This is a genomic window from Sulfuricurvum sp. PD_MW2, assembly GCF_002633015.1.
Taxonomy (GTDB): domain Bacteria; phylum Campylobacterota; class Campylobacteria; order Campylobacterales; family Sulfurimonadaceae; genus Sulfuricurvum.
Map to the genome: position 1 here is coordinate 1 of NZ_NSIU01000008.1, position 57,671 is coordinate 57,671.

The following is a 57,671-nucleotide window of genomic DNA, read 5'->3' on the forward strand; positions in this document are numbered from 1 at the left end:
TCTCTCTCTCTCTCTCTCTCTCTCTCTCTCTCTCTCTACCATCATAAGCCTTAAACAAATATTTATTGTGAAATTAAACAATTTTGTGATGGCAATTATAATTAAATCGTGTTGCATTTTTGTGGCAAAACAATAAATAGCGACATTTTTGTCACTATTTATAAAAATATATATAAAAGTAATTTTGAAACATATTTGCCACACTACGATGCTACGATAACGGTGAAAAATAGCGATAAATTTTAAACCAATCGTATGAAAACCAAGAAAGTAGCAAGATGACATCCCAAAGTGAACTTCTAAAAGAGTATAAAAATATTGTAGATAATAATTTCATTGTTTCAAAGACGGATATCAAAGGCAATATCATTTATGTCAATGAAAAATTTTGTGAGATATCCGGTTACAGCGCATCAGAACTTTTAGATAAACCGCATAATATCGTTCGCCACCCCGATATGCCCTCTGCGAGTTTCAAAGAGATGTGGTCAACGATCTTAGATAAGCGGACATGGAGAGGGAGAATTACGAACCTCAATAAAAATGGGAAACCCTATATCGTTGAATCGGTGGTTTCTCCATTGCTCAACCCCGATGGAACGATTAAGGAGTTTATGGCCGTTCGTTATGAAGTAACCGAATTCGTTGAAGTCGGTAAAAAACTTTTGGAAGAGAAGCAAGCTCGCGAACAACAAAAAATCGAAAACGAGATGCTCCAGAAGATTAATGATGCCAAAGACTCATTTTTAGTTATTTTTACGCATGAGCTCAAAACGCCTCTCAATGCGGTTATCACTTTTTCAGACTACATTCGCAATACCCTCGAAGATAAAGGGAAAGAGTTTGAGGAGTTGGTTGAGTTATCGGATAGCATTCGAGAGAGCGGACTGATAATGTTGCGAACGGTAGAGACATTGCTTGATTTGGGAAAACTAAAAGCCCATAAACTTGTATTTAATGTGAAAGAATTTGATGTCGGATTGAGTATTCAGCAAATGATTACAAATCATAAAGTTCTTTTGATGAGCAATTCGCTCGAAATCGATGTATCTATAGACGAGAACACTAAACTCGTAGGTGATGCGAATTACTTTTCAAAGATGATTACCAATTTGCTATCCAATGCGATCAAATATGCTTCTTCACGTATTTATATCTCATATCATGTCAATGATGGAGCCTTTATATTGACAATCGAAGATGACGGTGCTGGAGTTGCTCCTGAAAACAGAGAAAAGATATTCGAATTGTTTGAACAAGCGGAGGATTCCCATTTTACGCGTAAAGCAAAAGGGACAGGGATCGGTCTTCATTTTATCAAACTGCTGTGTCATGAAATGAATTATACGATTGAGTGCAAAGAGTCTGCGATTTTGGGAGGCGCTTGTTTTCAAATAACTGGCAAAGCTACGACTATAACTACGGAAAAGGAATGATTTTTTATGCGTAAAATTTTAATTGTAGATGATGACAAGAATAATCGTCTCGCTATAAAACTCAATATTATCAAGCACCCCGATATCGCAATTTTAGAAGCAAAAGACGGCAAAGAAGCAGTCGAGATTTGTGAATCCGAGAGAGTCGATATCATTTTTATGGATATTATGATGCCGGTGATGGACGGTGTCGAAGCGACAACGATCATCAAAAAAAATCATCCGAGTATAATGGTTGTCGCCATCTCTGCAATGGACGATGATATGCACAAATCGTTAATGCTCAAAGCGGGAGCTGAGGATTATATTACGAAACCTTTTCATCCGGATGTTCTTAAAAAGCGGCTTGTGAACTATTTGCGATTGATCGTAAGCCGTTCTTCGCAGGATATCCATCTCTCGCGTATCAATCTTTTTAAAGAACCGGTGTATGACCGCCGTGTAAGTTTTAAAATTTTACGAGAGACTTCATTGGCCCTTTTTTGGGAAGAGTATCTCTTGTCCGAGCGTTATGGCAATATGACGTTGTTATGTGATGCGGTTCGTTCAATCTATGATGTCGGGCTGGAGCTTTTGGCGTCAGGGCATCATTTTAATATACATTGTGAAGAGAATGAGAAAAGTTTGTTGTTTACGTTGGAATCCAATCGTATTATCGATTTGCCCAAAGTGAATACGATTTTGGAACGTGAATTTGTGCAAGGGGAGTATCGTTTGGCAGATAATATTCTCTCTTGCCGTACCCATATCGAAGAAAAAAAAGGGGAGATAAAATCGTCTGATCCGCTTGCAAATTCAGTAGAACCTGTGAAAACAGGAACGGGAAGTTCTCAGGTACATCGAAAAATTTCGGCGCAAGAGTATCTCAAGGGATTCGAAGACGATCTCTTCGATCGACGGGAAGAGTTTGAGAAAGCGTATGAAAAATTGGACTCGTTGATTTTCAATATTTCCAAAAACAATAACTATGAACTGCTCCATTCTATCGGAAGTGTTACGAGTGAACTGGCACAGCAAATAGAGCGTCTGTTTGAATTTCATCTCCTTGCGCAGGCCGTTGTGTCACTGGGAGAATCGTTTGAATCTTTGGAACTTGAGTCACTTGATGAGCATAAAAAAACGCTGATTATCGGATTTTTGAATGGCTTCTTGACCGATTTTGATTGTTGGATACGGGAAATCTTTATCGATATGAGTGCAGACGATATCCATTATCTTGACGATTCTCTGATCTCCTCTTTTTCACAAATCACAGCGTTGATTCAAACAACCAAAAAAGAGGAAAATGAAGAGATGGAGATGCTCTTTTTTTAAGGATATTAGCCTATTTGGAAGCATCGCATAGAGAGGGTTCCATGTTGAAATCCCTCATACACGGTCGTTAGTTTTTCATCATCGTTTTGCGATCCCAAAATCGGCAATATCGGGAGATAATGCTCCAGTGTCGGATGAGCATGGGCGAAATAGGGGAGATCAAAGCTGATGATCTTCTGATGGTCGTTTAGAATCGCATCGGCAAACGTATCATCAAACTCTTTTGCCCATACTGCAACAGCGGCATCTCTATTTCTGTCGATGTCTCCGAGATTGTGGGTGACATTTCCGCTGCCTATAACCATGATTCCATCATCTCTTAGTTTTGAAAGTATTTTTCCTAACTCGTAATGCCATGATGCTGGTTTAGTGAGATCAATCGAGAGCTGAAAGACAGGGATGTCATGATCGGGAAACAGATGTACCAGTACCGACCATGCTCCGTGATCGAGACCATGACGCCGATCGATTAACGCATGCGTCAAATGGGCCAAAAGTACACTCGCATTCATCTCACCTGCTGCATCGTAATGAATATCATAGAGCGAATCAGGAAAACCATAAAAATCATGAATTGTTTCGGGTTTATCAACGATCGAAACCTTAGAGCCGTTCGTCGCCCAATGCGCTGAGAGGATCAGAATCGATTGGGGTTTAGGCAATCTTTTTCCGAGCTCTTTGAGACTGCGGGTATAGGGATTGTCTTCGATGATGTTCATCGGAGAGCCGTGGCTGATAAAGAGGGCGCTTTGACGCATGATCGGTTTCCTTGATGGGGATGCATGGGCAGCCAAGGCTGCCATGAGCGTTAAAAAATAACGGCGGTTCATGATCGGACGTTACTGAGCCAAAATACCCTCGAGTTGAACGTCGAGTTTGATTACATCACCTACTGCAACACCGCCCGCTTCGAGAGCTGTATTCCATGTAATGCCGTAATCTTTACGATTAAGTTTTCCGCTAAGCCCTAGACCGACACGGGTATTTCCCCACGGATCTTTGATGACACCGTTATTTTCAAGATCGAGAATGATATTTTTTGTCACACCGTGCATGGTGAGTTTCCCGTACGCTTTGTTTCCTTTGACTTTATCGAGAGTAAACGTAATGGTTGGATATTTTTGAACATCAAACAAATCAGGAGATTTGAGATGATCATCACGTTTGGTATTGGTGGTATTGATCGAATTGACCTCCACTTTTCCGTTTAACGTTTTAAGCGTTTTGCTCTTTTCATCGTATTCGAACGTTCCGTTAAAGGTGTCGAATTTTCCCGAAACCTCCGATATCATCATATGTTTGACTTTGAACCCGACGTTGGAGTGGCTCGTATCGACCGAATAATTTCCGGCAAAAAGTGATGCAGTGCTGAGCAATCCGAAAGCGGCTAGGGTAGAGATGGTTTTATTCATAATGTATCCTTTGTTATTAATGTTTTAGTGTTAGTGCATCGGCACGTCAAATAATAGAACCTTAGAGTCGCTGTGTGCTAAAAGGGTATATTCCTCCTCGTCTGTGATTTGCAACTCATCTCTTGCTTCAAGAGTTTGAGTATCTATACTGATTTTGCCTTCGATGACAAAGATCAATCGACCGTGACCCGATGCGACGTTTGGAATCGCAACGGTGGTTCCCTCTGTGATTTCAGTCGAATAGATAGCCGCATCTTGTTTGATTACAATCGAATCATCCATTCCGTCACCGCTGATGAGGGTGATCCATCGGTTTTGTTGATCATGATGGATAAAACTGCGCTGTTCATATCTAGGCGATCCTCCGTTTTGAGAGGGATGGATCCAAATTTGGAAAAGCGCTGCATCCGAATCTGCGGTTGCGTGTTCGGAGTGAAAGACACCGCTTCCGGCACTCATATACTGGATTTCACCTGCTTTGATGATCCCGTGATTTCCCTCAGAATCTCGATGTTCCAATGCACCTTTGGTAACGATAGAGATTATTTCCATATTGCGATGAGGATGCATTCCAAACCCTTTTCCCGCTTCGACAATATCATCGTTGATCACCCGTAAGGCTCCAAATCCCATTCGAAAGGGGTTGTGATATTCGGCAAAAGAAAAGCTAAATCGGCTATGCAACCATCCGTGTTCCGCGATCCCGCGCTCTGATGAGCGATGAAGTGTCAGTGCCATAGTATCTCCTTTTTGTAGTACTAATTAGTACTATTTTGATAAATTTTTTATTGCGCTTTTTCGAGTTTTCGGAGCAGATGAGAAAGGGTTTTGACCTCCTCTTCGCTCAGGGCTTTATCGTACCATCCGATCAGATTTTCAACATGGTTCGGAAAAATCGATTGGATCATCATTGAACCTTTCTCCGTGATCTCCAACAATTTAATCCGACGATCCTCATCTGAGGGTCTCATAGAAATCAGCCCTTTGGATTCGAGATTTTTAATCACAACGGTGATATTCCCAGGGGTACTGAGGGTGAGCGTCGTGATCTGACCCACTGTAAGCCGCCCAAGATGGTAGAGTGATTCCAAAATACCAAATTGTGGGAGTGTAAGATCGCGCTCTGCTAACCAGGTTGTTTCTTTTGCTCGAATTTTGGTCAGTGATCGTGAAAGCTCAATATGAGCGCGTAAAACGATATCTTGATGGCTGCCGTAGCTTTTCGCACGTTTCATAGAAAACCTCCAGATCATTTGATTGAGAAATATTACTACTAATTAGTAATAATGTCAATAGGAGTTGATGTAGGTATACTATAGTAAATAAATATATTTACTTTACTTTTTCTTCTCTATCCTTTACAATTACGATGTTTTTTAAAAGGGAGACAATATGATCGGGATAGAATGGATTGCAGTGTACGCTGCTTTAGGGATTTTTGTCGGGTTTATGGCTGGGCTCTTGGGAATAGGTGGAGGAATTGTAATGGTTCCGGCATTAACAGCTATTTTTTTAGCGCAAGGGATTGCGACCGATGATGTCGTCCATTTTGCATTAGGGACATCCATGTCGGCGATTATCGTCACATCATTTGCAAGTATGCGTGCACATAATGCCAAAGAAGGTGTAATCTGGGATATTGTAAAAATGATAGCACCGGGGATCATCTTAGGAACCTTTATGATGACGTTTGTGGCTGCCTATCTGAAATCGATCCATTTGGCCATTTTTTTCTCATTATTTACGGCGTATGTCTCTATCCAAATGATTATTGATAAAAAACCGAAACCAACTCGACAAATTGCAGGAAAAAAAGGGTTGTTTTTCGGAGGCACAATTATCGGATCGATTTCAGCACTCGTTTCGATTGGAGGAGGATCTCTCAGCGTCCCGTATTTGGTATGGCAAAATATCGATCTCAAAAAAGCGATAGGTACGTCAGCGGCTATCGGATTACCCTTATCAATAACGGGTACGATAGGCTATATTATCGCCGGTTGGGATCATACCTCATTTGAGCAGTTTCAGCTTGGTTTTGTCTATGTACCGGCGGTTTTGGCAATTTCGCTAACGAGCTTTTTCATGGCACCTTACGGTGCAAAATGTGCGCATATTCTTCCAGTTCCTATATTGAAAAGGATCTTTGCATTTTTATTGATGCTTTTGAGCGTGAAGATGCTATTTTCTGTTATTTCGTAAAGTCTAGAAAGTTTGCAGATGCAAACTTTCTTTATATACTATAATCTTTATAAAATTCATTTTTCTCAAAATGCTTTTGATTTCGATAAGCAAGAAAGCATTTTAATCCCACAGATAAACCGAGTTGATCTTTGCGTGAACTTGAAATATGTGCTTCGACTCCATGCCCATCTATTTCTTGAAGTTCAACACGAACGGTTCCTCCTATTACACGTAATCCGATAATAGTCGCAGGGATCGTATTTTCATGAAATTCAGTATATATATCAACATCATGAGGACGTACATACGTGATTGTTTTTACACCCTCTTCCTGAGAGGGGTGTCGTCCATGAAAGAGGTTGACTTCACCTAAAAAACTATAGACAAATGGTGAGGCAGGATGTGCATAAACCTCTTCAGGGGTCCCTTCTTGTTCAATTTTTGCTCTATTCATGACAACGATTTTGTCAGCCACTTCCAATGCCTCTTCTTGATCATGTGTGACAAAGAGACTCGTGACACCTGTTTCATCATGTAGGCGTCGAAGCCATGCGCGAAGTTCTTTTCGTACTTTTGCATCTAATGCTCCAAAGGGTTCATCAAGCAATAAAACTTTTGGTTCTACTGCAAGAGCTCTTACTAATGCAATACGTTGTTTTTGCCCTCCTGAAAGCTCATGAGGATAGCTTTTAGCATGAAATTTTAATTGAACCAGATTGAGTAACTCTTCGACTTTATGCCTTATTTCTCCTTCTGAAAGTCGTTCTTTTTTTGGTTTGACACGCAAACCGAATGCAACATTTTCAAAAACATTCATATGTTTAAATAATGCGTAATGTTGAAAAACAAATCCAATTCCACGTGAACGGACAGAACTTTCTGTAATATCGATACCATCAAATAAAATGCCCCCAGTATCGGCAGATTCTAATCCGGCAATAATTCTTAATAACGTAGTTTTTCCTGATCCTGAAGGACCTAATAGGGCAGTCAATTCTCCGGGCTGAATTGACAAATTGATATTGTTTAATGCCTCATATGTGTCGAATTTTTTACTGACGTCAATAATCTCAATACTCATTCTTTCCTCCATTTTCCGAATGAAATTTTTCGATACTTTTTTTGATTCCTAATGCAACAAGTGCAACAAATGTTAAAACAGATGCAAGTGCAAAGGCTTCAGAAGATAGATATTCGTTATAAAGCTCGAATATTTCAATTGTAACGCTCTTCATTGAACCTGCTACAACCGAAACAGCTCCAAAATCACCTATGGCGCGTGCGAAACAAAGAACCATTCCATAGAGTAATGCCCATTTTACACTTGGAAGAGTTACTTTCCAAAACGTTGTCATAAAATCGGCTCCGAGTGTGACGGCTGCTTCTTCTTCCTCTCGCCCTTGTGTTGTCATTAGTGAAATCAAAGACCGAGCAACAAATGGCAATGTGACGAATGTTGTTGCTAGGACAATCCCAGTGGTTGAAAAGACTATTTTGATATCATGATTAATACACCATTCACCCAAAAAACCATCGCTGCCAAACAACAAAATGAATACCATTCCTGCAATTACAGGCGAAACGGTAAACGGTAAATCTATCAAAGCGACCAGCAACCGTTTATAAGCGAAATCAAATTTACTTACAGCCCATGCTATTGCAATACCGAATATCGTGTTCAACGTTAAAGCGGTTGCACCCACGAGAAGTGTAAGCTGAATAGATGAAATGCTCTCAGGTCTGGTTAGTGCTTGTATATAAACCGTAAAACCGTTTTTTAGTGCAAAGTAAAAAACTGTTGTAAGCGGTAAAATAACCATAAATCCTATAAAAATAAATGCTGATATGAAAATACTCCACCGGATAATTCGTGTTTCTTTATAACCTCCATAACTCATCGATTGACTCCTGCATTACCAAGCTTTTTTCCTAAAAAATCGGTTAATACCAAGAAAATGAGTGAAACGAAAAGCATCACAACGGCTATTGCAGCTGATTCAATGTATTCGTATTGTTCCAATTTTGTAACAATAATCAATGGAGCAATTTCAGTTTGAAACGGTAGATTCCCCGCAATAAAAACAACAGATCCATATTCACCTACGGCTCTTGCAAAACTTAGAACGAATCCACTTAACCATGCGATCCATATAGTAGGGATAATCACTTTCCAAAAGACTTGATACCCTTTAGCCCCTAATGTTGATGCAGCTTCTTCAATCTCCTTTGGTAACTCTTTAATCGCTGGGACCAAAGTGCGTACGGTAAAAGGAACACCGACAAAGATTAGCGCTACAACAATGCCGAAATATGAAAATGCACCTTTAATCCCCATGGTTTCGAGTGGTGCCCCTAAAAGACCGTTGGATGAATATAATGTTGTTAGTGCTATCCCAGCCACAGCCGTAGGTAGCGCAAACGGCATATCCACTAATGCATCTAAAATATTTTTTCCGAAAAACTCATACCGAGCCAAGACCCATGCAATACAAAAGCCAAATGCAGCATTAACAAATGCTGCAAAAAACGAAGCGGAAAAACTGATTTTATAGGCAGCTAAAGCTCTTTCTGAGAATGCCGCTTCAATAAATGTTTCATATCCTCCGTCTATCGATTTAGCTGCTAGTGCAGCGAGTGGAATCAATATCAAAAGACACATATAAAAAAATCCGAATCCGAATGTAACACCGAATGCAGGTAATGCACTGCGTTTTGCTATTTTCATCCTATTCAACGTTAATCCTTAATGTCTGGAATTTGGATTATAAATACGATCGAATGTTCCACCATCGCTAAAATGTTCTTTTTGTGCTTTCGTCCATCCTCCAAATACCTGATCAATAGAGAATAATTTTACTTGTGGAAAAGTTTTTTGAACATCTCCGTTCAACTCTTTTGCAATAGGTCTAAAATAGTGTTTTAGGGCTATTTTTTGAGCATCTTTTGTGTATAAATAGTTGAGATAATCTTGAGCTACTTTGCGTGTACCGTGTCGATCAACGTTTTTGTCCACAAGAGCAACAGGCGGTTCTGCCAGAATTGAAACGCTTGGTGTGATAATTTGATATTTATCTTTTCCAAGTTCATTTACTGCCAAAAGTGCTTCGTTTTCCCATGCAATCAAAACATCTCCGATACCACGTTCAACAAATGTAGTAGTTGAACCGCGGGCTCCTGAATCCAGTACTAATACATTCTTATAGAGCGCTTTTACAAATGCTTGTGCTTTTGTTTGATCCCCTTGGTATTTTTGTAAAGCATATCCATAGGCTGCTAGATAGTTCCATCGCGCACCGCCAGATGTTTTAGGATTTGGAGTGATAACACCTACACCGGATTTCGTTAAATCTTCCCAGTTTTTTATACCTTTTGGATTTCCTTTTTTGACAAGAAATACAATGGTTGATGTATACGGCGAACTATTGTTCGGTAATCTGGATTGCCAATTTTGCGGAAGCAACTTTCCTTTTTCAGATATGGCATCAATATCATAGGCAAGGGCAAGGGTTACGATATCGGCCTCGACACCGTCGATAACGCTTCGCGCTTGTTTTCCAGAGCCTCCATGGGTGGTTTGTGTATGAACAATTTGTCTTGTTTTTTGCTGATATTGTTTTGCGAATTGCGCATCAATATCTTTGTACAGTTCCCGCGTCGGATCATACGAGACGTTTAGCAGGTTGTATTCTGCTGCACTTAAGGTTGAGTGATTTATATAGGCTAAAAGAGCCAATGCTATCCAATGCTTTTTCATGTTTATTTCCTTGATGTTAAAAGTTTAGTTCACGCATAATTTCGTGCAAGTTGTTTGGCCCATTGAAAGGCGAGCAGGCTTATTTTGTTTTACACATGTCCATCATCATCGTATTTCTCCTTTTTTTTAATTTGTATGAGAGGTTAAAATTTATAAAGTAACTCTGCACGATATTCGGTAAAATCCCACCCTTTAGGCGTACCTAATTTGGCATATTGTGCATTCCCTTTATCGTTATGATCTCCAAACCGGATTCTTCCGCTGAGTGCATTTGTAAACTTATAGTTCACATCAGCGGTAATGGTTCTCATATCTCCCTTAGGCTGTATTTTTGATTCGTCTCTATTATCAAAGAGATAACAAATATTCGTAGACAAACCATTGAACAAGCCTGCTTTTTCGAAGTCGTACCAAACTGTTGCGCTATAGGATCTGATATTGGCGTCATAGTTTTCTATTTTCATTGTTGCTGTATACCCTTTAGTCGGATAGCTTCCCCATGGAGAGAGAATATCAGCGTCATTAGATACAGCAGAGTAAGCTAATTGAAATTTTGTTGCCCCTTTTTCTGCTATTGCTCGATATGCCCAAAACGTTGAATTTAGACTTGTAGGCGTCTTATATCCTGTATTGGATCCATCAAATGCTGCTATATTCGCTGATCCTAATTTCCCATCTAATTGATCAATTTGGCGCAGGTAACGTCCTCCCAGTGTGATCGATAAATCATTAATATTGATTTTGTAATTAGCTTCTGCGATGACATCACTTAAAATGCCATCAAGTTGGTAATACCAGAGTTGTAATTTGAGATTGGCAAAAGAATTGTTGTCAATGCCAATGACACCTAAATAATCAGGAGTTACTTTTTTCAAATTGTTGAATGCTGCCGTTCCACCGGTAGTTAAACCGCTTGTGCGAAGCCCTTTATTGGTGTAGCTATCGTTATCAAGTAATCCACCAAAAAAAGTTTCATTTCGAAGTTTAAACTCTGTGATATAACCTAGTGTAAAAGTCGTATTTTGGAGATCTTTGTTAACAGCTGTATATCCATTAAAAGTGTATGGAACCATTTTTGTATCATCCGCTCCGGTAAGAGGAGTTTCAAAATATTGTCTTCCTGCAGTAATGAGAGATTTGTCATACTCAAATTGGATATTTGCAATTCCCAAAACATTGATAGGATCGAGTTCTTTATCCGGTGTTTGTACAACGCCATTTGCTGCTGAATAGGTAGTATATGTGGATGCTGATGTATTAAACGCATTTCCACGATCTAAATCGGCGCCGGATTTTGCAAAAACAGCATTGTGGCTTAATCCGGATATAGGTTGTGACGTAAAATATTCCCCCTGTAGCCGAAAATGCTTCAAAGTAGCTGTTTTGATTGCTACACTCCCACCTAATGCGGCTATTTCGCTATCAGGATTGGTTTTTCCACCATTATTTGCGGTATTTCCTTTGTTATAATCATCAAGATCATTCCACTGCCAATTAAAATAGTTAAAGCGTATTTTTCCGCTTACCTGTGCTTCTTTAAAGGCATCTGCTATTGTTTCTGCAGCAAACGCATTCGTATAAGCGAGGACAAGTAATGTTGCCCAGCTGAATGTTGTGAATTTCATCGTATTTCCTTAAGGTCACTTATAATGCAACCAATCTATTTTCGGCTGGAATAGTAGTGACAAGGAAAGTTTTCTGTCAATAAAACATAGTAAATCTATAGAAATACTAAAGTATTTAATCGATTTGTTTAGAATAGACTAAAAATTTGTTTAACCTCGCTGTTTATGGAGTTTTCCTGATATTGTAATAAAAAAAACAAATCTTAATATTCAAAAAAAATAATAGTATATTTGAAAGAATTTAAAGCAATAAGATCAAATTCGAGATATTTTCAGTGAATTGATATAAAAAATACTTTCCTCAAAAGAATGATATGATGCAGTTCTGAATGCCCTTCATAAATCTGTGATAAAATTACAGCAAAGAGACTATATTACGAAGGTTCATTATGTTATTTAATCCTACTCCGCTCGAAAAACTGACAACACTGGTTAATGATTTGCTTGAAAAACAAGCGACGCTCAAAGAGGAGTTGGAAACCCTTCGCATCGAAAGCGCTTCGATGCGCGGGAATGAAGAGAGTAAAGATGCGGAAATTCAGCGTCTTCACGGTGCATTGGCATCAAAAGACGAAGAGATCCAAATGTTGAATGAGGATTTGGCTGCCAAAGATGCCGAGATCGAAGCGATCGTTGCTAAAATCGAAAGTCTTCTTGGATGAAAACCAAAGTATCCCTTACCATCAATGCCAAACGCTATGACATTGATGTAGAGGACGATTTTGCCCAATTTTTGACTGCACATATGAAACAAGATTTTGCTTTTGAGGGGAACAACGATCTAAAGTTTCTTCTCCAAGCCTACGTTCGTAAAACTTTCGCTTTGTACGAGCAAGAAAAACAGATCAACGCATTGATTGATCGTCTCGAAAACCACTGATAATCCTCCACAATCGCTTCACAATCTTTTTTTAAACTGCTTTTATCCAAAGAGGGTCTCGTAAGAGAAACTCTTTCAAAAGGAGTTGAAGATGAACAAGTTGCTTTCCTTATTGCTGATTGGTGCGTTGAGCGCCTCTATAGCTTCTGCGGATGCGGCATCAGGACAAAAAGTCTATTTGAAAAATTTCAAAGCGAAGTTCAATATGAACGGAACCAAATTCGCAGCCGAGCATACGGTAGCGGAGTGGGAAGATCTTTTTGCCAATAATGCCAAAGGATTTATCGAAGAATACGGCAAACGTTTTCCGAACGCACTACCGGTTTTGAGCAATCCTGAGATGAAAGATAAACTTCAAGAGGTGGGCGATTTCGCCAAACAATACGGCAGTGATTCGGGCAATGTCCCAAGCTGCGGTTAAAAGATAAAAAAGGATTTAGTATGAAAACGTTAATGGCTATTTTGGGACTTACGGCGATGTTGAGTGCTGCGGATGGAGCGGCAATGTTTCAAAAATGTGTCGCATGTCACGGTGCAAAAGGTGAAAAGGCCGCTTTGGGCAAATCCGAAATAATCTCGGGCTGGAGTTCGGCAAAAACGCTTGATGCTCTTAAAGGATACAAAGCAGGAACACGTAATACCAAAGGGATGGGTGCCATCATGAAAGGGCAAACAGCAACTCTTAGCGATGCGGATATGAAAACGATCGCCGATTATGTTGCGGGTCTGAAATAATATCCCTTAGCTGCTGCGAGCTGTCGTAGCCAATCTCGTTTGTTTCCGTCATTCTCCTCTGCGCACGCAGGGGATTATTCCCACTCTACACAAATCTTTGTTCCCACTTTTTCTTCCGATTCGATCGTAATATTTAGATGGTACTCTTTGGCAATCATTGCGACGATATTCAATCCGATTCCGAATCCTCCCACACTTTTGTCCGCACGCGTGTAGCGCTCAAACACCCGATCAATCATTTCAGGCGGAATCCCGATCCCGTTGTCTCGGACACATAGGCTTTTAGGCTGAAGCGAGATGGAGATCGTGCCGTTCATCTGATTGTATTTGATCGCATTGGAGAGGAGATTATCGATGATACGGGTCGCTTTGGTCTGATCGATGGTGAAGATGACATCTCTTTCGATGGTCAAGTCTAAGGCGATCTTTTTTTGCTCGATACGGTGGCGAAAATATTCCAGACGCTCATGAACAAGGTGTGAGAGATTGAGTGGCGCATTGTGTACCGCAACATCGTGATTGAGGATGAGATAGGTGAGATCATCATAGAGGGTAGAGATCGTTCGCGAAGCGATTTCGATCCGTCGCAGTTTTTTCTCAACCGATGGAGGGAATGCATTTTCTTGCAGGGCTTCAATATTGGTGAGAATCGCACTGACAGGGGTATTGAGCTCATGAGTGGTGTCTTTGATAAAATCATCGAGCAATGCAATCGCTTCGTTCATTGGCCGGAGAATCAAACGGGACAAGAAAAATCCGACGGCAACGAGGATTAAAAACAAAACGGCACCGAAAACAAGGGTGATTTCGAGTGTTTGTTGTCTCCATAAACCATCGTCTTTCGTTTCAAAGACGAGATAATAATCACCCATGTCGTACGGGGCTAGGGGGATGACGAGGTAAATATGATTGTTAAAAAGATAAATATTCTCTTTAAAATGGATCTCATTGGTATGTAGCCGGGAGACGATCGCTTTTTTATCGTAGCCGAAAAGAGCTGTTTTGTAGGCTAAATCTTTGGGAAATGTAGAGAGATTGCGATCGTTTTCAAGCCAATCACTGAGTCGGGGAACATAACTTTCTGATTCGAGCTGCATCGCAAGACGATGGGAAGAGAGCATCAGCGTTTTGGCGTATTGATAATAGAGGACACCCAGTAACGTCAAAATCAGAACAGACATGACTCCATAGAGGATCAGGAAGCTTTTGAGGGTACGGTATTTAGCGAAATTGATACCCGAGGCGCTTGTGGCTGACAATGGAGTCCTTTCCCAGAAGTTTGCGGAGCGTTTTGATGTAAGTGCGCAGGCTTCCGTCGCTTGGGGTTTCATCATAGTCCCACAGATGCTCCATGATCATTTCATGCGAGAGTAGCTCGTTGCGATGTTGGATAAAGAGTTTGAGGAGTTTGTGCTCTTTGAGCTGAAGGTTTTGAACCATTCCGTTGATAGTAAGCAGCTGATTATCGATATCGTAGGTGATCCCCTCGCCTAGTGAGAGGGCATCGGTCGGATTATGATAAAAGTTCCGTTTGAGAATAGTCTGTATCCGAAGCAACAACTCTTTGAGCGCAAAGGGTTTGCGGATATAATCGTCCCCTCCGCTCTCAAACCCCGTTTCGACGTCCTGCATCGCATTGCGTGAGGTGATAAAGATCGCGGGGGTGTTATTTCCCTCTTTTCGACTTGATTTGAGGAGTGAAAAACCGTCTCCTCCCGGCACATTGACATCGAGAAGTAAAAGATCAAAGCGCTGTTCATACAACAGATCTTCGGCAGAAGAGGCGTTATAGACGCAGACCACTTCGTATCCCTGCTCCTCCAGATATTCACTTACGCTTTCTGAGAGGTTTGGATCGTCTTCGAGAAGGAGAAGTTTGGCTTTGGTCATGATAGCACTATTCCAAAGACGATGAACAACACAAATGATACGCCTGCTGCTATGAGCGCGTATGGAAGCTGAGTTCGGGTATGTTCCCCCACTTCGCATCCCGATGCCATAGCGGAGATAATGGTGGTATCGGAGATTGGGGAACAGTGATCACCAAAAACGCCTCCTGAAATTACGGCTCCCATACACAGAGCAATCGGTGCATCAAGGCCTACAGCCAAAGGGACGGCGATAGGGAGCATAATACTAAATGTTCCCCAACTCGTTCCCGTCGCAAATGCGATGATCGCTGCTAAAATAAAGATGGCACCCGCTAAATACGATGAGGGTAGATAATCTCCGATGAACGAAGCGAGATATTTGCCCACCTCCATATCAGAACTTACTCCTCCGATAGCAAAGGCAAAGAGCAAAATTGCAGCAATCGGCGCCATCGATTTCGCTCCTTGGAGGGATGCAGAGAGAAATGCGTCAATCTCAAGGGCATTTTTGAACCGATAGTATCCAAACATCAAGATCAAAGTAATAATAAGGGTATAAAAAATCGATGTCGATCCTGACCCTTTAAAGATATTTCCATCCCCCGTAATAAACATAAAGAGGATGACTCCGCTGATCATCCACACCATCGGCCATAAAAAGAGGCCGAAATGTCCTCGATCATCTTCACACTCGATTGCTGGAGGGACTACGATCGCATGGCGCATGGGACCAATATCGAGTTCAAACCATACTGCGATGAATGTGATAATGAGTGCCATAAAGGCATAAAAGTTAAATGCAATCGATTCGATAAGCCATGTAGCGCTTTCCCCTCCGATGAGGCCCGCAGTGATTTGTCCTCCGATAAGACCGAGCAAGAGGGCACCCCAGCCGTTGAGGGGGATCAGAGAGCATACCGGTGCTGAGGTTGAATCACAGACAAAAGCGAGTTTTGCACGGCTGATACCGTAACGATCGCAAAAAGGGCGTCCGATAGCACCGGCAACGAGGGAGGTAATCGAAGATTCGATAAAAACGATAATCCCGGCGATAAAGCTGGGCATCAAAGCCCCTCTTTTGCTATTGACCCAGGAGCGTTTGACGCTCAGTTCATGAACCAATCCATCTACCCCACCGCTACGTTCTATAAGCGCCATAACCGATCCGACCATGATCGCAAAGGCGAGAGTTTTGAGCACCCATCCCTCACTCAGTAGCCCTCCGAAGCGTTCAGCGATGAGGATCAACGTATCAACGGGATGAAAGTCGGCAATAATAAACTCTCCTACCACAACAGCTGTTGCCAAAGCGATAAAAACGGAACGGCTGAAGAATGCGAGAAGGATGGCGATAAGAGGGGGGAGTAACCCTAAGAGACCGTATTCGATTGGGGATCCTTAGAGTATCATTTGCAGACGCATAATACCTGCACGGTCAAATTGTTCTTTGTAGTACTCACTTCGTTTTTCATCGATCACTTCAAATCCAAGTTTTTTGTAGATCATCTCGGTCTCCACCGATCCGATTTCAACAGAGGTTTGAACTTTTCGGTATCCTTTTAGGCGTGCGGTGAGCATGCTTTTTCCGATGAGTTCTTTGAAGACGTCGAGCGATTTAAACTCCGGTTTGATCAACATAAAATCGAGGACAAACGTTTTGTTATCGGCTTCACCTTCACACAGCAAATACGCCGCAATCCGCTCATGATAGGTTTCATCAAACCCGATCTCTTCGAGTGCTTTGGAGAAAATTTCATGCGTTGCGATGCGCGGTTCATACCCGCAGATTGTTCCGGCACTCACTCCATTTGCAACAGCAATGAAAAAATTAGAAAAATGGCAGTAGCTTTTTGTCGTAGTGAGGGCGAGTTGTTTGAGATGGGATAGGAGGGTATCATTATCGGAAGTATTGAAAACCAGATCGAAAAGACCGATCTTTTTACTATTTCGCGAACTTTCCAAAAGGGCTTGGGCAATGATGTCAATATCCGCCTCAGTTGCTTTACGAACGGTAATACTCATCACAGCCTCACTCTACGAATTTTCAATATGCTATACTACCTAACTTTAAAATAAACTAAGAATTGTGACATGATGAAAATAACTTTGGCTTTTTTATTGATTGGCGGGTATTCATTCTTGTTTGGTGCACAACAGTTAATTGTTGTTCTTTCCCCTGAACTCAACGCTACAAAAGCATCGATGCAGCGGTATGAAAAAAAGAAAATTTGGGAGAAAGTGGGGATGAAAACAGCGGTAACATTGGGGCGAAGCGGTTTGGGATATGCGGCATTCAAAGAACCGCTAAAAAATGAGGGAGACGGACGTTCTCCTTCAGGATTGTTTTCGATCATGTCAACGTTCGGTTATGATCAAAATAGCACCTTTAAACTTCCCTATTGGCATGCGGATGACAACCTTTATTGTATCGATGATATAAACGATTCACGCTACAACCGAATGCTCCGTATTTTTGACAAGAGTGTTTTGCCCTCGAGCTATGAAGTGATGCACCGTTCCGATGGAGTCTATCGTTACGGTGCGGTAATCGGATATAACGATATGGCTCAAAAAGGGAGAGGATCGTGTATTTTTATCCATCTCAACCATAGTGATAAACATCCTACTTCAGGGTGTACGGCAATGGATGAAGCACCGCTGCTTGAAGTGCTCAAATGGCTCGAACCGCAAAAGAATCCTCAAATTCTACAAGTGATGAAAAGCGAGTGCGGGAAATACAAAGAGGAATTTGAGGGGATCGAGTGTGAATAATCATCGAGAAAATCTCGATGATAGAGGGAGTATTAGTTGTTGTGAACATCCACTTTCGGTGTTGTTGCAGTAGATGCAGGAAGCATCGGATAGATAATAGATGGTTTTTTACCCTCAAGTGATTTGAGAAATGTGTGGATTTCAGCCGTTTCTTGATCATTCAAATCGACACCGAGTTGGATACGACCCATCTCTTTGATTGCTTCGTTTAGGGTTGCAATTTGTCCGTTGTGAAAATACGGAGCACTCTGCGTTACGTTACGTAATGTCGGTACGCGAACCATGCCGTTGGCATCCCCTTTGAAATCTCCTACGTTCATGTGTTTGTATGGAGCAGCAACACCGAAAGCTTGCATCGTTCCACCAAGGGCGATATCGTTATGACACGTTGTACATCCCTTGGTAATAAAGGTTTTAAGCCCTTTTTGCTCTTCTTTGCTCAAAGCGTTTTTCTTGCCATTTAGGAAATCATCATAGCGAGATGGGGTCACAAGAGTACGTTCGAATACGGCAATCGTATCAGCAACTTTTGCAAAATCGATTTTGACATCTTTGCCGTATGCTTTTTTAAACAAGGTGACGTATTCAGGGATAGAGTTAACCACGCCTTCAACAAATGCTTTTGGAGCTGCCATCTCCGGTCCTGCTTGGATCGGTCCTTGGGCTTGGTCTTCGAGATGCGGAGAACGTCCGTCCCAGAATTGTTGGCTGTAAAATACTGCATTATAGACGGTTGGTGAACTCAATCCGTGCGGGTTGGAGGTCCATTTATGTCCGATAGCGGATGCCATACCATCCGTTCCGCCGGTAGCAAGGTTATGACAGGTATTACAACTGATCAACCCGCTTTTAGAGAGGCGTGGTTCAAAATAGAGCATTTTGCCGAGTTCCACTTTGGCTGCTGTCGTTGGATTTTTAAGATTTGAAGTCAATTTTTCAAGAGCTTTTGCAGAAGAGGGGATCGGTTTTAAACCGGCACTTTTAGCTTCATCGATGAGTGAAGCTCCCATCACAGTGGTAGCGACGATTGCAGAGATTACCAAGGCTTTCATGAAATATCCTTTAAAATGTAGAATGGGATAAAACAAAATTGTAGCACAGGGAAGCTAAAGGAAAATTTTTATCCTTTAGATAAGTACAAGTTCTTGAATAACTGTTGAGCGTTTGGTGTGTTCCAACCGTCGGCATGCCGATTCGAATGCCCCTGATTCTCCGACAACGATACAGTGTTTTTTTGCTCTGGTGAGTGCGGTATAGAGGAGTTTCGTATTAAGCATAATGTGATGTGAAAAACTCATGATGAGTACAACCCGTTCATATTCCATCCCTTGAACTTTATGGACACTCAATGCGTAGGATAGATTCAGATAGTTGTTTAACTGATCAAATTTATAGTGGACGATAAGCTCTTCGTTGGGGTAATAGACATAGCAAAGTTCTTCTTCCTCATCGATACGGAAAATGAGTCCGCACATACCGTTAAAAATGCGACGCTCACTTGCTTCAGCGGCCTCTTTGAACTCTTCGGGAGTGGTTGATGGGAGATTGTCGTTTTTGGTATGGACGACTTTGTCCATGAGTCGAAACTCCCCTTTATACGTTTTGATTTTCTTTTTTGGATTGGGATTGAAATACTCTTGCAGCAAAAGATTGAGGTTATCGACTCCCAACGCATTTCCCTTCATCGGTGAGATCACCTGAAAGGCGCTGAGATATTCACGTATCGCTTTGGCTTCGAGTTTTTGACGTGACTCGCTCAAATAGCGCAATGTGACATCTGCAACCGCTGCCAATGTATTGTGTGCAAGTGTTTTAAGGACATCTTCAAACTCCCCTGTAGAGAGGGAGTTTTTGAGGGCATATCGGTTGGGAAGTTCGACACTCAAAAAAGTAAAATCGTCATATTTTTCTTGATAGTTTGGAATGATTCCGCGACGAATGTCATTGGCAATAACAGCGATCGCCTGATCGGGACTTTGCCGGTAGATGTGTGTGAGCATGACCGTTGGGGCAAGGTTGAGGGCAATGGCATCGCTTAGAGGGCTTCCTGCTCCGATAGGAGGGAGCTGGGCGTCATCACCAACGATAATCACGATAGCATCACGGTCGATTTTAGCCATGAGACGTGCAAAGAGAAGCGAATTGATCATCGAAGCTTCATCAATGAGGATAACTTTGTAGGGCATTGTATCATGTGATTCAAATCGCACTAGGAGGCTTTGTATCGTTGCACTCTGATAGCCGCTGCGTTCTCGAATACGCTGGGATGCAATACCGCTCAAAGCACAGGTCATGATAAGGCTTGGTTCATGACGGGTAGCCAAGAGATCAAGAAGTGCTTTAGCCGTGGTACTTTTCCCGGTTCCGGCATACCCTACGAGTAAAATCAGTCCATATCCCCGGTTGATCAGATCCAGTGCCTCATATTGCTGTTCTCCCAAATTCAGCTCATGCGCTTTTAAAAAATCATTCAGATCCTCACTTAGTATCTCATGGATACTTTTACCACGACGTTTGAACTCGTCAATGAGAAGTATTTCCGCTTCATAGATACGGCGGGGAGATAGTTTTGAGCTGGGAAGCAGAGTGATACTTCCCTCACGCAGACGATCATCAAGTGCCTCTTCATAGGCTCTATGATCTGCCAATTCGACGAGTGAATCGAGTTTGGAAAAAAGGAGGTGTTTATCAATGCAGCTATTTCCCTCAGAATCGCAATATTCGCTGAGGGTATACTCCATTGCCGCACCGATTCGTCGTTCATCATCAAGTCGAAGCCCCATGTTTAGTGCGATTTCATCGGCTTTTTTGAACCCGATCCCGTTGATCCGCATGAGACCATAGGGATTGTTTTTGATCGCTTCAATTGGATCTTTTAACTCTTTGAGCGCTTCAGCAATGAGACGCAAGAGAGCGGGAGTAACCCCAAAAGGAGCTAAAAACTCACCTAGAGCGCGCATCGAGCGAAATTGTTTCCATCCGGCAGAGAGTTTGAGCAGACGCTTTTCGCTCATCCCTTTGATCTCTTTTAATCTGTTGATATCGTTATCCAAAATATCAATAAGGCCCTCGGTTCCGTATTTTTCGATTAATTCAGCGGTCAGTTTTTTGGTGAACCCTTTGACAACACGGTTCAAGAAAAAAAAGAGTTCGTTTTGATTGACGATGAGGGTATGGGCTTTGAAGGTTCGACCGTATTGCCGGTGTTCTTCCCAAGAACCTTTGAGGGTTACTGCGGCATCTTTGAGATTATCGATATCGCTTTCGTAATAATGGCTGCTGATTTTATCACCGCTTTTGAGAGCGGCGATAAAAAACCCGTTGTTTTGGTAGATTATCCGATCAATTTGACCGATGAGTGTTTGCATCAGGCTTTTACGCGGAGGTTTCTTTCCTCTTCTTGTGATTTATACAATTCCGCACACCCTTTGGCAAGTTCGCGAATTTTGAGGATGTAGTTGGCACGTTCTGTGACAGAGATCGCTTTGCGCGCATCAAGCGTATTGAACGTATGTGAGGCCATCATACACAAATCATACGCCGGAAGAGGAAGCTGTGCATCAAGGCAGCGTTTGCACTCGGCGGCTTTGGATTCGAAATCGTTGAAGAGCATCGCCGTATCGGCAATTTCAAAATTGTATTTGCTAAACTCGATTTCACCCTCTTTGTGAATGTCACGGTAAAGCGTTTTACCGAATTGATTTTCACTCCAAACGATATCAAATACGGTATCAACTCCTTGCAGGTACATCGCTAAACGTTCTGTACCGTAAGTAATTTCGACTGCTACAGGATCACAACTGACTCCGCCGACTTGTTGAAAATAGGTAAATTGGGTCACTTCCATACCATTTAACCATACTTCCCAACCTAGTCCCCATGCTCCCAGCGTCGGGGATTCCCAGTTGTCTTCTACGAAACGGATGTCATGCTCTTTGAGATTGAGACCGAGGTACTCTAAACTTTTGAGGTACAATTCTTGAATATTTTCCGGACTCGGTTTGATCAAAACTTGAAATTGATAGTAGCTTCCCAAGCGGTTTGGATTCTCACCATAACGTCCGTCTGTCGGGCGTCGGCTCGGTGCTACATAGGCAACTGACCATGGTTTTGAATCGAGTGAACGTAAAAAGGTAGCAGGGTGAAACGTACCAGCCCCGGCAGCCACATCGTAAGGTTGAACGATTGCACACCCTTGCTCGTTCCAAAATTGTTGAAGTTTTAAAAGCAAATCACCAAACGTAATCATAATGGTCCCAGTAAATAAAGTACGTGATTATACCAAAAAACGAATCTTCAAAGGGTTTCTTAAAGGAACTCCCCTTATGATAAGCAGATGAATTAGAGGAATATTATGAAGTATTGTTTATATCTGTTGTTTTTATACTTTTCACTTTTAGATGCAAAGCTATCGGATGAAAAAATTTCGGTACAACTGCAATGGGCAGATCAGTTTCAGTTTGCAGGGTATTATATTGCCAAAGAGAAAGGATTTTACGCGGATGCAGGTCTTGATGTAACACTTCGAAAATTCGATACCAACAAGCTTACGATCGATGAGGTAACTTCAGGGAGAAGTACCTATGGAATCGGTCGATCATCGATATTGATTGATCGCATGAAAGGGAAAAATATTGTAGCGCTTGCCGCAATGTTTCAAAGTTCGCCGTTTGTGCTATTGTCCAAAAAATCATTAGATATTAAGACTCCCCGCGATTTGATCGGAAAGCGCATCATGATGACCGAAGATTTTCAAGATACGATTTCGATTCGAGCGATGCTGAGTTCTCAGGGGCTTTCTCTCAATGACTTAAAAGTGATTGACCATAGCTATAATCCTATCGATATTGCGAATGGTAAAACCGATGTTATGGCATGCTATATCTCCAATGAGCCGTATGTTTTAAAAGAAAAAGGGATTGAAACCAATGCGATAAATCCTGAGTCATACGGATTCGATTTTTACAGCGACATCTTATTTACAACAGAATCAGAAATCAAAAATCATCCAAAGAGGGTACGGGCATTTGTGGATGCAACACTCCGAGGATGGGAGTATGCCTTTTCTCATATTCCCGAAACGGCTCAGTTGATTGAACGGCATTATAACGGACAGCATAAATCCCTTAAAAGTTTGATCTATGAGGGAGAAGTGCTTAAGTCGCTTGCGTATCGGGACAATCAACCTCTTGGTGCAATCACTCCGGATAAATTTCGTCGAATATCGGATATTTATCGAGTGATGGGTATTCCACAAAACGAGAAACGTTTAGAGGGTTTTATCTATGAAGATGTTACCAAACAAACGGTTCCGCTGAATCTCAATGAACGCTCTTTCTTGTACATGAATACGTTTCGATCTGTAGTCAAAACCGAATGGATCCCTTTTTATTTTAATACACAAAGCGATCCAAAAGAATTTCAAGGTATCTCGGCCGATTTTTGGAAGCTGATTGTTGAACGAACGGGGATGAAACATTCTTTTGTTTCCAGTGACACATGGGATGGTGTATTTCAAGCCATTAAAACGAAATCTGCAGATGTTATTATCGGTGCTTCACTCTCCAAAGAGCGAGAAAATTATGCGCTTTTTTCAAAACCGTATGCCACTTTTCCTTATATCATTGTTACCGGTAAATCGATCGATTTTCTTCCCGGAATGGAAGCATTGAAGGGCAAACATGTTGCGATTGCCCATAGTAATGGGATTAATGAAGCGATTGCAGCAAAATATCCGAAAATTATGCTTGTGGAGACTGAAGACACCAAAGAAGCTCTTGAAATGTTGCATGCACGAAGAGTCGATGCCGTCATTGATATTCTTCCGGTAGTTTCATATCTTATTAATGCTGAACACTATTTGGACCTAAAAATTTCAGGGACAACCGAATTTAATTTTGATATGAGGATAATGATGAGAAACGATTATCCTGAATTGAAATCGATCATTGACAAAGCAATCGATTCGATCACATTAGCCGATCGGGAAAAAATTCTAAATCGCTACATCGCGATTACGTATCAGAATAAAATCGATTATCGCTGGATTTTTGGAGTTTTATTAGGTGTTATACTGATTATCTCTTTTGTCATCTATCGACAATTCGAAATGGGAAAATACCATAAGAATTTGTTGAAAATAGCAACAACTGATCCGTTGACGGGTATCGCAAACCGGATCCGTTTGGATGAAAAATTAGAAGATGCACATCAAATTTATGAACGGACAGGGCGTACGTTCTCAGTCATTATGATTGATTTGGATTTTTTTAAACGGGTTAATGATACGTACGGTCATTTGGTCGGGGATCAAGTTTTGAAGTCGCTTGCCAATTTACTGAGTGAAAATATCCGTTCTATCGATACGGTAGGGCGTTGGGGAGGAGAAGAATTTATGATTATATGTCCCGAAACCAATATAGACGGTGCACTTCAATTAACGGCAAAAATACAATCGGTTATTGAAACAGAGGATTTTTCTGCGATACCTACGCTGACATGCAGTTTCGGAGTGAGTGAATGCCGTCGAGAAGATCGGATTGAAAACATTGTGGGACGAGCGGACAACGCTCTTTATAGAGCAAAAGAGGAAGGTCGAAACCGAATTTGTAGTGCTTAGGAAAATTTGCAGATAATGTCACCTACATTTTTATCTAAAGAGTCGGCGACAACAGAACATTTAACCTTGAGTAAAAAACAAATATTTTCTCGTCTTTGTGGGGTCATACACTCGTAATTTCCCATCCCCTTGGCGATGATCAAATCGGCATTGTCAAAGAGATTTTTTCCTTCATCCGAAGCCAATTCATACACAAATCCGGGAGTCGGAACACCGCTGTCGACGATGCGACAAATTTTGTCAATCTCCGCTTCATACGCCTCTTTGAGAGTAACATCGTTGATAATCGGATTGCCTCGCACCATATAGCTCAAATCGATATGAGGATAAAGCTGTTGCAGTGAGCGTATCGCCAACCCATCAAACAGGTGTTCTCCCGCATTATCACCGATGTACAAGACCGATTTGGCATTTTTGAGAGCAATGTGCAAAGCTTCACTGTCATCGTGGGCAAAAGAGGTATGAAAAATGGACATGATGGCTTCATGTAGATCAAAACTCACTTCTGCGGCCAAATCGATGACATTTCCAACTACTGCGGTTTTTAAAATAGCGACAAATGGTTCACTGTCGTTTTGAATCGTCTCTTCTAAAAATGGAAGATAGTGCTTAGCTTGTAGTGAAGCATGACGCTTTTGTTCGTTGTAGAGATCACTTGTATTGGCAAGCCTTGCCATCTCTTCATAAAGAGGTGTTGCAATGATCGGCGGTGAAAGGGTGAAATCAGCGGTTTTCAGTTGACTTTCGACATAGGTGATGATAGCAGTAGAGAGGGTTTCATCCGCTTCTATCGCTTCGCAAACACGACGGCTTTGGGCTGCTATGCAGCTGATACATTCATTTTGGATCGTCATTGAGCGTGGTCGTCGATCACTTTGCCCCACATGAGTTTGTATTTACGGCGCATGAATTCAACTTCTTGTTGAGAAAGTTTGAGTTGTTCGGTCAGGGTTTCAATCGTTTTGCGATCTTCTTCGTACAGTTCTTGAAGAGAGGAAAGGGCATCTTTTAGAAAATCATTTTCGTTTTTGATCGATTCAATCGTCTCTTCTTTTGCGACGAGCACTTTTTCATGAAGATTGATGATCGTTCCGATCGTTTTCTCAACAAAGTTTGCGCCCAGTGTGATATCGGCTTCCGATGCACTGAGTTCATGCATCGTTGCAGGGACAAGACCGTCCAGCCCTTGAGACGGATCGATAATCACTTCGCCGTCTTCAATAAGGGTTGTAAGTTTTCCTCTAACGATTAGTGCTTCGACAGCACTGCGATCCATATTCGTCATTTTCGCGTAATCGTCGATACTCATCCACCCTTGCATTTTTCACCGCCTTCAAATTTTGACTTAGTATAGCAAAATGCGTACCCAGATTAAAGCACGCAAGTGTACGCGAGCTTTCTGCTGAAGAAAACGCAGAGTTATCGTAGCCGAGCGGGACGTGTTCCGTCGGCGTTTGAAACTATAAGATAGTTTCGATTTCCAAAGAATCCATTTCTACTTTTTTCGCTTTAGAGATACGATCTTCCATGAGTTTCATGCGAAGTTCTTCATTCTCCAAAGCCAAAATCTGCATAGCGAGATAAGCGGCATTTACTGCTCCGGCTTTTCCGAGTGCTACCGTTGCAACCGGCATACCTGATGGCATTTGAACCGTAGAGAGCATAGCGTCCATACCATCCATCGCGCCTCCCTTCATCGGTACACCGATGATTGGACGGATTGTTTTCGAAGCCAAAACACCTGCTAAATGAGCAGCCATACCCGCAGCAGCGATAAAGACTTGTGCCCCTTTAGCTTCAGCTGTCGCAATGTACTCTTTGGTACGCTCTGGGCTTCGGTGTGCCGATGAGATAATAAGTTCGTATTGAACACCAAATTCTTCTAGAGTATCTGAACACGATTTCATAACATCAAAATCGCTTTTACTCCCCATAATAATTGATACGAATTTCATTGTTTCTCCTTTTTGTGTGGTTAACATTTGGTTACTGTTCCCATATCCTCGGTTGCCGGGATACGGAAAAAGGTAAAGTGAGGCAAGGCAGATGGGAGTTTAAAGCGGTTGAGATTTCCGCTGTGCACTTGATCCCAAAGTTTGCCGTTTTCAGCAAGCAGTTGTTTAAATGAGATGTACCATGTCCCATTTTCTTCCCATACTTTTCCGATCTCGTTATCGATCGGTTCAATAGGACTTCCTTCAGGGAAAACGAGTTCCATCGTATCATTAGGAAATGTTTTGTATTTGCACTCGAAAAAATCTCCTGATTCATCGACAATCCCACTCACTTGATGGGTTCCCATCATCATCGAGAAATCCAGATTTTGGGTATCGTTTTTTTCAAAAGGGCGATTGATGAGGTACGCATCGGTGAAACCGCGATTTTGCATCGTGTTTAGTTCACGTTGATACATATCACCATCAAAATGACCGGTATAATAATCATCGATCGCTTTGCGATACGTTTTAGCAGTGATAGCGGCATAATACGGTGCTTTGGTGCGACCTTCTATTTTGAGTGAATCAATACAACCTGCATCGAGAATCTCTTTGATATGCGACGCGAGGTTAAGATCTTTGGAATTCATAATATAGGTTCCGATCCCTTCGTCTTCCACGAGTTTGAACAGCGTCCCCGTCTCAGGATTTGCAGCATACATCTCATAAGGAAAACGGCAATCGTTTGCACAACTTCCACGATTAGGGACACGACCGCTTTGAAGGGTTGAGATCAAACAGCGGCCGCTGTAGGCAAAACACATTGAACCGTGAACGAATACTTCAATCTCCAAATCAGGGAGTTCTTTTTTAATCTCCTTGAGATCTTTTAGCGAAATTTCCCGAGCGGCGATGATACGGCGTGCTCCCATATCGTAATAGACTTGAGCATCGAGGACATTCATGACGTTAGCTTGGGTTGAGAGATGCAATGGCATGTCGGGTGCGATTTGATGAGCGAGTTTTAAGACTCCCGGGGTTGCAACGATAAAGGCATCGGGTTTCAAGGATGCCATAGTCGCAATGTGTTCTTTGAGAAGTTTGAGTTGGGAGTTAAAAGGAAATCCGTTGATTGTGACGTAGACTTTACGACCCCGAGCATGGGCGTAATCGATCCCCTCTTTGAAACTTTCCATGTCAAACTCTTTACCCGAACGGATACGAAGGGAGAAATGGCTAACTCCGCCATAGACGGCATCGGCACCGTAATCGATAGCGATTTTGAGTTTTTCTAAATTCCCCGCAGGGGAGAGGAGCTCGACTTTTTTCAATATGACTCTCTTGTGGTCAAAAATAGTGAGCGGATTGTACCGTTTTGTTTATTTATTTTTTCCCAAACGAAGCAAGTAATGCTTCAATATCATCACTACTTACAACATCTTCCGTCGTCGTATCCCCATGAATATGAACCGCGGATGTAACCCGTTTCGCATCATCGATTTTTCCGGCAAAGAGATGGTTCATATAGGTCGAGAGTGCCCGCATGACATTGATAACGCGTTCAATTTTTTGACGGTGAATATCTTGGTACTGCATAATATCCATGATATTCATGATGGTGTCTCCACCGTTTTGCAACATTTCCAAAACATCTTTGAGTTCATCAGATATTTTTTTATTTTCAGCTAATTGAGTTTTAAACGCCTCGATATGAGGGAATTTTTCGCTGAGAGTCGAAAAAAGCTCGACGTTACTCTTGACAACCGATTGAATTGCTTTGATATTTTTTTCACCATCGCCCAGATCGTTACTGATCCCTTCGATAAGATCAAAAATTTCGGATGCTTTTTGTTCACTCTCTTTGGTAACGTCGTCAAGTTGATGAACCATTTTATTATCATCGGTTGGCGGAGGCGGAGGCCAACTGTGCATAGCAGATACACGGTATTTATCGGGATCTATCTGATTGTAATGGTCATCGTCGGACGCTTCTTCTGATGAAGTTTCTGGGACAGATACGTCAGCTGCCTCTTCCGCTTCTTCAAATCCTACATCCATATCTATATCACCATTCATTAGTGCATCGAGTTCTTCTTGCGTCATGATCACTGTCCTAAACGATTTAAAATTGCACTATAATAACATTAAAACGATAATTTTTTCTTAGGAAGTATTCATGAAAGTCGATCTTCACAACCATACGATGCTTTGTAATCATGCTACGGGAACTGTAGCTGAGTATGTCGAAGCGGCAATTAACTGCAAAACAGAATACTTCGGATTTTCGGATCATGCCCCGATGCATTACGATCCAAAGTACCGTATGGGTTTTGATGACATGGATCTGTACGAATCATGGATAAAAGAAGCTCAAGAGCGGTACAGCAATCAAATCACCGTTTTATTGGGGTATGAAGTTGATTTCTTGCCGGGCTATATGGATGAGATTATTTTGAATCGCCCGTGTGATTATCTGATAGGAAGTGTCCACTTTATTGGCGATTGGGGATTTGATAATCCTGAATTCATTGGCCGATACGAAGGGGTGAATATTGATGATGTGTATCGTCGATATTTTGCTTTGGTTGAAACGATGGCTAAGAGCGGAAAATTTGATATTGTCGGCCATTTAGATCTATTGAAAGTGTTTAAATATTTGCCGACCGGTGATATTCGTCTTTTGGCAGAAAATGCATTAAAAGCGATTAAACAGGCGAATATGACGGTTGAAATCAATGTCTCAGGATACAGAAAACCGGTTGTTGAAGCCTATCCCTCACCGCTTTTGCTCGAGCAGATTGCTGAAATGGAGATACCGATTACCTTTGGTTCAGATGCTCATAACCAAGAGCAAGTAGGTTTGTATACGAAAGAGGCTGAAGCCTTGGCACGTGCAGTCGGTTATGAAAAATGTGCATTGTATCGTGGCAGAGATAGGGAATTGATTAAATTTTAATCATCGCAAACACTTCACTTTATGGCAAGTTTTGCTATACTACATTTAACTTTAATTACATTCAGGAGATTTGCATGGGTAAATTCGTAAACAGTGTCGACGAGTTTTTCAGTTTTTGTAAAGAGAACGACGTTCAGTTCGTAGATTTTCGCTTCACCGATATGAAAGGGACATGGCATCACGTTAGCTACCGTATGAGTGCGGTCAACAAAGGACACTTTGAAAACGGCCTTCCGTTCGATGGTTCTTCAATCGATGCTTGGCAGCCGATTAACCGTTCAGATATGCTTTTGATCCCAGATGCTCCAAGTGCTTTCATGGATCCGTTTACTGCTGATCCGACCATCATTGTTTTCTGTGACGTTTACGACATTTACAAAGGTCAAGCGTACGAAAAATGCCCACGTGCAATCGCGAAAAAAGCACTTGAGCACCTTGCTAACGCAGGTGTAGGTGACGTTGCGTATTTTGGACCTGAAAACGAATTTTTCGTATTCGACGATGTAAAAATCCGTGATGAAGCAAACTGCTCATACTACGAAGTAGATACTGAAGAGGGTGGTTGGAACGATGCAAAAGATTTCAAAGACGGTTTCAACACAGGTCACCGCCCACGTACAAAAGGTGGATACTTCCCGGTAGCACCAATCGATACCATGGTTGATCTACGCGCCGAAATGATGTTGGCGTTGGAGCAAGTAGGTCTTGAAGTAGTTCTTGGTCACCACGAAGTTGCACAAGGTCAAGGGGAAATCGGTATCGTTTTCGGAACACTTGTAGAAGCTGCAGATAATGTTCAAAAACTCAAATACGTTATCAAAATGGTTGCTCACCTTAACGGTAAAACAGTTACTTTCATGCCTAAACCGCTTTATGGAGATAACGGTAATGGTATGCACGTTCACCAATCAATCTGGAAAGATGGTAAAAACACATTCTACAAAGAGGGTGGTTACAGCAACTTGTCTGAAACAGCACTTCACTATGTAGGCGGTATTTTTGCTCACGCACGTGCGGTTGCAGCATTTACTAACCCATCTACCAATTCATACAAACGTCTTATCCCTGGATTCGAAGCACCGTCAATCTTGACGTATTCAAGCCAAAACCGTTCTGCTTCTTGCCGTGTTCCATACGGTGCAGGTGAAAAAGCGACACGTATCGAAATGCGTTTCCCAGATTCTACTTCATGCCCATACCTTGCATTTACTGCAATGTTGCTTGCAGGTCTAGATGGTATCAAAAACAAAACGGTACCGGTTGGACCGATGGATGAAGATTTGTTCGAACTTACTCTTAATGAAATCCGTGAAAAAGGTATCCAACAAATGCCACACACACTACGTGGTGCATTGGAATCATTGATCCGTGATAACGAGTTCTTACAACCGGTTATGACTCCTGAGTTTATCGATACATATCAAAACTACAAATTTGAAACACAAGTATGGCCTGACGAAGCTCGTCCGACTGCATTCGAATTCAAATCTACTTACTCTTGTTAATCTTCCGTGCGGGGTGAAAGCCCTGCACACTTTCTCTTCACTTCATTTTTATTAACTAAATTATTGTATTTTTCTTTTCTTGTCGCCAAGAAAAAGAAACAAAAGAAGCGCATCTCTTCGACAAATCGCTCACGCGACTATTGGCACTACTGCCATCACGCGTGGCTTTTAAGGATGTCGAAGAGATGTTTTATTATTTAAAACTCCCGTGATCTAATAACAAAGCGCCGCTCCGAAGGCAGTAGTGCAGAGAGGAACGTGCGTTCTTGGATCACGGTATGATCTTTTGGTACTTTTCTGACTAAACAGAAAAGTACATATCAAAAAGAGTATGAAGAGGAAGTTATGGAAGTTTCGGACCGGCAGCAGAGTAGTCGAAATCGCTATTGCCGTCGGTATATTTTTGAAAGTTTTTGATGAAAAGTGCCGCTAAATTATCACGTTGAACGAGATACGCATCACGATCTGCCCAGGCGTTACGAGGATTTAGGATCACAGGATCGATATCACCGAGTGTTTTAGGGATATGGAAACCAAAAGTATTAGTGATATCGAATTCACTCTCTTGGATTGAACCGTCCAAGATAGCATTAATACATGCACGGGTGTCTTTGATACTCATACGCTTACCGACACCGTATCCGCCACCAGTCCATCCGGTATTAACAAGATACACATTAACCCCGTATTGGTCAATTTTTTCCCCAAGAAGTTTGGCATAAACAGTAGGGTGCAATGGCAAGAACGCTTCTCCAAAACATGAACTGAATGTTGCAACCGGCTCAGTAATACCACGCTCTGTCCCTGCTACTTTAGCGGTATATCCGCTCAGGAAATAATACATTGCCTGCTCTTTGGTGAGTTTGCTTACCGGAGGCAATACACCAAACGCATCGGCAGAGAGGAAGATAATATTTTTTGGATGCGGTGCCATAAGGGAAGGCTGATGGTTTTCAATGTGCTCAATTGGGTATGAAACACGGGTATTCTCTGTTTTTGAATCATCGGTATAATCGACAATTCCGTCTTCATCAAACACAACGTTTTCTAGCAGGGCATTGCGGCGAATCGCGTTATGAATTTCAGGTTCGCTGGACGGGTCAAGGTTAATCACTTTTGCGTAGCATCCACCTTCGAAGTTAAATACACCTTCATCATCCCATCCGTGCTCATCATCACCGATAAGAGCACGTTTTGGATCTGTTGAAAGGGTTGTTTTCCCCGTACCGCTTAGACCGAAGAAAAGACATGTGTCGCCTTCGGTTCCAACGTTTGCCGAACAGTGCATAGAGAGCTTTCCTTCAAGAGGGAGCCAGTAGTTCATCATCGAGAAAATACCTTTTTTCATCTCTCCGCCGTACCATGTTCCGCCAATAATACACAGGTTGTCTTCTACACTAAAGAGGACAAAAACTTCAGAATTCAAACCGTGATTTTTCCACTTTTCGTTCACCGCTTTACACGCATTGAGAACGGTGAAATCTGGCTTAAACCCTTCAATTTCCGTTTCTGTAGGACGGATAAACATATTTTTCACAAAATGAGATTGCCATGCGATTTCAGAGACAAATCGAACTGAACGTTTACTTGATGGGCTAGATCCGCAAAATACATCGGTGATATAAAGGTCTTTATCAGAGAGTTGTTCACGTGCTACAACAAGAAGCTCATCAAAAACCACTTTATCGATTTTTTTGTTGACATCTCCCCATGCGATATATTTATTCGAAGGATCTTGATTGACAAAATATTTATCTTTTGGACTTCGACCGGTGAAGATACCCGTATCGACCATTGTTGCACCACTGCTTGCAAGTTTGCACTCGCCGTTATCGAGTTCGTGTTGAATCAGCTCATCAAAGCTAAGGTTATGGAAAATCTTTCCACTGTTTTTTATGCCTAACGTCTCAATCTCTGCGGAAATCATGGGTTGTTTTACCTTTTAGGGCTCACCTGTATACTGTATACAGATGAAGATTTGAAGCTTTCACTCCATTTATGGTGCGAATTATACGCCTCCAATTTATAAACGAGAATTAAAGTGGAGGATTATTTAAATTGTGATGCCAATTCGGTCAAAATTTTTGGTGCAAGAATTTCACTTCCGTTATATTTTTGAAGTTTAACCCCTACATTATTCATACTTTTTGCCGTATTTTTACATGCCATTTTAACAACCAGATAGTCGCAATCCTCTATGGTATCCGCCATTGTATCGTGTGCTTTGATATGTTCAATATCCCCTTCGTCATGATCACAGGTATGGTGTTCGTCATGATCGTGATGATGATCTTCTCCCGCTACTTTCGGATTGGCGCGCAATCCTTCCAATGTAAAGCTCTTAAACATTCCGCCACTGAGATTGAAGATCGCAAAATAAGGAGTATGCCCTGCATTTCCCGCCATTTTTAAACTCTCATCTACTACTGGTACTGCGATTTTCATACAATTTTCCTCTTGTCATGTTTGGAAAATTATGCCATATTCTCCTTAAATAGGTCGAGAGAGTATGGTTTTGTCGATTTTTGTTTTATTTAATCAAACTGTAAGATAATCGGCTCCATAATAGCAGCAGGGTTACAAGTGTAATCACTATTAAATTGTTCAAGGAGTAAACCATGAAACGTTCAGGTTTTACTATGATCGAGTTGATCTTTGTTATCGTTATTTTGGGTATTTTGGCTGCGGTAGCTATTCCGCGTCTGACTGCAACTCGTGATGATGCAAAAGCATCAAAAGTTGTAGCAGATTCTGCGACACTAATATCTGATTTAGGCAATTATTATACGTCAAAAGGCACATTTACCGGTGCAACATTGGGTGCTGTAACAAATGTTATGTTCGGTACTACAGCTGCACCTACGGCTGGTACTTCAACATTAACAACTGGTGGTTATACATTAACAGATGGTACAAATACATGTTTGACATTGACTACTGTTACAGCAGATGGGAATGTGACCGTCACTCCTGCTGCTCTTGGAACAAGTTCCATATGTGATCAAGCAATTAAAGCTGCTGTAAAATCTGGAATGGTTGGTGGTACAATTGCTGCACCAGCTGCTAAAACTACTCGCTTTGGTGGTTCAAGCGTAAGCTATTAAGTTCTTTTCATAGTTTAGCACCCACTCTTCAAGAGAGTGGGTCTATTATTTTGACTTTTGGGATTTGATTTAATATCGTAAAACTCAGAGTAATTAGGATGATTAAAATGAAACGAACGGCTTTTACGATGATTGAGCTTGTATTTGTAATTGTCGTTATTGGGATTTTGTCGGCAATTGCAATCCCACGACTAGCTGCAACGCGAGATGATGCACAAATTGCGAAAGGGAGAAGTGATGTTTCTGCTATTCGTGCTGCCATTGTCAGCGAACGGCAAACAAGGCTTTTACAAGGGAATACCGCATATATAAATCATTTAGATCATCAAGGTGCTACATCAGCAGATGGAGATACTTTGTTTGATAATAACGGTGTAGCAAGTCAAACATTATTGCAGTATGGCATTGCATCTGGATCTACAAATGGACATTGGCGAAAAACAGCTGCAGACACCTATCAATATAGAATTCTTGGAAATGATGTACAGTTTACGTATACGCAGGCAACCGGTGCATTTGATTGTAATCACAATAATGCTAATTGTAAACTTCTCACGGACTAAGCTAGCGATATTTTGAATTATTTTTATCATATAGCCCTTTTAGGCTCTCCTCTTGATCTTTTAACATACAGTACTGAAAAGTTGGTAGAAATTGGTACTGAAGTTACTGTAGTATTATCGAATCGAAGTATGAATGGGGTTGTCATCCGAGAATGTGAACAACCTGAATTTACCACTCTTTCGATAGGGGAAATCAAGCCTTTTTATTATTCTGAAACTCAAATACAAATTGCACAATTCATGGCTGAATATTATGGATGTTCACAGGGTGAAGCGTTGAATCTATTCGTCCCCTTTAGTAGAAACGTGAGTGATGCTTATCAAAGAAACTCTGCGTCATCGATTAGTGTTACTCTCTCACAACTGCAAACACATGCTCTGGATTTTATCCGTTCACATCCTGTTTCTCTCTTATTTGGAGATACCGGAGCGGGAAAAAGCGAAATTTATATGAAACGGATGGATGAAGTGTTGAGTGAGGGGAAACGGTCTTTGTTACTTCTCCCTGAAATCTCTCTCACTCCTCAGATGGAGAAGCGATTTCGTAATCATTTCGGTGATGCGGTAGTGTTGTGGCACTCGAAAATGACACCGAAGCAAAAAAAGGTGACGCTGGAGAAAATCTATAATGGAACGGCACATATCATCGTCGGTCCCCGTTCCGCACTGTTTTTACCAATCGTGAATTTGGGGCTGATAGTGGTGGATGAAGAGCATGACGAGAGTTATAAATCCTCATCGCGTCCTCGCTACAATGCCCGCGATATGGGGGTTTATATCGGTAATCTTCTCAAAATCCCTGTTGTTTTGGGAAGTGCTACACCGAGTCTTTCAAGCTATGCAAAATATCCCTTTTATCGTTTGCGAGGGGGGTATTATCAATCCGAACGGACATTTGTATTTGAACCTTCACTTGAAGCATTGACACCTGGAATCGATACCAAAATAATGGAAAATTTTGATGCAGGGCATCAGGGAATTGTTTTTATCCCAACACGGGCAAATTTTAAATATACGGTGTGTGAGAGTTGCGGATATCATGTGGAGTGTCCGTTTTGCAGTGTCGGAATGAGCCAACACAAAAACTCCCGTGCCCTTAAATGTCACTACTGCAACTATACGGAAATGCTTCCCTATGTGTGTCCGAAGTGTCAAAGCGGTGCATTGCGCACGGCACGGCTGGGAACAGCGGAAGCGGTAGAACATTTTGGAAATCTTAGTCGAGAGCTGCGGGTACAGCAGTTTGACCGTGATGTGATTACAACTCAAAACAAACTTATCAAAGCACTTGAAGCATTTAACAATAAAGATACCGATTTGCTAGTAGGGACGCAAATGCTTTCCAAAGGTCATGATTATCATGATATTACCCTTGCCGTAGTGATGGGGATTGATAACCTCCTCTCTCAGAGCGACTACCGTGCTCGGGAAAAGGCGTTATCGTTGCTCATCCAAATCGCCGGACGGAGCGGTAGAAAACAAAATTCGACCGTTTGGGTCCAGAGTTTTAACGAATCGTTTTTTCGAGCCTATGTGGAGGATTATGAGCAATTTTTGATCGATGAGATGAAGCTCAGAGCGGATCGTTATCCTCCTACCAGAAAATTGGCACGATTGCTCTACGCACACAAAAATGGAATGAAGGCAAAAAGAGAAATGGAGTTGGCGGTGCAGCAGTTGGAGCAACTGGGCCAAGTTCAGATTGTCGGATACGGAGCCTCTCCGATTGAAAAAATAGCTGATAAATACCGGTTTCAGATACTCTTACGCAGCGATAAAAGTACCGATCTGATCCGTGCTATCAAACAGGTGAAATCGAGTCTTTGCGAGATTGATATGGATCCCATAGAATTTACATAACTTTCTTTTAACATCAAAATCGTTACAATCTACACTATGATAACACGCTATCCAACTAAACAAATTTTCGTCGGTAATGTCGCCATTGGCGGTGATGCGCCTATCTCGGTGCAGTCAATGACCTATTCGCGTACTGCGGATGTAAGTGCAACAGTGGAGCAGATTAATCGTCTTCATTTTGCCGGATGTGACATTGTCCGCGTAGCGGTTCCAGATGAGGAAGATGCACATGCTCTCAAAGTGATCAAAGAGCAGATTTCTCTCCCTCTGGTGGCAGATATCCATTTTAACTACAAGCTTGCTCTCATTGCAGCAGAGAGTGTTGATTGTATTCGGTTCAACCCCGGAAACATCGGAGAAAAATCGCGTATCCGCGAGATTGTAAAAGCGTGCCAAGAACGTAGTATTCCCGTTCGTATCGGAGTCAATGCGGGGAGTTTGGAAAAAGAGTTTGAACAGCGTTACGGCGCTACCGCGGAGGGGATGGTTGCCTCGGCAGAGTATAACATCAAATATCTCGAAGATCTCGGATTTACCGATATCAAAGTTTCTCTCAAAGCGAGCGACGTTCAGCGTACTGTCGAAGCGTATCGGATGTTGCGTCCTAAAAACAACTATCCGTTTCATCTTGGAGTGACCGAAGCGGGGACGGTATTTCATGCAACGATCAAAAGTGCAATCGGTTTGGGAACGCTCCTTTTGGAGGGGATCGGGGATACGATGCGCGTTTCGATCACGGGTGAACTCGAAGAGGAGATCAAAGTAGGTCGTGCTATCCTCAAAGACAGCGGAGTCGCTAAAGAAGGCCCCAATATTATCTCTTGCCCGACCTGCGGGCGAATCGAAGCAGATTTGGTGAGTGCGGTCGGTGTGATCGAAGAGAGGGTCAAACATATCAAAAAGCCGCTTGATCTCTCTGTCATGGGGTGTGTCGTAAATGCTATCGGAGAAGCAAAACACGCCGATGTCGCTATCGCCTATGGGAAGGGATCGGGTTTGGTGATGGTGAAGGGTGAAGTCGTTGCCCGTTTGGATGAGGATAAACTGGTGGACCGTTTTGTCGAAGAGGTTGAAAAAATGGCAGAAAAAGAGGATTAAATGGAAGAATCTTTATACAATTTAGCGTTTGAGCGCTCGGTTCTCAGTTCCATTATTTTTGATCCTGCGCAGTTTGACGATTTTGATGCGATCCTTACACCGGACGATTTTTATCTCGCAGCGCATCAAGAAATTTATCGTGCCATGGTATCTTTGGCACATAGGGATCTCCCTATCGATGAAGAGTTTATCCGTAAAGAGCTTACGGTAAAACAAAAATTCGATGAACGGGTGATGGTCGAGATCCTCACCGCCAATCCGATCGCAAATACCAAAGCCTATGTGCAAGAGATCAAAGATAAGGCGATGAAGCGTCATCTGCTGACTCTCACGACAGAGATTAAACGGGTAGCGCTTGAAGAAGAACTCAGCGGAACCGATGTGGTTGATTTGGTTGAACAAAAGCTCTACGAGATTACTCAAAGCTCTCAGGCAACCGATTTTAAAGATGCCCCCTCTATAGCCGATGAGACATTGGCGTATATCGAAGAGATGAAAGCACGCGGGGATTCTGTACTTGTTGGGGTCGATACGGGGTATGCGGAACTCAATAAAATGACCACCGGTTTTGGAAAAGGGGATCTCGTTATCATCGCTGCCCGTCCTGCGATGGGGAAAACCTCTTTTGCGCTCAATATGGTTCAAAATCTTCTTGATAAAGGGCGCGGTGTCGCATTTTTCTCATTGGAGATGCCTGCGGAGCAATTGATGTTGCGTCTGCTCAGTGTACAAACGTCGATTCAGCTTCAGCGCCTTCGTGTCGGGGATATGAATCCCCAAGAATCGAAACAGCTTAATGATGCCGTTGAAAAAATGCGCCGATCGAAACTTTTTGTTGATGATCACGGATCGGTCAATATTCATCAGCTTCGCTCTAAACTCCGCAAACTCAAAGCTCGCCATCCTGAGATCGAACTCGCTGTTATCGACTACCTCCAAATCATGAACGGGACGGGGGGGAAAGATCGTCACCTCGAAGTGAGTGAGATTTCACGGGGACTCAAAATGCTCGCCCGTGAGCTAGGAATACCGATTGTCGCTCTTTCACAGCTCAATCGCGGACTCGAATCGCGCGCGGATAAGCGTCCGATGCTGAGCGACATCCGTGAATCGGGATCGATCGAGCAGGATGCCGACATCATTCTATTCGTCTACCGTAATGACGTATATCTCTACAAAGAGGAGAAAGAGCGCGAGAAAGAGGCGATTTCAGCTGGAAAAGAGTTTATCTCCAAATACGTCGAGAAAGAGGAAGAGGAGGCGGAAATTATCATCGGTAAGCAGCGTAACGGTCCGACGGGGCATGTAAAACTGATGTTCCAGAAAAAATTTACCCGTTTTGTCGATCGTCCGACATTTGGTGCGGCACAAATCGTCTATGAGACTATTGATACGAAAAGTGCGACGATGAATATTATTGAAGATAACGTATCGATGCCGATAATATAATGTCTAAACTGGAGCGTGTCGAGCTTTTTGATCGTAAAAGCGGTGCTCTTTTTTCTCTTTTTCTCCTCTTTGTTCTGTCTGTTTCCCTCTCGTATGAGTATTATCAATTTTCTCGACTCAAAATATTCGATGATCCGTTGATCCGTGCTTCTGTCATCGATCAAGAAGTCCGTTTGATCGGTGAACAGCCTAGAACTTCCATGAAGCTTCGTTTGGAAGGCGGTGCAAGTGTACGGTGCATTATGTCTCCATATTTGCGGGATTTGCGCGGACGTGAAGTATTGATAGAACTGCAAGTTGCGAATGTGAGTTTTTTAGAGTATCTCAAAGGATTTCGAACACGCGGCCTTATTGTAGAAGTATATCCCTCGTTGAGCCTCAAAGAGCAATGGTATCGAACGATCGCGTCATATCATAGCGATCAATGGATGAAAGAGCTCTACGGTGCACTTTTCGTCGCTACCCCCATGTCGCAGGAGTTACAAACGTTGGTAGGGGGCATGGGACTGAGTGCGGCACTATCAATTAGCGGGTATCATTTTGGTATTTTGAGTCTGATCGCCTATTTTTTTCTAAGAAAGCCTTATCGATGGGTTCAAAATTGGTATTTCCCCTATCGGCACGGCAATCGCGATTTGTTTTGGATGGTGGCGGTATTGCTTTTTGCGTATCTGGCTATTTTGGAATTCAATCCGGCGATGGTACGCTCATTTGGGATGATTATGGTGGGATATTGGCTCTATGATCGGGGAATCAAAATTATCTCTTTTCAAACTCTATTGATTGCAGTGGGACTCTTGCTCGCTTTTTTCCCAAGACTGTTTTTCTCCCTGTCGTTTTGGTTTTCATCGTTTGGGGTATTATCAATTTTTATTTTTATCCGCTATTATGGACATTGGAAAGCTTGGCAGATATTTTTGGCACTCAACGTATGGTGCTATTTGGTCTTGTTGCCTATCTCTTTGGCCATTTTCGAAACTTTTAGCTGGGCTCATGTGGGGTCTATCCCGATCAATCTCCTCTTTAATCTATATTATCCAACGGTTTTGGTGCTGCATTTGACTCCATGGGGAGATTGGTTTGATCCGTATTTGAGGTATATGTTTGAATCTACAGAACTAAAATCTGTTCTGATCCCGATGTGGGCAGGGATTCTTAGTATTGTATTGGCACTTGCGGCGATGTGGCGAAAAGAGGCGTTTTGGGCGTTAGGTGTTTTGGGATTCGCTACGCTGGGTAGCGCGATTTATCAGATAGCATAGTTTCATTCCATAGATTACAATAATCCATGAGACATAGATCCATAAAAAGAAGAAGATGAGGGCAGAAAACGAGCCGTACATCGTCGCATAGGTTTTGTTGTAAAAAACGTACTGGACGAAACTGTTTTTTGCCAATCCCCATACAATCGCTACAATAAATGAACTAATGGCGGCAGCTTTGAGAGAAACATCGGCATTCACCGCTATTTTGTAGATTAAAAAGAAAATAGCCCATAATAGTAAAAATGGAAAAATAGAGAGTGCATGGAGAGCAAAACCGGTAATGTTAGCTTCTAAATAGGCTTTGAGGCTCATTGATGCAATCAAGACAATCGGAGTAAGGCTGATCAGAGTCCAATACGTTGTAATTGCATCCCAAATGCGGCGTTTGGACGTTTTAAATATCTTTCCCACAATATGTTCAAAGTTCTGAAAGAAGAGGAGGGAAGAGACAATCATTGTTGTAAATCCAATCACCCCAAGTTGTACGGAATTTTGGAAAAATGATTCGAGATATCCTGCCACGGCAGTTGTTTGTACGGGCATCATATTTTCGAAGATAAAAATCTGAATTTTCGCATATTGTTCATTGAAAACAGGAACATTGGCAATCAAACTCAATGAGATGATAAGAAGCGGTACTACGGTAAATATCGTATAAAAGCTAAGACTTGATGCATATACGGTAATTTCCCGATCAAAAAGCATTAGGAAAAAAAGTCGTACATGCCGCAGTGCCGCTTTGAGATTCATCAATTATTCTAGTCCCATTTTTGATGGATTGAGGATGTTATTAGGATCGAATGCCCGTTTGATCGATTGAAACAGTGCCATCTCTTCAGGGGTAAATGCCATCGACATATACGGTGCTTTGGCTAAGCCAATTCCGTGTTCACCGCTGAGGGTTCCTCCCAAATCAATAGTTGCTTGGAAAACCTCTTTGATAGCTTCGTATCCGATTTTGACTTGTTCGGGATCTTTTCCGTCGATCATAACGTTGGTGTGGACATTCCCATCTCCTGTGTGACCGAAGCATGGGATGTTGATATTGTATTTTTTGGCGATAGCATCGAATTTTTCGAGCAGTTCAGGAAGTGCGGAGCGGGGAACGGTGACATCTTCATTGATTTTTTTGCTCCCGTATACAGAGAGTGATTGGCTTGCATTACGGCGCGCAAACCAGAGATCGGATGCTTCTTGTTTATCTTTTGCAATTTTGAATTCACTGCATCCGTTTTCACGGAATACTTTTTCGACCAAACCAAGCTGAAAATCGAGATCTTCTTCGAGATTTCCATCTACATCAGTGACGAGGATCGCTCCCGCTTCAATTGGGAGCCCTTTGTGATATACCTGCTCCACTGCGCGTATGGTAAGGTTGTCCAAAAACTCCATGGCTACAGGGGTTACACCACTTGCCATGGTTTTATAGACCGCTTCCATAGCGGCGTTAACGGTTGGGAAAATACCCATGGCTGTTTTGGTCATTTTTGGTTTTGAGAGGAGTTTTAGAGTTACTTCGGTGGTAACGGCAAGAGTTCCTTCACTGGCGATCAAAATGCCGGCAATGTTGTATCCGGCAACATCTTTGATGGTCCGTTTTCCCGCTTTGATAATGTCACCGTTGGGTAATACGGCACGGATCGCCATAACGTAGTCTTTGGTGATTCCGTATTTGGCGGCTCGCATACCTCCGGCATTTTCATTCACGTTTCCGCCGATAGTTGAATATTCTTGGGATGCAGGATCGGGCGGATAGAAGAGACCGACCTCTTCGACTGCTTTTTGTAACTCCATATTCACAACGCCCGGTTGAACGATAGCGACCATATTTTGCATATCGATCTCTAAAATCTTGTTCATATGCTTTTCAAATGCGAGGACGATTCCGCCGTTTGCAGGGAGTGCTCCGCCTGTGAAGCCGCTGCCGGCACCGCGTGGAACAATAACAATACGGTGCTCGTTGCAGTATTTTAAAATATCACTCACATCTTGTTCACTGCGAGGGAAAAGAACAGCATCCGGTTCGAATCGCTCTCGTGTCGCATCATAGCTATAGGCTATCAGATGAGCTTTATCGCTGTAGACGTTTTCATTGCCGATTAAGTTGATAAAAAAGTTGATAGCATCAGATGAGAGCATCATTTATCCTTCAGGTCAAAATTGCGTAATAGTGCGCTTTTATCACTAAATTTCGCTTTGTAGAGTTCATATAGTTCTGTGTTTTTTGAATTGCTTAAAGCAATAATCTCAAGATAATAGGGTTCGTAACTTTTTAAACTGGAACTCCCTTTGCCCCACCACGCGCCTCGGATCGTCGGAATGCGGGTATAAAAGGGAGTTTGTTCTTTTTTTTCTACTTTTGCAAACGGTGTATTTTGCAATAGTGTGAAACTTTTACAATCCAGAGTAAAGAGGTGATCGGCGCTTTGGATATAGAGCAATCCGACGGAGTTAGCGGTACAGTAACTTTGAAAATCATCGACCAAAGGGGTTTGATGTCCTTCATAAGAGAGAAACGTTGCATAGTTGTCAGGGTGAACCCATTCAACTCCTGAAATGCTTTTGGTAATTGCATCATACGTATCATCATTAGGTGCCACAACAAGTGCACGTTCATAGTCATAGGCTAAAACAGCAATATCAGACGATTTAGGTTTCCAGTTTCCATTCGGAAGAGCATTTTGATGAAGTCCTGTGTATTTACTGATTTGAAGGATAGCACGGTGATTGGCAGGGTTGGTTTTCTCTACTTTGGCATTGGCAATGATAGTACTGTGGGTAGCATCGAATTTTCGAACGATAAAACCGCTCATCCCTTCTCTCAAATTTTCGGCAACAATCGTTGCACGTTCCCCTTCAACCTCAATCAAAGGAGCAGTGATCGATGAAGCGTTGAGGACGCTGCACGCGATAAATGTAAAAAGCCAGATGCGCATCATGGTAACCTTTTGGTAAAGTAATTAATAGCGATTATAGCTTAACACATCTTTGTAAATGGATTTTTTGCTATCATTTAACTCTTTTTTGCTTTTGCATTGTGTATATTTGATCAAGGATGAGAATGGGTCGTTTTTTTGCATTACTGTTATTGCCTATTCTCCTTTTCGGTAGCTTGGTTAAGCCTTTTAAATGGAATGACGGCGAAAGTTTTCTCACATTTCTAGAACGGAAAAAATTACCTCTTTCTCTCTATTACAATCTAGATAAAGAGGATCAAAAACTTACCGAAGATATCCCTTATAACGCTAATTGTCAAATGGTAGTGGATGATAAAAAATTTATTCAACAAATTTTGATCCCAGTGAATGATGAACTGCAACTCCAGATTTTTCTTACCCCGAAACGACGTTATGATATTCGTGTAGTTCCGATTGTAACCCAAGAGTATACCGAAACACTGTATGTCCCGATTCAGACCCTACCGTATGATGATATTGTGAAATTGACAGGATCTAAAAATCTGGCTTCCGAATTCGTCAAAATGTTTAAGGGAAAAGTCGATTTTAGGAAAGGGTTTAAAAAAGGGGACCCGATCGTATTGGTCTATACTCAAAAATATCGGCTGGGCAAACCGTTTTCAATGCCTGAAGTACATGGTGCTATGGTTGAGATCAACGGAAAAAAAGTGACTGTTTACAGGCATGCCGACGGTCGTTTTTATGATGAAAAAGGGGCACAATATGAGAAATTTTTGTTTAAAATTCCAATCAATAATCCCCGTATTACCTCCGGTTTTACAAAGAGCCGTTATCATCCCGTACTCCACTGCTATCGCGCGCATGCGGGTGTTGATTTTGGAGCCCGTCCGGGAACTCCGATTTTGGCAACCGGTGACGGTCGAATCAGTTTTGCCGGCTCATCGCGCGGTTATGGGAATACGATAAAAATTCGTCATAGTAATGGACTGATTAGCCTCTATGCTCATCAAAAATCGTTTCGTGCCGGTATCCATAACGGCTCAGTGGTGAAACAAGGTGAAATTATTGGATATGTTGGAAATTCAGGGTTGTCTTCAGGTCCGCATCTGCATTTTGGGATGTATTCGGGGAGTACGGCTATCAATCCACTGAGTGTAATGAAAAAGACAACTGAGGGATTTAGCGGCAAAGAACGTAAGGTATTTCTTGCGATACGAGATAAGATGGATGCTAAGTTTCGAAAAATTTTGCAGCAAAAACCTGTGCGTAAGCCGTATTTTGATTTCCATGAAACCTATTACGTTGATAGCCAGACATTTAAACCAAAACCTTTTTAAAGAGTTGTTATGATCGATAAGGTCAAAATCGTTCCGTGTGTAACATCAAATTTTGTAAAGCCTAAAAGGGTTGAATACGTTCAAGACGGAATCGAAAAAATATGGGATATGGTCGAAGTTCATGATAGTGTGGCGATTCTCCTTTATCACGAGGAACGGGAGACACTCGTTTTAGTTCGGCAATTTCGCCCCCCTGTTTATTTGAAAAACAAGGATGGCTATACGTATGAATTGTGTGCTGGAATTGTGGATAAATCCAAATCACTTATAGAGATAGCGCATGAAGAGATTCTCGAGGAGTGTGGATATCATGTGCCTTTGGAGTCTATAGAGCGAGTGAGCTCGTTTTATACGGCAGTCGGATTCGCCGGATCGGTGCAGACTCTTTTTTATGCAAGAGTGAGTGAGTCGATGCGTGTGAATAACGGGGGCGGTATCGAAACCGAGTCGATTGAGGTCGTAGAGATTCCTTTAGAGGAAGCAAAAAGCTTTATAATGGATGAGACCAAAGCCAAAACACCGGGGCTGATGTTTGGCTTTGGATGGTTTCTGGAGAGCAAACTGTAATTCCCGCGTAATGCGGGAAGGATGATACAGCGGTATTCGGTTAGAATTTATACGAGAGTGCAGCGTTGAACGAGCGGCCCATCCCTTGGAGCGGGGTATAGGTGTTTGCCGTGTAATTGACGGTATCAATCCCCCCTAGCGGCATTGCATATGCTTTGTTAAAAAAGTTGGTAACCGAGAAATCCATGTTCAACTGTTTTGAGTATGCATAGCCGGTTCGCAAATCAACCAAAGCATACCCCGGAGTTAAGGGCTCTTTTCGCAGGGTATCAACAGAACTTTTTTGAGCTACGGATTCAATATCGATTCCATTATTCCATGTTCCTGATGCACGATCGAGTGAAATTTTTGCATGAAACGGCATCATATGATAAAGTGACCCGCCGTTATCACGGAAACCGCGGGTATAGCTTATGGAGCCTTTGAGTGTTACTTTCCCGTTATCGACAGTATCTGAGAGGGTTGTATATCCGGAGAGATCAGCACCGAAAAGGTGAGCATCGGTATTGATGAATTGAAAATAGTTGATTCCGCCGGATGTATTTACAAGATCGATATCGATGTAATCTTTTACTTTTGTGTAGTATGGAGTCAATTTCAAGCTCCACTCTTTTTCGGCATTGTCATGAAGCGATAGTGTAGCACTGATGCTATTTGCTACTTCCGGATCAAGGTTCAGGTTGCCAACATAGCCGTTGCCGTCTCCAAACCAGTTTACCATTCTCATATCCATGCGTATCGGATTGGTGTAGACTCCTGAGCTTCCTGCCCATGAATAGCGTTCATACATATTTGGCGAACGGGTTTTACGAGAAAAACCGAGTTCAATGTCACTGTTTTTGCTATATACATATTTGCCCATCGCCGTGATATCGAAATTATTATCGACCTTTTTGTGTTCAAGTGCATTAAAATAAGCCGCATCTACAGGGTCGTTGTTATTGGCTCCAATAAATCCGCTATATCCGTTGTAGCCGTGTACATCATCGGTATCCATTGTAACTCGGTCGTAACGCACACCGAAAATAGATGAGAGTCTATCACTCCATTGTGAAACAACTTCACTAAACAATCCGATACGATCTCGTTGTCCGTTATTAATATTCAAAAAGGTTCCAGGACTCATCCCTGCCATATGATTGACACTGTCTTCAGGCCACCAGTCGTTGAGACGGTATCGATTATAATCAGCACCAAATTTGAGTGTTTGGGTTTGGCTGTAAGGAAGGGTTGCTTTAACGTTCAAACCGCTCTCTTTTGCGTCGGTATACATCGGCATGTTTCCGGTACGTTCTCCAATGAGTTTATTCATATAGTGATCGGTATTTTGGCGATAGGCATTGGCATCAATGAATAATGATCCTATCTTTCCTTTGTAGATTAGATTGCCCGATGTTGATTGGTTGGCGAGCATATCCATGTACTCATTTGGAAATCCGACGTAGTCCGTATTGCTTTGAGCGAGTTTGAGAGCGATATACCCATCGAATGTTTTGTAAGCTAGTGTTGCGGAATGATTTGCTTGCTTATAGAGGGTATCTCGAACGATAGCGCCGTTTCCGTTTTTGTAGTTATCTGCTTGTTCTGCATATCCTGCGTAGTTAATGCTCAGTTTGTCGTTAGCGGCAGTTGCCGAAATTGAAGCACCGCGTGCTTGATTATTGCTGCGATAAAAGCCAGAGGCTTCTCCGCTGATAAGTGCCTCTCCCGCTTTATCGGCAAATTTTGGATCTTTGGTTTTAACGGCAATTGTTCCGCCGATACTATCGCCCCCTTCACTGACAGGTGTAATTCCTGCCACAACATTGATGGATTCAATTTTGGTTGTATCGATATACGAAAGAGCCGGGTTCATGTGGTTGGGACAAGCTGAAGTGATGGTCATACCGTCAATATCAATTTTAACACGATCATCAGCCATTCCATGGATGACCGGCAATGAGGCGCGTGAGCCCATTTCATAAACACTGACTCCCGGAATATCTTTGAGTGCGGTCGCAACATCGCCGCTCATCGTTGAAGATTGTTTTTTTGCTAGAGTAGTGGAAGAGAGATCGGTATTTACGATATCTCCTTCAACCGATATTTTTTGTAAAGTGACTGGCTCAATAGCCAATGCAGCAATTGCGGCTAGAGAGAGTAGCGAAACTTTCTTCATACTTATAATCCTTAAGAAAATATGAAGAAATAATAGAGAAGAAGTGTTACATTAGTGTTAAGTGGTTATACTTTTGCCCATGAAACTCAATCCAAAACAAATTTTTTTAACTCTACTTTTATTGGCGGCTTCGGGCTATTTCCTTTATTCGGGATTCTCTTTGTTATTCCATCCGTAAAGAGTGACCAGCGCGAGAGCACTTTGCTGAAGAGCACATTGCCGGCTTTGCCGGAAATGTGTGTATCAAAAACGGATAGTAACCTCTTCGGGAAACTGCATCGTAACGCAGTGAAGCGAACCGTGTTGGCGAATAAGCACCGAACAATCGATCGGGATAATATCACGACCTCTAAAAGCTTTTTCACAGATAGCGATTGCTTCAGCGTCATGCGGATCGTTATAAACCGGTAAAAGAACCGCATCATTGATGATGAGAAAATTGGCATACGTTGCCGGTAGGCGTTCGCCGTCGTAATAGGCAGGGGTCGTCATCGGTAATGCGATCAGGTTGAACGGTTCACCTTCCAAATCCCGCAATTCCATCAGTTCAGCTTCCATTTTTTTGAGTGCATCGTAGTGCTCATCATTTGTATCATCGCATTTGACATACATAATGGTATCGGTATCGATGAAACGAGTGAGTGTATCAATATGGCTGTCGGTATCATCTCCTGCCAAATAGCCGTGATTCAGCCACAAAATTTGTTCTACGCCAAACTCTTTTTTGAGAATAGTCTCGGTTTGGACTTTGTTTAAATGAGCATTTCGGTTAGGATTCAGGATCGTTTCGGCCGTTACGAGAAGTGAGCCGATACCGTTGGATTCGACACCGCCACCCTCTAAAATCAAATCGACTTTTTCCATCGGTGCGCCGTAAATGGGTGCAATAGCAGCACTCATCGCATTATCAAGGGATGCATCGAATTTTCCGCCCCATCCGGTAAAGGTAAAATCGAGGAGGATCGGTTCCCCTTCTTCTTCGTCAATGACCGTGAGAGCACTGCAATCACGTGCCCACGTATCATTCGTTTGATACTGGGTAAAAATCAAGTTGGTTTGATCCGCAAAATAGCTTTTGACGAGATCAATATCATCACAGACGATGAGGCAGGGTTGATAGCGTGCAACGGCAGTCGCAATGTTAACAAAACATGTTCGTGCTTCTTCGAGATATTCACTCCAATCGCTTTGGCTGTGAGGAAAAATGAGCTGAACGAAACTTTGAGGTTCAAATTCGGCGGGGAAATAACGCATTAACAATCCTTAGAATATAATTCCCCTATGGGAACTATTAAATTGAGCCGAGAGGCACTGAGACATAATCTTGACATTATCGCACACCAAGTCGGTGGAAAAGATAAAATAGCCGTCGTTTTAAAAGATAACGCTTATGGGCACGGGGCAACATTGATTGCTGATGAATCATCGCGTTATGGGGTGAAACAAGCGGTCGTACGGTTAGAGAGAGAAGCATTAGAAATTGTAGAGTATTTTGAGAATGTCCTTGTCTTGGGCGAAATACCGATTCAAGGACATCCAAAACTTAGCTATGCGCTCAATTCGCTCGAAGAGATTGCGTTATACCCCAAAGGGGTACGTGTCGAGTTGAAAATCGATACAGGGATGCATCGAAACGGAATTACACCCGATCAACTCGAAGAAGCATTTGTAAAAATAGCGGCACAAGGATTGGTCTGTGTCGGTGTGATGAGTCATTTTAGAGCCGCCGATACACTTAGCAGCGAGTGGTATTGGCAGCGTCGGATATTTGATACGCTCAAGCCCAAAGCACTTGATCTGGCAAAGCTCTATGGTTGGAGCTTACGGTTTCATATCTCTAACTCTGCAGGAGCCTTTCGCAGTTCAGAGTGCCGTGATAACATGGTACGGGTTGGAATCGCCCTGTATGGTTGTTTGCAAATGGATCCGACATTGCCTCAGCCGGCATTTAAAAGTGTCTTGTCGTTGTGGGGAAACCGTATCGCAACGAGAGTGCTCAAAGCCGGACAGCGGGTAGGGTATAACGGTATCTACGAAGCGACATGCGATGAGGTGATCAGCACTTATGACGTGGGATACGCTAACGGATTGGATCGACTTGCATCGGATCGTTTCACGACTCCTGAGGGAGTTGCATTGCGCGGGCGTATTTCGATGGATAATGCCGCTTTTTCAAGTGACAAAGAAGAGTTGCTGATTTTTGATAACGCCAATGAGTATGCCCGTTCAGTAGGAACGATAGGCTATGAAATTTTGGCGTGTTTGGATAAAGACCTCAAACGTGAGTGGATAGATTAAGAGGTGACTTTAATAATCGAATCGCTGAAAATGGCTCCATCTAGGCGCATTTCGATCAAATCATTTAAATCATTCACATCATCGATATAGCCTAAGACCTTGGCATCAAAGAGGTAGTGTTCCGCTACTTTTTGAATTTCTTCTGCATCGCGCGGGAGGACGATCAAATACGACGCCCGAAGGTTCTCTGCGATCACCGCTTCGACCGCATTTTCGACGTGCAAAGCAAACCGAACACCGTTTTTGCGCAAATGTTCCATGATATCGAGATTTTCAGGTGAAAAATAGAGAGCAACAACCGAATTGGCCGGAGTATGGCGTAATGCTTCTGTTGAATCAATATGGTAAAACGGTTGAGACGCGACGTAGGGGTGACCGAATAATAGCATGCTTTAACCTTCCATACATTCGCGTGAGCAGTAGTGTTTTCCCTCACGTGTCAGTGTCTCTTTGAACTGTACATAGGTGCCGCATTTTGCGCAGGGAACCATTTCCTCCGGAGAAGTATCCGATGAAGCAGGTGGCGTTAGACTCACTTTTCGGAAGAAAATATAATAGACGCCGAACAACAAAGCGGCAAATAGCAACATTTTTAACATGAGTTTATCTCTTTATGAGTAAATAATGGCGATTTTTCGCCTCGATGATTTCATAATCCAACGATTCATCGATTTCATCATACACCTTTTCCCCTTTGTAAAAGAGCAAGAGGCTCCCCTCGGTACAAAACGGTGCAGAGAGTTTGAGAAGCATCTCCGTATCGGTTACGGCACGCGAGGTAATGAAATCATACGGTTCACTCGGAAGCTGTTCGACCCGACACGCCTTCACTTCGACGTTGTCCAACCCCAAATCGGCTTTGACAAATTGTAAAAAACTGGCCCGTTTCGAGAGCGGTTCGACAAGCGTGAAATGGGTCTGCGGTAGGGCAAGTGCCAAAATCATCCCCGGAAATCCAGCTCCGGTTCCGATATCCATCCCTTTTTGGATGGAAGGAAGAAAACTAACGGGAATCACGGCATCGAGAATAAACTGATCGATTTGCGCTGATGTTTTCGCTCCGGTGAGATTATGGATTTTATTCCATTTCTCCAACAGGGCTTTATAGTGTTCCGCTTTTTCAATAAAATCATCCGGTAGAGGAAGATTATGAGGTGATAGTAACTGTGTCAAATGACTCATAGATCATGCCCCATTTGCTCTTTTTTGACCTTCAAATATCCCTCATTATGGGGATTTGGGCTAATAATGACGGGAACCCGTTCCGTAATCGTGACATTAAGATCTTTCACAACATCGATTTTTGCCGGATTATTGGTGAGCAGACGGATTTTGGTAAGTCCGAAGTCTTTGAAAATTTCGCCGACGACATCATAAGTACGTTGATCCGGAGCAAATCCGAGTTCGACATTGGCTTCGATGGTATTGCGTCCTTGATCTTGGAGGCAGTAGGCATTGACTTTGTTGAGCAGACCGATGTTGCGCCCCTCTTGACGGTGATAAATGATCAAACCGCCCTCATGTGCGATCAGTTCAAGTGCTTTGTGTAACTGATTGTTACAGTCGCATTTGATACTGCCAAAGGTATCACCGGTAAGGCATTCGGAGTGTATCCGCACGAGTGGGGATTCTTGGCGCTCGAAATTTTCGGTAAAAATGGCTAGATGTTCCTGAATCCCCTCTTTGTAAACACGGATTTTAAAATGGCCGTATTTGCTTGGTAGATTGGCGACAGATGATTTTTCAAAAAGTGTTGTTGTTTTCATTAGTGCCATTATAATAGGTGTTTCTAAAAAATGGTTTATTAAACTAACTGGCGATACAATCTAATCCTTATTTTCTCATTGGAGTCACATTTATGGAGCGTTTTCGCCGCACCCGTCTCAATTCCCAACTGCGTTCATTGGTTCGTGAAACTCATGTGGGGGTAAATGATTTTATCTATCCGTTGTTTGTCCGACCGGGAGAGGGGATTAAAACAGAAGTTGCTTCAATGCCGGGCGTCTTTCAGATGTCATTGGACGAAATTTTAAAAGAGTGTGAGCTTCTTCAATCTCTCGGGATCAATTCGATTATTTTATTCGGTATTCCTGAAGTAAAAGATTCAGTCGGAAGTGACGCTTTGTGTGACCACGGGATTATCGCGACGGCAGTGCGTGCAATCAAACGCTCATTCCCGAAAATGTTTGTGGTGACCGATTTATGTTTTTGTGAATACACCGATCACGGGCACTGCGGTATTCTTGACCATGTCCATGAGACGGTCGATAATGATTTGACATTGGGTATTTCGGCACAGCAGGCATTGGTCCATGCCCGTGCAGGTGCCGATATGATCGCGCCATCAGGGATGATGGATGGGATTATTACGACTCTTCGCGATGCTCTTGATGGGGGCGGGTATGTCAATTTGCCGATTATGAGCTATTCGACCAAATTTGCGAGCGGGTATTACGGACCGTTCCGCGATGTTGCCGAATCGGTTCCGAGTTTTGGAGATCGTTCGACCTACCAAATGGATCCGGCAAACCGCCGTGAAGCCATCCGTGAAAGCCTTGTGGACGAAGCACAAGGGGCTGATATTTTGATGGTAAAACCGGCATTGGCATACCTTGATATAATTCGTGATATTCGCGAAGCTTCACAGCTTCCGTTGGCAGTATATAACGTCAGCGGCGAATACGCAATGCTAAAACATGCCGGAGCGGCGGGGCTTATTGACTATAATCGTGTTATGATGGAGACGATGGTCGGATTCAAACGCGCAGGTGCCGATATCATTATCAGCTATCATGCGAAAGAAGTGGCGGCACTTCTATCTTGATTTGAACGCCAAAGGAATAAAACTCCTCTGGCTATACTCCCCGCTAAGGCATTAAAGCTTTCCTCAACTGAAATGAAATTGTTAATGAAATCATTTTATGATATGATTGTTTTTTGTATATAAGGAATAACGTGAGACACTTTTTAACGTTAAAAGATTACACCAAAGAAGAGATCTTAGAGATTTTAGAACTCGGGTTAGAGATCAAAAAAGAGATCAAAGCAAAAGTATTTACCCCCCGTTTGGCCAATCAGACGCTAGCGATGATTTTTGAGAAAAGCTCGACCCGCACCCGTGTCAGTTTTGAAGTGGGGATGTATCAACTCGGGGGGCACGCACTGTTCCTCTCCAATCGTGACATCCATCTTGGACGAGGCGAACCGGTCAAAGATACTGCGCGCGTGATCTCGTCTATGTGCGATATGGTTATGATCCGCACTTATGAGCAGTCGATGCTTGAAGAATTTGCACGTTACTCAAAAGTTCCTGTTATCAACGGCTTGAGCGATAGCTATCATCCGGTTCAGCTTTTGGCCGATTACATGACGATGATGGAATGCGGTAAAGACAAAAATCCGATAGTAGCCTATGTAGGGGATGGGAATAATATGACCCATTCATGGCTTATGCTCGCTTCAAAGCTAGGATTTGAGCTTCGTGTCGCTACTCCGAAAGGGTACGAATGCGATCCTTTGATTATTGCCGATGCAATGAAATTCGCTGAGCAAAGCGGTGCAAAAATCACGATTACCAATGACCCCAAAGAAGCTGTAGCGGGAGCTACCGTTGTTACGACCGATACATGGATCTCTATGGGACAAGAAGAGGAAAAAGCGCAGCGTCTTCGTGCATTTCAAGGTTATATCGTTGATGAAGCATTGATGGCGTTGGCTGCAGAGGATGCTATCTTCTTGCACTGTCTTCCTGCGTATCGCGGCATCGAAGTGAGCGAAGCGGTACTCGATGGAGACCAAAGCGTTATTTTCGAAGAAGCAGAAAATCGTCTTCATGCACAAAAAGGGTTAATGGTTTGGTTGAATAATCATCGATAAGGAGTAATTATGCGTCATGTATGGCTGTTGGGTATTCTGAGTATTGGTCTTTTTGCTGCAAATGTAGTTCAAGTCGGAGACAAATATAAAGATTCCGGTAAATGCAAGGCGTGTCATAGCCATATCGTAGCGCAATGGGAAGATTCATGGCATGCAAAATCTCATTACGGAAATGATGAGTATTTCCAAAAGACGATTGATTATGTAGCCCGTAAAGACAATCGTAAATCATTAAATACTATCAAAATAGAATGCGCCACTTGCCATAATCCCCGTATAGCAGTTACTTCTACCAATGCCGAATATGAAGCGATAGCCGCATTGAATCTTGATAAAGATTCTGCCGCTTCCAAGGCACTTCGAAGCGATACCATTGCTGAGGGGATCAATTGTGTGGTCTGTCACAATATTGATCAGATTCATGATGAGCTTCCAGCCGATAAACGGGGGATGAACCGTGTAACATGGATGAAATCCGGTACAATGACAGGACCGTATTCGGATGCAAAATCCCCGTATCATAAGGTCGAGCAACGACCGTTCATGGACAACAATCCCAACCAGCTTTGCTTCGTTTGCCATGCCAACGACACATCAGAAGAGGGGCTTCGATTTGTCGATATGCAATCGGAATTTAAAAACAGCGGAAAAGCATGTGTCGATTGTCATATGGGAGCCCGAAAAGAAGGGATTGCGGCAACATTGAGAGATGCAAACGGACAGCCGCACAAACGTCTTATTCGTGAACATCGATTTATTGGTGGGCATGTTGAGAATATGTGGAAAGATGCCCTCAAAGTAGATACACGAAAAAACGGGGCTGCGCTAGAAGTTATTTTAAATAATCCTCAGCCTCATGCTCTTCCAAGCGGTTTCGGTTCACGCGAGATTTTGATAGAAGTACAATATTCGGGCGGCGGAAAAGTGATCAAAAACGAAGCGTTATCGATCACTACCCGCTATCTCAGTAAACGGGGAAAACCAACGGTTCCGCATCTAGCAGCTAAAATTGTACAATCTATTTCTATTCCGGCACAAGGTTCAAAAGCTTTTTCTTTGCCGATTCCGACTGGGAGCGATGGAGCAACGATTGTTGTCTCGTATCGATTGGTGAATGATGAAATACGGGAATTATTGGAGTTAAAAGACCCAATATGGTCGAAAAAAATGGTGATTAAGAAAGTATCTGTAAAATTGTAGAGAAGAGAGGCAAAATGCCTCTTAGTTCATCTCTACTTTGATAATGAGATCATTGCCCTCTTCAACGATTGAGAAATTGTGCTTTTGACAAAATGTTTCATTCATTTCTGAAGCCCACTCTTGTGCCTCAATCAACGCATCATCTTTATTATCAAATGTTTTCACGCCCTCCATACCGCTTCGTTTAAAACAGCCGCACTCTTTTTCAATTTTTACGTTATACATGATCTTACTCTCCTACTGAGAAATTTTTGGAAGTATAGTTGCCAAAGATTAAAAGTTGACAACAAAATTGAGACGATTTGAAACTAAAGATTCTCTTTATCTTTTACTATACTCATCTCATCAGGGTACTTTATGTAAAGTTCTGCTAAGATTCCACCTGAATTTCGGGTGCCTTTTAATGCGATACGATGTATCGTTTTCCAAGGTACCCTCGAAGATAAGACGGGACTTATCTACATATTTTCTCCCCCGTAAGGGCAAGCGTAACTGGTCGGAACGTTTTTCCGATGGCGTATCTATAAAGGCAAACTACATGAATAATACACACGAAACCACCGAAGAAAATTTGGTGACATTTGAGACTTTCGGCCTTCGCCGTGAGCTGATGCAAAGCATCAACTATGCAGGGTTTACAACTCCTAGCCCGATCCAGCAGATGGTTATCCCAGTCATCATGGAAGGGCGCGACGTTGTGGGACAAGCGCACACCGGTACCGGAAAAACAGCCGCATTCGGTCTTCCGACGTTGAATAAAATGAATCTCAAAGGGGGAATCGAAACCCTCATTATTACCCCGACACGTGAACTTGCAAACCAAGTGAGTGATGAAATTTTTAAATTCGGTAAACATTTGGGTGTCCGTACCGTAACGATTTACGGAGGAAGCTCATACAACCGTCAAATTGATTTGATCGAGCGCGGAGCACAGGTTATTATTGCGACTCCGGGACGATTGCTCGATATGCTCAGCCGTGATATGCTCAAAGGTTTCGCACCTTCGACCGTTATTTTGGATGAAGCGGATGAAATGCTTGATATGGGCTTCTTGGACGATATCAATGAAATTTTCACCTATTTGCCGAGTGAGCGTCAAACGTTGCTTTTCTCTGCAACGATGCCGACTCCGATTAAACAATTGGCAGAGCGTATTTTGGTGAACCCGTATTTCGCCTCTATCACCAAAACTGAGACAACGAATACCGATATCACTCAACAATATTATGTGATTGAAGAGTCTGAGCGCGACGATGCGATTATTCGATTGATGGACGCGGAAGATGCCCAAAAAACAGTTGTTTTCTGCCGTACGAAAAAAGAGGTAGATCGTCTTTCGAACGTTCTCTCAGCAGCGGGATATTCGGCAAAAGGGCTTCATGGCGATATGGAACAACGTCAACGCGAAAGTGTTATCAAAGGGCTTAAAAGCGATGCTATCGATGTGTTGATCGCAACTGACGTTGCAGCACGCGGATTGCACATTGATGGTGTTACCCACGTATTTAATTACCATATCCCATTTGATCCAGAGAGTTATGTACACCGTATCGGTCGTACCGGACGTGCAGGCAAAAAAGGGATGGCAATCACCCTTGTAACACCATTGGAATTCAAAGAGCTTCAACGTATCCGCTCGAAAGTTGGTACGACGATGGAACATGCGTATATCCCAAGCAAAGTAGATGTGAAAGAAGCGCAAGTTTCACGTTTAGTAAATGAGATCGAAAAACAGCATATCTATGATGAAGCGCATAAAGTACTCGATTTACTCAAACAAGATTATGATCAAGAACAAATTGCGTACAAATTGATCTCTGTCCTTATGGAGCGCAATACAGTTCAAGGACCGAATAATATCGGTATCGCGGCAGAACGCTTGGAAAAAATTCTTCATAATCTAGAGCGTCGTGGAAACGAGCGTGGCGGTAACGGCCGTCGTCCAGGTGGATTTAACCGTAACCGAAGCGGTGGTAACCGTAACGGCAATGGCGGCGGTGGATACCGTGGTAATAGTGATCGCAACAGTGGCGGCGAGAGAAGTGGCGGTGAACGAAGTGGAAATGATCGAGGTGAACGCTCACGCAGCTTCAGCGGGCAAAATCGCTCACCAAAACCTCGTTATTAATAACTGCTTGACTCAAGTTTGTGCTTGAGTCGCTCCAAAAACGGCTCCATCGGAGCTTCTAATACAAACCCTTCTCTTTGTTTAGCACCCCACATCGGTTCAGGAAAATACTCATCATTTTCAAAACGTGCCATGATATGCCAATGAACACGCGGGACCATATTGCCAAATGAGGCGATATTGATTTTGGAAGGTTTGAAATAAGAGAGCATCTCTTTTTCGATCACATCGAGCGTATTCCATATCGCTTCTTTCTCTAGGCGAGAACATTCACTAAACTCTTTATGGGGTGCATGAGTAAAAATTTTGAGCCAAGGGATAGGTGATTCGTGGAGTTCGATGAAAATAAGAGAGTTTGAATAAAACATAGACGACCTTTTTAAAAAGTCGTTAATTGTAGCGAAAGAGGGGCTTTATTTACCTTTTCCGGCAAAAGGTACGAGAGCACTTCCCCATGTTAAACCACCGCCGAATGCATCGAGAAGCATGAGCTCACCCTTTTGCAGGCGTCCTGATTCGTAGATATCATTGATTGCCATCGGAATAGAAGCACCTGAAGTGTTGCCGTATTTTTCGACCGTGAGCACTACTTGCTCATCACGTAGATTGAGGGCATCTCCAACTGCTTTGATGATTCGGTAGTTCGCTTGATGCGGTACGAAATGTTGGATAGAAGAGGATTCGATATTGTTTTGCTCCAAAATTTCGACAACATCGCTTGTGAGAGTACGCACAGCAACTTTAAACGTCTCATTCCCTTTCATTTTCATAAAACACCCGGCAGCTTCACGGTTCAGTTCATCATGAACCGAACCGCTTCCTCCGTTTGGTGTCATTAAAAGATCTGCAAATG

59 protein-coding genes (1 of these 59 running past the window's edge) are annotated in these 57,671 nt (G+C 42.5%); 24 read left to right on the plus strand and 35 right to left on the minus strand.

The genetic code is table 11. The annotated features are described in order from the left end of the window. Positions 1-278 precede the first annotated feature (278 nt). Both CJD30_RS05215 and CJD30_RS05220 read left to right on the plus strand, forming a co-directional pair. Positions 279-1,436: an ATP-binding protein gene (locus tag CJD30_RS05215; RefSeq protein ID WP_294917035.1), complete on the plus strand. Its 1,158-nt coding sequence runs from the start codon at positions 279-281 to the stop codon at positions 1,434-1,436. A 6-nt stretch (positions 1,437-1,442) separates the two neighbouring features. Continuing rightward, on the plus strand, positions 1,443-2,750 hold the full coding sequence (locus CJD30_RS05220; RefSeq protein WP_294917037.1) for a response regulator: 1,308 nt from the start codon (positions 1,443-1,445) through the stop codon (positions 2,748-2,750). Positions 2,751-2,755: 5 nt separating this feature from the next. Here the strand turns inward: CJD30_RS05220 and ygiD are convergent, their stop codons facing one another. Genes ygiD through CJD30_RS05240 form a run of 4 tightly spaced genes read right to left on the minus strand, consistent with a single transcriptional unit; the run spans position 2,756 to position 5,397 of the window. Beyond that, positions 2,756-3,580 carry a 4,5-DOPA dioxygenase extradiol gene (ygiD, locus tag CJD30_RS05225; protein ID WP_294917040.1) on the minus strand — a complete coding sequence of 275 codons (825 nt, stop codon included), beginning with the start codon at positions 3,578-3,580 and terminating at the stop codon, positions 2,756-2,758. A 9-nt stretch (positions 3,581-3,589) separates the two neighbouring features. Continuing rightward, positions 3,590-4,162: a YceI family protein gene (locus CJD30_RS05230; RefSeq protein ID WP_294917043.1), complete on the minus strand. Its 573-nt coding sequence runs from the start codon at positions 4,160-4,162 to the stop codon at positions 3,590-3,592. A gap of 30 nt (positions 4,163-4,192) precedes the next feature. After that, the gene (locus CJD30_RS05235) at positions 4,193-4,900 is read right to left on the minus strand and encodes a pirin family protein (RefSeq protein WP_294917045.1); all 708 of its coding nucleotides are present in this window, start codon (positions 4,898-4,900) and stop codon (positions 4,193-4,195) included. Between the two features lie 47 nt (positions 4,901-4,947). Next, on the minus strand, positions 4,948-5,397 hold the full coding sequence (locus tag CJD30_RS05240) for a MarR family winged helix-turn-helix transcriptional regulator (protein WP_294917048.1): 450 nt from the start codon (positions 5,395-5,397) through the stop codon (positions 4,948-4,950). A gap of 157 nt (positions 5,398-5,554) precedes the next feature. On the opposite strand from CJD30_RS05240, the gene CJD30_RS05245 reads away from it, so the two are divergent. Further along, a complete protein-coding gene (locus CJD30_RS05245; protein ID WP_294917051.1) occupies positions 5,555-6,361 on the plus strand; it encodes a sulfite exporter TauE/SafE family protein in 807 nt (268 codons plus the stop codon). 31 nt (positions 6,362-6,392) lie between these two features. On the opposite strand, the gene CJD30_RS05250 is transcribed toward CJD30_RS05245, so the two are convergent. The 5 genes from CJD30_RS05250 to CJD30_RS05270 all read right to left on the minus strand — a co-directional run bounded on the left by CJD30_RS05250 (position 6,393) and on the right by CJD30_RS05270 (position 11,722). Continuing rightward, positions 6,393-7,424 (minus strand): sulfate/molybdate ABC transporter ATP-binding protein, encoded by a 1,032-nt coding sequence (locus CJD30_RS05250; RefSeq protein ID WP_294917053.1) that lies wholly within the window; start codon positions 7,422-7,424, stop codon positions 6,393-6,395. Next, complete coding sequence (locus CJD30_RS05255; protein ID WP_294917056.1) at positions 7,414-8,241, minus strand: sulfate ABC transporter permease subunit; 828 nt, start codon at positions 8,239-8,241, stop codon at positions 7,414-7,416. Before CJD30_RS05255 ends, CJD30_RS05250 begins: the two co-directional genes overlap by 11 nt. Further along, entirely contained in the window at positions 8,238-9,068 is an 831-nt protein-coding gene (gene cysT, locus CJD30_RS05260) for a sulfate ABC transporter permease subunit CysT (RefSeq protein ID WP_294917058.1), read from the minus strand. The genes CJD30_RS05255 and cysT overlap by 4 nt, the downstream gene beginning before the upstream one ends. Positions 9,069-9,086: 18 nt before the next feature. Continuing rightward, the gene (locus CJD30_RS05265; RefSeq protein WP_294917060.1) at positions 9,087-10,097 is read right to left on the minus strand and encodes a sulfate ABC transporter substrate-binding protein; all 1,011 of its coding nucleotides are present in this window, start codon (positions 10,095-10,097) and stop codon (positions 9,087-9,089) included. A 143-nt stretch (positions 10,098-10,240) separates the two neighbouring features. Continuing rightward, positions 10,241-11,722: an OprD family outer membrane porin gene (locus CJD30_RS05270; protein WP_294917062.1), complete on the minus strand. Its 1,482-nt coding sequence runs from the start codon at positions 11,720-11,722 to the stop codon at positions 10,241-10,243. A gap of 389 nt (positions 11,723-12,111) precedes the next feature. On the opposite strand from CJD30_RS05270, the gene CJD30_RS05275 reads away from it, so the two are divergent. The 4 genes from CJD30_RS05275 (at position 12,112) to CJD30_RS05290 (ending at position 13,337) form a co-directional block, all read left to right on the plus strand. After that, complete coding sequence (locus CJD30_RS05275; RefSeq protein ID WP_294917065.1) at positions 12,112-12,384, plus strand: hypothetical protein; 273 nt, start codon at positions 12,112-12,114, stop codon at positions 12,382-12,384. Then, complete coding sequence (locus CJD30_RS05280; protein ID WP_294917067.1) at positions 12,381-12,602, plus strand: hypothetical protein; 222 nt, start codon at positions 12,381-12,383, stop codon at positions 12,600-12,602. The genes CJD30_RS05275 and CJD30_RS05280 overlap by 4 nt, the downstream gene beginning before the upstream one ends. A gap of 91 nt (positions 12,603-12,693) precedes the next feature. Beyond that, positions 12,694-13,023, plus strand: coding sequence for a hypothetical protein (locus CJD30_RS05285; protein ID WP_294917069.1), 330 nt, complete (start codon positions 12,694-12,696; stop codon positions 13,021-13,023). Between the two features lie 20 nt (positions 13,024-13,043). Next, complete coding sequence (locus tag CJD30_RS05290) at positions 13,044-13,337, plus strand: c-type cytochrome (protein WP_294917071.1); 294 nt, start codon at positions 13,044-13,046, stop codon at positions 13,335-13,337. A 74-nt stretch (positions 13,338-13,411) separates the two neighbouring features. On the opposite strand, the gene CJD30_RS05295 is transcribed toward CJD30_RS05290, so the two are convergent. The 4 genes from CJD30_RS05295 to CJD30_RS05310 all read right to left on the minus strand — a co-directional run bounded on the left by CJD30_RS05295 (position 13,412) and on the right by CJD30_RS05310 (position 17,230). Next, positions 13,412-14,596, minus strand: coding sequence for a HAMP domain-containing sensor histidine kinase (locus CJD30_RS05295; RefSeq protein WP_294917072.1), 1,185 nt, complete (start codon positions 14,594-14,596; stop codon positions 13,412-13,414). After that, entirely contained in the window at positions 14,559-15,227 is a 669-nt protein-coding gene (locus CJD30_RS05300; protein WP_294917075.1) for a response regulator transcription factor, read from the minus strand. Before CJD30_RS05300 ends, CJD30_RS05295 begins: the two co-directional genes overlap by 38 nt. Beyond that, positions 15,224-16,516 (minus strand): Na+/H+ antiporter NhaC family protein, encoded by a 1,293-nt coding sequence (locus CJD30_RS05305; RefSeq protein WP_294917077.1) that lies wholly within the window; start codon positions 16,514-16,516, stop codon positions 15,224-15,226. The genes CJD30_RS05300 and CJD30_RS05305 overlap by 4 nt, the downstream gene beginning before the upstream one ends. A 90-nt stretch (positions 16,517-16,606) precedes the next feature. Then, complete coding sequence (locus tag CJD30_RS05310; RefSeq protein ID WP_294917080.1) at positions 16,607-17,230, minus strand: acyl-CoA acyltransferase; 624 nt, start codon at positions 17,228-17,230, stop codon at positions 16,607-16,609. Positions 17,231-17,299: 69 nt separating this feature from the next. Here CJD30_RS05310 and CJD30_RS05315 point away from each other — a divergent pair, with 69 nt between their 5' ends. Further along, a complete protein-coding gene (locus CJD30_RS05315) occupies positions 17,300-17,980 on the plus strand; it encodes a L,D-transpeptidase family protein (RefSeq protein ID WP_294917082.1) in 681 nt (226 codons plus the stop codon). Positions 17,981-18,012: 32 nt separating this feature from the next. Here the strand turns inward: CJD30_RS05315 and CJD30_RS05320 are convergent, their stop codons facing one another. From CJD30_RS05320 to glyQ, 3 genes are all read right to left on the minus strand, one after another. Next, positions 18,013-19,032, minus strand: a complete 1,020-nt coding sequence (locus CJD30_RS05320) for a cytochrome-c peroxidase (protein ID WP_294917084.1) — start codon at positions 19,030-19,032, stop codon at positions 18,013-18,015. 75 nt (positions 19,033-19,107) lie between these two features. Then, positions 19,108-21,348, minus strand: a complete 2,241-nt coding sequence (locus CJD30_RS05325; protein ID WP_294917086.1) for an AAA family ATPase — start codon at positions 21,346-21,348, stop codon at positions 19,108-19,110. Continuing rightward, positions 21,348-22,229, minus strand: a complete 882-nt coding sequence (gene glyQ / locus CJD30_RS05330; protein WP_294917089.1) for a glycine--tRNA ligase subunit alpha — start codon at positions 22,227-22,229, stop codon at positions 21,348-21,350. The genes CJD30_RS05325 and glyQ overlap by 1 nt, the downstream gene beginning before the upstream one ends. A gap of 105 nt (positions 22,230-22,334) precedes the next feature. On the opposite strand from glyQ, the gene CJD30_RS05335 reads away from it, so the two are divergent. Continuing rightward, positions 22,335-24,599 carry an ABC transporter substrate-binding protein gene (locus CJD30_RS05335; protein ID WP_294917092.1) on the plus strand — a complete coding sequence of 755 codons (2,265 nt, stop codon included), beginning with the start codon at positions 22,335-22,337 and terminating at the stop codon, positions 24,597-24,599. Here the strand turns inward: CJD30_RS05335 and CJD30_RS05340 are convergent. From CJD30_RS05340 to CJD30_RS05360, 5 genes are all read right to left on the minus strand, one after another. Further along, positions 24,596-25,483 (minus strand): ARMT1-like domain-containing protein, encoded by an 888-nt coding sequence (locus CJD30_RS05340; RefSeq protein WP_294917095.1) that lies wholly within the window; start codon positions 25,481-25,483, stop codon positions 24,596-24,598. The genes CJD30_RS05335 and CJD30_RS05340 overlap by 4 nt on opposite strands. Continuing rightward, positions 25,450-25,920: a DUF3972 domain-containing protein gene (locus CJD30_RS05345; protein ID WP_294917097.1), complete on the minus strand. Its 471-nt coding sequence runs from the start codon at positions 25,918-25,920 to the stop codon at positions 25,450-25,452. The genes CJD30_RS05340 and CJD30_RS05345 overlap by 34 nt, the downstream gene beginning before the upstream one ends. Positions 25,921-26,059: 139 nt before the next feature. Then, positions 26,060-26,554, minus strand: a complete 495-nt coding sequence (purE, locus tag CJD30_RS05350; protein ID WP_294917099.1) for a 5-(carboxyamino)imidazole ribonucleotide mutase — start codon at positions 26,552-26,554, stop codon at positions 26,060-26,062. Positions 26,555-26,574: 20 nt separating this feature from the next. Continuing rightward, positions 26,575-27,867 carry a peptidase U32 family protein gene (locus CJD30_RS05355; RefSeq protein WP_294917102.1) on the minus strand — a complete coding sequence of 431 codons (1,293 nt, stop codon included), beginning with the start codon at positions 27,865-27,867 and terminating at the stop codon, positions 26,575-26,577. A gap of 52 nt (positions 27,868-27,919) precedes the next feature. Then, positions 27,920-28,639 (minus strand): chemotaxis protein, encoded by a 720-nt coding sequence (locus CJD30_RS05360; protein WP_294917104.1) that lies wholly within the window; start codon positions 28,637-28,639, stop codon positions 27,920-27,922. A gap of 73 nt (positions 28,640-28,712) precedes the next feature. On the opposite strand from CJD30_RS05360, the gene CJD30_RS05365 reads away from it, so the two are divergent. Both CJD30_RS05365 and glnA read left to right on the plus strand, forming a co-directional pair. Continuing rightward, on the plus strand, positions 28,713-29,492 hold the full coding sequence (locus CJD30_RS05365; protein WP_294917106.1) for a histidinol-phosphatase: 780 nt from the start codon (positions 28,713-28,715) through the stop codon (positions 29,490-29,492). 74 nt (positions 29,493-29,566) lie between these two features. After that, positions 29,567-30,997, plus strand: a complete 1,431-nt coding sequence (gene glnA / locus CJD30_RS05370; protein WP_294917108.1) for a type I glutamate--ammonia ligase — start codon at positions 29,567-29,569, stop codon at positions 30,995-30,997. 343 nt (positions 30,998-31,340) lie between these two features. Here glnA and pckA read toward each other — a convergent pair whose 3' ends face one another. Next, the gene (pckA, locus tag CJD30_RS05375; protein WP_294917110.1) at positions 31,341-32,924 is read right to left on the minus strand and encodes a phosphoenolpyruvate carboxykinase (ATP); all 1,584 of its coding nucleotides are present in this window, start codon (positions 32,922-32,924) and stop codon (positions 31,341-31,343) included. 122 nt (positions 32,925-33,046) lie between these two features. Then, positions 33,047-33,442, minus strand: a complete 396-nt coding sequence (locus CJD30_RS05380; protein ID WP_294917113.1) for a hypothetical protein — start codon at positions 33,440-33,442, stop codon at positions 33,047-33,049. Positions 33,443-33,615: 173 nt separating this feature from the next. On the opposite strand from CJD30_RS05380, the gene CJD30_RS05385 reads away from it, so the two are divergent. The 6 genes from CJD30_RS05385 to CJD30_RS05410 all read left to right on the plus strand — a co-directional run bounded on the left by CJD30_RS05385 (position 33,616) and on the right by CJD30_RS05410 (position 40,333). Further along, positions 33,616-34,101 (plus strand): prepilin-type N-terminal cleavage/methylation domain-containing protein, encoded by a 486-nt coding sequence (locus CJD30_RS05385; RefSeq protein ID WP_294917116.1) that lies wholly within the window; start codon positions 33,616-33,618, stop codon positions 34,099-34,101. A gap of 107 nt (positions 34,102-34,208) precedes the next feature. Next, positions 34,209-34,664, plus strand: a complete 456-nt coding sequence (locus CJD30_RS05390; RefSeq protein ID WP_294917118.1) for a type II secretion system protein — start codon at positions 34,209-34,211, stop codon at positions 34,662-34,664. A gap of 12 nt (positions 34,665-34,676) precedes the next feature. Further along, a complete protein-coding gene (locus CJD30_RS05395; RefSeq protein WP_294917120.1) occupies positions 34,677-36,524 on the plus strand; it encodes a primosomal protein N' in 1,848 nt (615 codons plus the stop codon). 36 nt (positions 36,525-36,560) lie between these two features. Next, complete coding sequence (gene ispG / locus CJD30_RS05400; RefSeq protein ID WP_294917123.1) at positions 36,561-37,622, plus strand: flavodoxin-dependent (E)-4-hydroxy-3-methylbut-2-enyl-diphosphate synthase; 1,062 nt, start codon at positions 36,561-36,563, stop codon at positions 37,620-37,622. Continuing rightward, the gene (locus tag CJD30_RS05405) at positions 37,623-39,071 is read left to right on the plus strand and encodes a replicative DNA helicase (protein WP_294917126.1); all 1,449 of its coding nucleotides are present in this window, start codon (positions 37,623-37,625) and stop codon (positions 39,069-39,071) included. It abuts the gene before it with no gap. Continuing rightward, the gene (locus CJD30_RS05410; protein ID WP_294917128.1) at positions 39,071-40,333 is read left to right on the plus strand and encodes a ComEC/Rec2 family competence protein; all 1,263 of its coding nucleotides are present in this window, start codon (positions 39,071-39,073) and stop codon (positions 40,331-40,333) included. Before CJD30_RS05405 ends, CJD30_RS05410 begins: the two co-directional genes overlap by 1 nt. On the opposite strand, the gene CJD30_RS05415 is transcribed toward CJD30_RS05410, so the two are convergent. The 3 genes from CJD30_RS05415 to CJD30_RS05425 are packed head-to-tail and all read right to left on the minus strand — an operon-like array spanning position 40,280 to position 43,275. Then, positions 40,280-41,086: a YihY family inner membrane protein gene (locus CJD30_RS05415; protein WP_294917217.1), complete on the minus strand. Its 807-nt coding sequence runs from the start codon at positions 41,084-41,086 to the stop codon at positions 40,280-40,282. The two genes, CJD30_RS05410 and CJD30_RS05415, sit on opposite strands and share 54 nt — an antisense overlap. A 3-nt stretch (positions 41,087-41,089) precedes the next feature. Next, positions 41,090-42,475 (minus strand): FAD-linked oxidase C-terminal domain-containing protein, encoded by a 1,386-nt coding sequence (locus tag CJD30_RS05420; protein WP_294917130.1) that lies wholly within the window; start codon positions 42,473-42,475, stop codon positions 41,090-41,092. Then, entirely contained in the window at positions 42,475-43,275 is an 801-nt protein-coding gene (locus CJD30_RS05425) for a plasminogen-binding N-terminal domain-containing protein (protein WP_294917132.1), read from the minus strand. The genes CJD30_RS05420 and CJD30_RS05425 overlap by 1 nt, the downstream gene beginning before the upstream one ends. 122 nt (positions 43,276-43,397) lie before the next feature. Here CJD30_RS05425 and CJD30_RS05430 point away from each other — a divergent pair, with 122 nt between their 5' ends. Together CJD30_RS05430 and CJD30_RS05435 are read left to right on the plus strand one after the other, a co-directional pair. Then, positions 43,398-44,591 carry a peptidoglycan DD-metalloendopeptidase family protein gene (locus CJD30_RS05430; RefSeq protein ID WP_294917135.1) on the plus strand — a complete coding sequence of 398 codons (1,194 nt, stop codon included), beginning with the start codon at positions 43,398-43,400 and terminating at the stop codon, positions 44,589-44,591. A 9-nt stretch (positions 44,592-44,600) separates the two neighbouring features. Next, complete coding sequence (locus CJD30_RS05435) at positions 44,601-45,158, plus strand: NUDIX domain-containing protein (protein ID WP_294917137.1); 558 nt, start codon at positions 44,601-44,603, stop codon at positions 45,156-45,158. A gap of 40 nt (positions 45,159-45,198) precedes the next feature. Here CJD30_RS05435 and CJD30_RS05440 read toward each other — a convergent pair whose 3' ends face one another. Next, a complete protein-coding gene (locus tag CJD30_RS05440; RefSeq protein ID WP_294917138.1) occupies positions 45,199-47,316 on the minus strand; it encodes a TonB-dependent receptor in 2,118 nt (705 codons plus the stop codon). Positions 47,317-47,559: 243 nt separating this feature from the next. Then, positions 47,560-48,570, minus strand: a complete 1,011-nt coding sequence (locus CJD30_RS05445) for an agmatine/peptidylarginine deiminase (RefSeq protein WP_294917139.1) — start codon at positions 48,568-48,570, stop codon at positions 47,560-47,562. Positions 48,571-48,597: 27 nt separating this feature from the next. On the opposite strand from CJD30_RS05445, the gene CJD30_RS05450 reads away from it, so the two are divergent. Then, complete coding sequence (locus tag CJD30_RS05450) at positions 48,598-49,614, plus strand: alanine racemase (protein WP_294917142.1); 1,017 nt, start codon at positions 48,598-48,600, stop codon at positions 49,612-49,614. On the opposite strand, the gene CJD30_RS05455 is transcribed toward CJD30_RS05450, so the two are convergent. From CJD30_RS05455 to ribA, 4 genes are read right to left on the minus strand one after another with little or no spacing between them, the layout of a single operon-like run. Next, entirely contained in the window at positions 49,611-50,003 is a 393-nt protein-coding gene (locus CJD30_RS05455) for a hypothetical protein (RefSeq protein WP_294917144.1), read from the minus strand. The two genes, CJD30_RS05450 and CJD30_RS05455, sit on opposite strands and share 4 nt — an antisense overlap. A gap of 3 nt (positions 50,004-50,006) precedes the next feature. Further along, positions 50,007-50,213 (minus strand): PP0621 family protein, encoded by a 207-nt coding sequence (locus CJD30_RS05460; RefSeq protein ID WP_294917146.1) that lies wholly within the window; start codon positions 50,211-50,213, stop codon positions 50,007-50,009. 4 nt (positions 50,214-50,217) lie between these two features. Next, complete coding sequence (rsmG, locus tag CJD30_RS05465) at positions 50,218-50,796, minus strand: 16S rRNA (guanine(527)-N(7))-methyltransferase RsmG (RefSeq protein ID WP_294917149.1); 579 nt, start codon at positions 50,794-50,796, stop codon at positions 50,218-50,220. Further along, a complete protein-coding gene (gene ribA / locus CJD30_RS05470; protein ID WP_294917151.1) occupies positions 50,793-51,389 on the minus strand; it encodes a GTP cyclohydrolase II in 597 nt (198 codons plus the stop codon). Before ribA ends, rsmG begins: the two co-directional genes overlap by 4 nt. Positions 51,390-51,472: 83 nt before the next feature. Here ribA and hemB point away from each other — a divergent pair, with 83 nt between their 5' ends. From hemB to CJD30_RS05485, 3 genes are all read left to right on the plus strand, one after another. Beyond that, the gene (gene hemB / locus CJD30_RS05475) at positions 51,473-52,438 is read left to right on the plus strand and encodes a porphobilinogen synthase (RefSeq protein ID WP_294917153.1); all 966 of its coding nucleotides are present in this window, start codon (positions 51,473-51,475) and stop codon (positions 52,436-52,438) included. A gap of 131 nt (positions 52,439-52,569) precedes the next feature. Then, positions 52,570-53,490, plus strand: coding sequence for an ornithine carbamoyltransferase (argF, locus tag CJD30_RS05480; protein ID WP_294917156.1), 921 nt, complete (start codon positions 52,570-52,572; stop codon positions 53,488-53,490). Positions 53,491-53,499: 9 nt separating this feature from the next. Further along, positions 53,500-54,690, plus strand: coding sequence for a multiheme c-type cytochrome (locus tag CJD30_RS05485; protein WP_294917159.1), 1,191 nt, complete (start codon positions 53,500-53,502; stop codon positions 54,688-54,690). A gap of 21 nt (positions 54,691-54,711) precedes the next feature. On the opposite strand, the gene CJD30_RS05490 is transcribed toward CJD30_RS05485, so the two are convergent. Next, a complete protein-coding gene (locus CJD30_RS05490) occupies positions 54,712-54,915 on the minus strand; it encodes a hypothetical protein (protein ID WP_294917163.1) in 204 nt (67 codons plus the stop codon). 313 nt (positions 54,916-55,228) lie between these two features. On the opposite strand from CJD30_RS05490, the gene CJD30_RS05495 reads away from it, so the two are divergent. Next, on the plus strand, positions 55,229-56,818 hold the full coding sequence (locus CJD30_RS05495; protein WP_294917165.1) for a DEAD/DEAH box helicase: 1,590 nt from the start codon (positions 55,229-55,231) through the stop codon (positions 56,816-56,818). On the opposite strand, the gene CJD30_RS05500 is transcribed toward CJD30_RS05495, so the two are convergent. Both CJD30_RS05500 and CJD30_RS05505 read right to left on the minus strand, forming a co-directional pair. Next, positions 56,815-57,186: an HIT domain-containing protein gene (locus CJD30_RS05500; RefSeq protein ID WP_294917167.1), complete on the minus strand. Its 372-nt coding sequence runs from the start codon at positions 57,184-57,186 to the stop codon at positions 56,815-56,817. The genes CJD30_RS05495 and CJD30_RS05500 overlap by 4 nt on opposite strands. A gap of 45 nt (positions 57,187-57,231) precedes the next feature. Further along, on the minus strand, positions 57,232-57,671 hold the final stretch of the coding sequence (locus CJD30_RS05505) for a beta-ketoacyl-ACP synthase III (protein WP_294917169.1). It continues 559 nt past the right edge of the window; the window shows 440 of its 999 coding nt (coding positions 560-999); its start codon lies beyond the right edge, outside the window; the stop codon is at positions 57,232-57,234.

Bases quoted from the DNA above. Each gene is read 5' to 3' on its own strand.
- CJD30_RS05315 (WP_294917082.1), top strand. From the start codon at position 17,300: ATGATGAAAATAACTTTGGCTTTTTTATTGATTGGCGGGTATTCATTC.
- CJD30_RS05460 (WP_294917146.1), bottom strand. From the start codon at position 50,213: ATGTTAAAAATGTTGCTATTTGCCGCTTTGTTGTTCGGCGTCTATTAT.
- CJD30_RS05415 (WP_294917217.1), bottom strand. From the start codon at position 41,086: ATGAATCTCAAAGCGGCACTGCGGCATGTACGACTTTTTTTCCTAATG.
- CJD30_RS05390 (WP_294917118.1), top strand. From the start codon at position 34,209: ATGAAACGAACGGCTTTTACGATGATTGAGCTTGTATTTGTAATTGTC.
- CJD30_RS05425 (WP_294917132.1), bottom strand. From the start codon at position 43,275: ATGATGCGCATCTGGCTTTTTACATTTATCGCGTGCAGCGTCCTCAAC.
- glnA (WP_294917108.1), top strand. From the start codon at position 29,567: ATGGGTAAATTCGTAAACAGTGTCGACGAGTTTTTCAGTTTTTGTAAA.
- ygiD (WP_294917040.1), bottom strand. From the start codon at position 3,580: ATGAACCGCCGTTATTTTTTAACGCTCATGGCAGCCTTGGCTGCCCAT.
- CJD30_RS05440 (WP_294917138.1), bottom strand. From the start codon at position 47,316: ATGAAGAAAGTTTCGCTACTCTCTCTAGCCGCAATTGCTGCATTGGCT.
- cysT (WP_294917058.1), bottom strand. From the start codon at position 9,068: ATGAAAATAGCAAAACGCAGTGCATTACCTGCATTCGGTGTTACATTC.
- glyQ (WP_294917089.1), bottom strand. From the start codon at position 22,229: ATGATTACGTTTGGTGATTTGCTTTTAAAACTTCAACAATTTTGGAAC.
- CJD30_RS05500 (WP_294917167.1), bottom strand. From the start codon at position 57,186: ATGTTTTATTCAAACTCTCTTATTTTCATCGAACTCCACGAATCACCT.
- CJD30_RS05430 (WP_294917135.1), top strand. From the start codon at position 43,398: ATGGGTCGTTTTTTTGCATTACTGTTATTGCCTATTCTCCTTTTCGGT.
- CJD30_RS05490 (WP_294917163.1), bottom strand. From the start codon at position 54,915: ATGTATAACGTAAAAATTGAAAAAGAGTGCGGCTGTTTTAAACGAAGC.
- CJD30_RS05345 (WP_294917097.1), bottom strand. From the start codon at position 25,920: ATGCAAGGGTGGATGAGTATCGACGATTACGCGAAAATGACGAATATG.
- rsmG (WP_294917149.1), bottom strand. From the start codon at position 50,796: ATGAGTCATTTGACACAGTTACTATCACCTCATAATCTTCCTCTACCG.
- hemB (WP_294917153.1), top strand. From the start codon at position 51,473: ATGGAGCGTTTTCGCCGCACCCGTCTCAATTCCCAACTGCGTTCATTG.
- pckA (WP_294917110.1), bottom strand. From the start codon at position 32,924: ATGATTTCCGCAGAGATTGAGACGTTAGGCATAAAAAACAGTGGAAAG.
- CJD30_RS05360 (WP_294917104.1), bottom strand. From the start codon at position 28,639: ATGACGCAAGAAGAACTCGATGCACTAATGAATGGTGATATAGATATG.
- CJD30_RS05215 (WP_294917035.1), top strand. From the start codon at position 279: ATGACATCCCAAAGTGAACTTCTAAAAGAGTATAAAAATATTGTAGAT.
- CJD30_RS05290 (WP_294917071.1), top strand. From the start codon at position 13,044: ATGAAAACGTTAATGGCTATTTTGGGACTTACGGCGATGTTGAGTGCT.
- CJD30_RS05255 (WP_294917056.1), bottom strand. From the start codon at position 8,241: ATGAGTTATGGAGGTTATAAAGAAACACGAATTATCCGGTGGAGTATT.
- ispG (WP_294917123.1), top strand. From the start codon at position 36,561: ATGATAACACGCTATCCAACTAAACAAATTTTCGTCGGTAATGTCGCC.
- CJD30_RS05385 (WP_294917116.1), top strand. From the start codon at position 33,616: ATGAAACGTTCAGGTTTTACTATGATCGAGTTGATCTTTGTTATCGTT.
- CJD30_RS05275 (WP_294917065.1), top strand. From the start codon at position 12,112: ATGTTATTTAATCCTACTCCGCTCGAAAAACTGACAACACTGGTTAAT.
- CJD30_RS05450 (WP_294917142.1), top strand. From the start codon at position 48,598: ATGGGAACTATTAAATTGAGCCGAGAGGCACTGAGACATAATCTTGAC.
- CJD30_RS05270 (WP_294917062.1), bottom strand. From the start codon at position 11,722: ATGAAATTCACAACATTCAGCTGGGCAACATTACTTGTCCTCGCTTAT.
- CJD30_RS05495 (WP_294917165.1), top strand. From the start codon at position 55,229: ATGAATAATACACACGAAACCACCGAAGAAAATTTGGTGACATTTGAG.
- CJD30_RS05365 (WP_294917106.1), top strand. From the start codon at position 28,713: ATGAAAGTCGATCTTCACAACCATACGATGCTTTGTAATCATGCTACG.
- CJD30_RS05380 (WP_294917113.1), bottom strand. From the start codon at position 33,442: ATGAAAATCGCAGTACCAGTAGTAGATGAGAGTTTAAAAATGGCGGGA.
- CJD30_RS05320 (WP_294917084.1), bottom strand. From the start codon at position 19,032: ATGAAAGCCTTGGTAATCTCTGCAATCGTCGCTACCACTGTGATGGGA.
- ribA (WP_294917151.1), bottom strand. From the start codon at position 51,389: ATGGCACTAATGAAAACAACAACACTTTTTGAAAAATCATCTGTCGCC.
- CJD30_RS05435 (WP_294917137.1), top strand. From the start codon at position 44,601: ATGATCGATAAGGTCAAAATCGTTCCGTGTGTAACATCAAATTTTGTA.
- CJD30_RS05235 (WP_294917045.1), bottom strand. From the start codon at position 4,900: ATGGCACTGACACTTCATCGCTCATCAGAGCGCGGGATCGCGGAACAC.
- CJD30_RS05300 (WP_294917075.1), bottom strand. From the start codon at position 15,227: ATGACCAAAGCCAAACTTCTCCTTCTCGAAGACGATCCAAACCTCTCA.
- CJD30_RS05485 (WP_294917159.1), top strand. From the start codon at position 53,500: ATGCGTCATGTATGGCTGTTGGGTATTCTGAGTATTGGTCTTTTTGCT.
- CJD30_RS05410 (WP_294917128.1), top strand. From the start codon at position 39,071: ATGTCTAAACTGGAGCGTGTCGAGCTTTTTGATCGTAAAAGCGGTGCT.
- CJD30_RS05240 (WP_294917048.1), bottom strand. From the start codon at position 5,397: ATGAAACGTGCGAAAAGCTACGGCAGCCATCAAGATATCGTTTTACGC.
- CJD30_RS05405 (WP_294917126.1), top strand. From the start codon at position 37,623: ATGGAAGAATCTTTATACAATTTAGCGTTTGAGCGCTCGGTTCTCAGT.
- CJD30_RS05420 (WP_294917130.1), bottom strand. From the start codon at position 42,475: ATGCTCTCATCTGATGCTATCAACTTTTTTATCAACTTAATCGGCAAT.
- CJD30_RS05335 (WP_294917092.1), top strand. From the start codon at position 22,335: ATGAAGTATTGTTTATATCTGTTGTTTTTATACTTTTCACTTTTAGAT.
- CJD30_RS05265 (WP_294917060.1), bottom strand. From the start codon at position 10,097: ATGAAAAAGCATTGGATAGCATTGGCTCTTTTAGCCTATATAAATCAC.
- CJD30_RS05280 (WP_294917067.1), top strand. From the start codon at position 12,381: ATGAAAACCAAAGTATCCCTTACCATCAATGCCAAACGCTATGACATT.
- CJD30_RS05285 (WP_294917069.1), top strand. From the start codon at position 12,694: ATGAACAAGTTGCTTTCCTTATTGCTGATTGGTGCGTTGAGCGCCTCT.
- CJD30_RS05325 (WP_294917086.1), bottom strand. From the start codon at position 21,348: ATGCAAACACTCATCGGTCAAATTGATCGGATAATCTACCAAAACAAC.
- CJD30_RS05230 (WP_294917043.1), bottom strand. From the start codon at position 4,162: ATGAATAAAACCATCTCTACCCTAGCCGCTTTCGGATTGCTCAGCACT.
- CJD30_RS05310 (WP_294917080.1), bottom strand. From the start codon at position 17,230: ATGAGTATTACCGTTCGTAAAGCAACTGAGGCGGATATTGACATCATT.
- purE (WP_294917099.1), bottom strand. From the start codon at position 26,554: ATGAAATTCGTATCAATTATTATGGGGAGTAAAAGCGATTTTGATGTT.
- CJD30_RS05250 (WP_294917053.1), bottom strand. From the start codon at position 7,424: ATGAGTATTGAGATTATTGACGTCAGTAAAAAATTCGACACATATGAG.
- CJD30_RS05245 (WP_294917051.1), top strand. From the start codon at position 5,555: ATGATCGGGATAGAATGGATTGCAGTGTACGCTGCTTTAGGGATTTTT.
- CJD30_RS05220 (WP_294917037.1), top strand. From the start codon at position 1,443: ATGCGTAAAATTTTAATTGTAGATGATGACAAGAATAATCGTCTCGCT.
- CJD30_RS05455 (WP_294917144.1), bottom strand. From the start codon at position 50,003: ATGCTATTATTCGGTCACCCCTACGTCGCGTCTCAACCGTTTTACCAT.
- CJD30_RS05445 (WP_294917139.1), bottom strand. From the start codon at position 48,570: ATGCGTTATTTCCCCGCCGAATTTGAACCTCAAAGTTTCGTTCAGCTC.